Below are 57671 nucleotides of genomic sequence, written 5' to 3' on the forward strand. Positions count from 1 at the left end.
GGTATCCCGATGTAGATATATTCACCGTCCGCAAAATACTTTAAATCATCCATTGTATTAGTTGATCCGAATCCGTCATTACCATTTGATGTTGCTAATGTTGAATACTCAGGTTCATCAGATATACCATCAATAGTTATTTGAGCTAAAAGTAATTGTTGAAGAGAGAGACTTAAGAAGAGTAAAAAAAACAGGCTTGTAGCTTTTTTCATAAACCAAAAAGTTAATTTTTGAATAGTTAATACCCGCAGTGAAACCCCTTTTCTGTACCATAGGGACTCATGTAACCGCTTACAAAAGAAATGGAATTTCACCAAACCATACAAGCGTTAATTTTTCTTGGTTTCAATGAGTGAGCAATAAAAAAAGCCACTCGTTCAGGAGTGGCTTTTTAAGTGTATGAGTTTGATGGATAAGCGAACTTATCGCATATCTGGTGGTAATATCACCTTGTCAATTACATGTACAACCCCATTGGTAGCTTCAATATCAGCAGCTACTACTGTAGCCCCTTCTACTTTTGCTTTTCCATAGCTAAGGGTAATCTTTGCATATGCTCCGTTTACTGTTTTAGCTTTCATATTATTTTCAAGGTCAGTGCTCATTACTTTCCCTGCTACAACATGATAAGTAAGCACTGCAACCAGCTTATCTTTGTTTTCTGGTTTTAGTAACATTTCAACGGTTCCTTCAGGAAGGGCTGCAAATGCTTCATTAGTAGGAGCAAATACGGTAAAAGGGCCATCGCCTTGTAGCGTCTCAACCAGCTCGCCAGCTTTAACAGCAGCTACTAATGTTGATAATGTCTCTGTTCCAACGGCAAGCTCTACAATGTCTTTATCCTGTGCCTGAATCGATATTGAAAAACCTGCAACGATTAATAGTGCAAGTAATCCCTTTGTGATTTTTGATAACTTCATGATGAATAGTTTAGGTTAATGTTGAAGTTATCCTAATTACGAAGCTCGAGCTGTGTCCGGATTTCGGTGGAAGAAAAAAAGTTTAGATTTTTTTTCCGGACAGGTACGCATTCTCCACCGTAGCCTCTTCTGAACCACCTTCAACTTCGAGAGTTACATTCAAGGATTCGAAATCACCTTCGAACACACGGATATGTTGAATCTGATCATTATGATGAAATACCCCTATGTTATGCATATGTCCATCCCGGTCTGCCCAAAGCTGGTACTGATGCCCGTCCGGGGGTTGCGGAAGCTTTCCTACCTGTATGTAAACATCCCTGGTATTCTTATTTATATAAACATTGGCATAGGATTCGGGAGATACATCTAATCCGTTCAAAGGGATTTTGACATTTGCAGCACTATTAATAAAAGAAACCTGATTATTTAGTTCATTGAATCTATTCTCAGCATCAATAGCCTGACTTCGATAAGAGGTTATTTCCGAAAAGAAAAATCCATTTAAACCAACACTTACTAATAATAGAATGGTAGCGGCTATTTTAAATACATCCAGCTTACGAATTCTATTTTCTTGAGGATTTATATTTTCTTCGGGCTTTCGAAGCGCAGCTACTTTTTTATTGAGTATATCTTCCTGAGCTTTTTTAAGTATTTCTGAAGAAGGGGTTCTCCCTGTTGAACGAGAATAATTATTTATGGAAGCACGTAGGGCTATAATCTCCTGGTAAATCTCAGGGTATTTCTCGGCTATCCTGTCCACTTCTTTATTCTCATCGTCGCTTAGAAGTCCAGCAACATACTGTTCTAAAATTCCTGAATCTATGTACTCTCTAATATCCATCTGTACTTAGAAAATCTTCCTTAATGTCGACAACGCCGTTCGCATTCTTGTTTTAACCGTTCCCAAAGGGATATCCAATTCCTTTGAAATTTCCTTTTGTGTAAAACCTTTAAAATATGCCATATCAATCAAGCAACGTTGGTTTTCAGGGAGCTGGTCTACCGTTTCCCAAACATCGTTACTTTGTTCAATCTTCTTTTGTTCAGTTACTGAGCCACTATTAAATACGAAGTTCTCTATGCTGTTGGATTTTCCGTCCCGAATAAATTCTTTACTTCTTGTCTTATCGATAGCAGTATTCCTCGCAACTCGAATCATCCACGTATATAAACTTCCCTTTGAGGAATCGTAACTATCTCCCCTCTCCCAAACTTTTACCAGTACTTCCTGAAGTACATCCTCTGATAGCATCTTGTTTTTCAGGATTTGATTAATTGCATTGAACAGCGCCACTGAATAGTGCTCAAATATCAAAGCTACTGACTCATCATCTTTCTCTTTTAGTTTGCGAATAATCTGGTCTTCGATACTTATCGACAGAATAGGAACGGGGTCTTGCACACTTCCGAAATTGTTTGAATTTCTTTTAAAAGAATATCCAAGTGTAAATCATTCCCTCTCAATGAATTATTTTGATAGCTCTCTCACCATTAGGCTAACGTACTTCTTTCCTCCTTCTGAATAATGCTGATGAACTTCATCAAATCCCAACATCTGGTGGAATTGAATTGACTTTGGATTGGGTGGTTGGATGTTTACTTCGCAGGTTATTCTCTCTTCATCCGAGTGTTCAAATAGATATGCATAGAGTTTGGAACCCAGTCCCTTTCCCCGAAAACTATCTTTAACTACAATGCGATCCACATAATCAAAAGAAGAGTAGTGTTTAGTGAAATACTCATAGTTCTCACTATCATAACTAACTCCCGGCCCCAGAACAATTATAAATCCTGCTAATTCACTCTCTTCTTCTACAACCAGGAAAAAAGAAGATACTTCCAGAAATTCTTCAAAATCGAATATGGGGATATTGTTTACATGAGGTAAAACTGATTCATTCAAGAGTCTTACCTCTTCGAGATCGTTATGAAATGCAGTTCGAATAAACATTTTTTGTTGATAGTGTAATATTTCTGGGAATTGTGATACTTATCCTGGAAAACAGGTATTCATCATGATAGAAATTAGTGAACTCATATTTTGGATACTCATCTTCTACGTTATTTTTTCAGAAGACGAATCATCAAAACAATGTACGATTGCTAAAAAAGGCACATGGCGATTGAGGAACAATTTACGAGATTGATCCAGGAGAATGCGGGCATCATCCACAAAGTGATTTACTTATATGTGGATGATCAACAGGAACGCTCTGATCTTTTCCAGGAGGTAATGCTCCAATCGTGGAAATCGTTTAAGTCGTTTCGGGCAGATTCTAAATTCTCAACCTGGTTATATCGGGTAAGCCTTAATACTGTGCTCACCTACAACAGGAAAGCGTCACGCAAAGTAGATACATCTTCATTTGATGAGGTTGAGTATGCGGTGGGTGAAGATCATGAGGAGAAGAGAGATCAAAAATCGATGTTATTAATGCTCATTAAAAGGCTGGATGACATCGACCGAATGATCATCACTCTTCATCTGGATGGATACAGCAATAAAGAGATTGCTGAGATAACAGGCTTAACGCCAAACAATACAGGTGTAAAACTACACCGAATAAAAGAACGGCTTGTTGCCAAAATGAAAGGTGAAATGCAATGAGTAACGAATTACAACTTGCCTGGGACGAACTTCAAACCGAATTACAAACCGATACCATCATCAATAAGGAGGAGATCATGGCTGCCATTAAGAGCGAATCTAAAAATCCACTTCAGAAATTACGTTATGCTACTAAGATCCGATTGTACTGGACGATATTCTTCGCCGTATTTTGTTTCCTTGGAGCAGTGCTAAGCTTCAATTATCCAAGAGCAATATTCCTATGGGGTATTGGCTTCGCTTATTATTTTGGAGGAGTAATATTGGTACGTCATCATCTTAACAAGCTGGATGACAACTTTGACCACAATATTAAATCTCTCCTCGAAAACTATTACAATCGACTTACAAAAATGCTGTCGATTGAAGAACTAGTAGGAACATTCATCCTTCCAGTTTCAGTAGTACTCGGTTATTGCCTTTCCGGTGTATATGATGGAGAAACCTTTACTCAAATCTTCTCCGACGCCAAAGGGATTGCTTTATTAATGGGAGTAATGGTTGTATTTACCGCTATAGCACTTTGGGGCACCAAACGTCTTAATTATAAAGCCTATGGCAAATACCTTGAACAACTTAAAACTAATATTGATTTGTTGAACACGATTAATAAATAACCCCGTCTTTGCGAAGGAGTCGGCAGAGCACGACTGAAGCAATCTCAGGATCCCCAAGAAAAAAGTTCGAGATTGCTTCGTCGAAATAAATCGAATTTGAAACAGAGTTTTGATACTCCTCGCAATGACTTTTTATTGCATTATTCTTAGTTGAATATTCAAACTATATTCCAGCACTCACATTCATCGAAATACAAACCGTGTTCTAATGAAACACACGCTGGAATCATCGCTAATCTCTGTGAAAGAGATTGACAAAGCTGCAGCTACGCTTGCTGGAATAGCTACACCTACCCCTCTTTTAAAAAACGAACAACTATCAGAACGTTACGAAGCCAATATTTGGCTAAAGCGCGAAGATCTACAGGTTGTTCGTTCCTATAAAATCAGGGGAGCTTATAACAAGATTGATAGCCTTTCTTCTGAAGAATTAACAAACGGAGTGGTTTGCGCAAGCGCGGGAAATCATGCCCAGGGAGTAGCTCTTGCATGCTTTAAGAAGGAAATTCATGGCACGATTTTTATGCCGGTTACCACACCCGAACAAAAAGTAAACCAGGTGCAAATGTTTGGGAAAGAGTATGTAGAAGTGGTACTCCAAGGAGATACTTTCGACGATTCTTTTTCCAAGGCCAAAGCCTTTTGTGAAGAAAAGAAAGCGGCTTTCATCCCTCCTTTCGATGATCCAAAAATCATAGCCGGTCAGGGCACGGTTGGTAAAGAACTACTCGAAGATGCCGATTTTAGCATCGACTATCTTCTTCTTCCGGTCGGAGGTGGAGGATTATCTGCCGGAGTAGGCTCATACTTTCACTCACTTTCTCCTCAAACCAAACTTATTGGGATTGAACCTGAAGGAGCTCCGGCCATGCAGCAATCCATTGAACAGGATGAAATTATTACCCTAAAGGAAATTGATAAATTTGTGGATGGAGCTGCTGTCCAGCGTGTTGGTGATATCACTTTTGAAATCTGTAAAGAAGTATTAGATCGGGTTATCACGGTTCCTGAAGGAAAAATTTGTGGGACTATACTCCAGATGTATAATGAACAGGCTATCGTGGTTGAGCCAGCCGGAGCAATGTCAATTACCGCATTAGACTCGATCAAAGAAGAAATCAAAGGAAAGAACGTAGTTTGTGTAGTTAGCGGGAGTAATAATGACATTACACGAACCGCTGAAATCAAAGAGCGCCATCTCCAATATGAAGGGCTTATCCACTATTTCATCGTTGAATTTCCACAACGGTCGGGTGCTCTCCTTGAATTCCTGAAAGATGTCTTGGCTCCGGGTGATGACATCATATTCTTTGAGTATTACCGAAAAACAAACCGGGAATATGGCCCAGCTATGATTGGTCTGGAGATAAAGCACAAAGACGATTTAGAACCTTTACTGGAACGAATGAAGGCAAAAAATCTCACTTTTCGATATGTTAATGACCAACCAACGTTATATAGGTTTCTGACTTGATTAAAAAAGTCTCCCCTCCAAGGGGAGATAAATGATCAAAAAAGTTCTTTGATCATTTGGTGGGGTGTAACACCCACCGCCTTTTGAGCAAGCTCAAAATGACACCTCCCTGGAGGGAGGACTTTTTTCTCTCGACATATTATTTAACAATGGTCTGGGAGATTTTTTGGAGCCCGAAATTTATATTCTGAAATGAGCTTCAAAAAGATCAGCTTAGGTTTACTGTTGCTATACTTTGTAGGATTACATGCCATATTATTTCTCCTCTATTTTGAAAAAATCGAGTATAACAATGAGGGCTGGCCTCGTACATTGACAACTATTTGCGAAGATGGTTCAACTTCTTTTTCCGAAACAAAACAATCGTACATATATCAATACGAAGCGGATGGAACCTTTTCCATAGTAGGAAAAAAGGAACTGGCTATTTACGGCGACTCACTGGCTGTTTTAACTGAATATTTTAGCAACTATAAATCAATAATCTTTTTATCGGATGAAAAAGGTAGGTTTTGGGGACGCCTCAATAATAATCAGGTAGTTACTAACCTCTTTTTGAAAAGAGGAAACTGTATGATTACACCTGATGCAGTTGTAGGAGAATTTGTTGATAGACAGAAAGCAGAAGAATTGAGACAGAATTATCAACATCTTGAATGTGAGTTTAAACCAAATGACGCTCCCTATGAGGTTTATTTACTCACGAAGATTCACAACGGATTTAAACTGATCTATTTTTAATATGAACTCCCAAAAACACCTCTTCAACCTCGATCCCAACATTACTTATCTGAATTGCGCGTACATGTCTCCCATGATGAAAACTGTGGAGGAGGCGGGCCATAAAGGCTTACTAAGAAAGCGGCAACCCAATGAAATCGGCGCAGAAGATTTTTTCAATGAAGCAGAAGAGTTAAGACAAGCCTTTGCACAGTTCGTGAATGTTACTGAACCTAATCGAGTAGCAATTGTAGCCTCTGCATCTTATGGATTAGCAAATGTAGCCAACAACCTGAAATTGACATCTGGGGATGAGATTTTGTTGGTAGGAGAACAATTTCCCAGTAATGTCTATTCCTGGAGGAAAGTAGCTGCAGAATCAGGGGCTAACATTATCACGGTACCTGCTCCACCAAATTCCCTGGAAAGAGGAACCGAATGGAATACAAAAATTCTGAACGCCATCTCTCCGAAAACAAAACTGGTGGCTTGTGCTCATGCCCATTGGTCAGATGGCACCCTATTTGATCTAAAAGCCATTCGAAAACGAACAAATGAAGTGGGTGCATGGCTGGCTATTGATGGGACCCAAACTATTGGTGCCCTCCCCTTCGATATTGAAGAAATTCAGCCGGATGCTCTTATTGCTTCAGGATACAAATCGTTGATGGGGCCTTATGGAATTGGCATGGCCTACTATGGTCCCGCTTTAGATGGCGGTGTGCCTATTGAAGAAAACTGGATCAACCGCTATAAGAGTGAAGATTTCAGAAACCTGGTTAACTATAGCGATGATTATCAACCAGGGGCTTTACGATATGAGGTTGGAGGACACAGTAACTTCATTTTAGTCCCGATGCTTCTTGAGGCGATTCGTGTACTAAATTCGTGGGGTGTTGAAGAAGTACAGAATTATTGCAAGCAACTGGTTCATGAACCGGTTCGACAATTACGAGATGCAGGCTTCATTATCGAAAAAGAAGATCATCGAGCTTCTAATATATTTGGTATCCGGCTTGGGGAGCATCATGACATGGCCGATATCAAAAATAGATTACAAGAAGCAAATGTCTTTGTTTCTTATCGAGGAGATGCAGTAAGAATCTCTCCAAATGTATATAATGAAACAGCTGATATGGACTTACTGGTAAAAACTCTAACCCGTTAATTATGGCTTCAAGGAAGGATTTTTTGACTCAGGTAGCAGCTGGAGGAGCTGCCTCCCTACTTTCTACACTTACTCCTATAAAGGAACTTTTTACGGAGCAAATGGGGGCTTCTATTTTACCTGGTCAACTCCCAACCCGAAAGGATTATTCATTATCTGATTCCGTAACCTATTTGAATCATGGTTCAACAGGTACTATGCCAAAGATTGTGCAGGAGGCACGTCGTAGTTATTTGGCTTTATGTGAAAACAACCCTTGGTTTTATATGTGGAGCAGTGAATGGGAGGAGCCAATACATGAAGTGCGTGAAAAAGTAGCTCGCTACATCAATGCCAACCCCAATGAAATCACTTTTCCACATAATACTACCGAGATTTTCAACCTTCTTGCATTGGGTCTGCGTTTAGGAAGCGGAGATGAAGTGCTTTTTCCAAACTTGAATCATTCTGGTGCAAGCATCCCTTTTCACTTTCATGCATCTAAAAAAGGATATGATGTAAGAGTATTTGAGATGCCTGTTGAAAGAATTTCTGATATTAATGTAGATGATCTACTCGCTTTATATGATGAACACATTACTCCAAAAACCAGACTGGTTGTAATACCACATATCGATAATACTTTTGGGGTTCGACAACCGGCTAAAGAGATCACAAAATTAGCCCGCAGCAAAGGAGTTCCATTCGTTGCTCTTGATACTGCTCAAACTATGGGCATGATCCCCATTGATGTAAAAGACCTGGATGTTGATATAATTGGTACAAGTGCTCATAAATGGCTACAAGCCCCAAAAGGGATTAGTGTAGCCTATTTTAACCCGAGAATTTGGGAAGAAGTCTCTCCAATGTGGGTTACCTGGGGTCAGGAAAGATGGAAAGGTTCATCCAGGGTATTTGAGGATTATGGCACAAGAAATCGCCCGGAAATACTTAGCATAGGCCATGCTATTGATTTCCAAGCTAGTTTAGATGAAGAGGTGAAATCAGAAAAGCTTCAATCACTCTGGAATCTTGCAAAGGATCTTGCCGATGAGCATCCAAATACAACCTGGAGATCTCCAAGAACATGGGAGTTATCTGGCTCTCTGTTCGTTATTGAAGTGAATAGCATAAAGCCCTCCGAACTATCAAATGGGTTATTTTTAGATCATGGCATTGTATTCCGACCTTTCGATGGATACTCAACCATCCGGATTTCACCTAACCTTGCTAATACCGAGGAAGAGATTTCTAGACTGTTTGAATTGATCTAAGAAATCAGAATGTCATTGCGATCGCAGTGACACAATCTCACCGAGATTGCCATTCTTACTTCTACGATTACCCCTCTCTAATATTCGTAACTGGTATCCTTAACCTGGTGTTCTCCCATTCAACTAGAAGTTCGGCTTCTTCAAATCGAATGGTGAAGCTCTCTACAAAAGAATCGTTGGATTCGGGTTGTATATCAAAGCTACCAATTTCATTCTCACGTACACTTCGATTGATAACATTGCCCCAATGAAAAGTGGATGTTGAAATAAACACCTCCCAACTGTATTCACCTGGTATCGCATATACTGAATATCTTCCTTTTGGTACTACCACTTCCCCTATTACTAAATCGGTAGAGGTATATAATCGAGTAGGTTCATTGGCTCCGAATCTCCAGAGTCGGTCATAAGGAACAATACCTCCGAATACCTTTCTTTCCCTCGCCGAAGGACTTCCATAACAAACTAACACCCGATCTCCTTCAAGTTCGAAATCAAGGGTTTGTAACGGGCTTGGGCGCTTCATATACGTCGAAGGGCTTGTATAGTCTTTAATACATGAGCCAAGAGTCATATCAACCGGAACATGGTGATACCCTGTTGCTACAAAAAAAATAAGAATTGAAAAGGGGAGTAATCCGAAGAGGATAAACTTTAGCTTTCTAGAAAGATTAACTGCCATACTTATTCATTAATTCTAAACGGCATGCTTATGCGGTGAAAGGTAAAGTATGGTTGCAGAGCTTTTAAAAAAATTAATCAACAATTATCTGGTTCTTTGAATTTACATCATTTAAAATCAGTTGAATAGATTTATAGCTTGTAAAATTTTTAATTGAGACTAAACTATTGTAATAAATTGGTTAGTAATTAAATAGGGTATCATGAAAAAATTAATCGGGGTAGTATTTATAATTTTCATTTTTTTTGGTTCGACAAAAGGACAAGAATATGAGTGGGAGATAAGAACTTTAAATAAAGACACCGTTCTTACTGAATTATTTCTCCCGACTGTATCATCTTCCACATGTACTCATGAAATTCCATTTTTGGTAAAAAAGCTTAAGGGAGATGCCACTAAGTTTGAATCTCTGGGAAAAGACATTGGCAGAGGAACTGCAAAAATTGGGATTGATTTTATTCTAAGTGACACCTTAGAACTAATTCCAAATAGGCATGAGCTAAACAAGTTAGATACGGTCTACTATAAGATTGAGATTAAAAATGATGCTATAAATAATGAAGAAGAATATTTTACTCTTGAGATTCCTTATAACGAAAAAATACAGCCTTTTGATAATCATATTCTTATAAAAATATCAGATCAAACTCTTTCTTCTTGTTCCGATCAGATAGAAAATACGTCCCTAATTCTGACAACAAAAAATAAAAAAGATGTTAGTGTTGGCTTACTGAAGCTGAAAGAACAACCCATATATATCTACCGATATGAAAACTCATTGAAACCAAAACAAAGAGGAAAAAAAAGGTTTTACTCAAAAGGCTTAGTAAAAGTATTAATTCCTCCTATTGGGATTGCATCAATAATAGGCAATCGAAATTTTAGAGACCCTAGTAAGCCTGATAAAGGCCAGTTAATTAAAACAGACTCTCTTCTAAATATAATTGGAGCAAATATTGCAATTGAAGATGGTTTTATAAAATTCTTGGTACTAGAAACTTCAAATATGAATAGCGAAAAAGGTTCTTTAATATTTGAAAATAGTACTAACCCTATTTCATTAACCAGTTATTATTCAGAAAAGGCAAGGCAAAATCATCTTACTGTAAGAAATAACATTAAAAGAAATCAGCTCTTTATTAAACCATGGGATTTTCTTGAATATTATACTTTAGGTGACCAAATCCTTTATCCTTCTGATATAGAAATTACGCTTCCCGATTCGTCAGGTTCTAATCAGGTTTTTCTTTCGAGCTATGGAGACTTGAATAAAACTATTAATGCAGAGGTTTATTCGGATTTACTTGGCTTAAGTGATGAAGCTAATGGGATATTACAGACAGAAGTAAGCACAAAATTTATTCTAAATTCCGAAAGTAATAACAATTCATGGGTTATTCTTTCTAATTCAATGACTCCGTATGCAAAAATCTCAAAATTTGATTCAAGTACTGATAGTTTAAAAATCGCCTCTACTGACACAACAATTGATAGACTAAAACTATTAAGATTAAATGAAGCTAACTTTGGAGTAGGGTGGAATGTATTCCGAAGAAACAAAATCCATGATCTAAAACTAGATGTGGGGCTGGAGTGGGCGCGAACAAGCAATATAAAACTAGCTGACAATCAATCTACGGATGTAAATCAAACGATCTATTTTACTAAACTTAGTTTTGATACAAAAAAAGGGAAAAATTTTGGGATATCTTTGGCCTATAAACTTTCATTTCAGCAAATTTGGAAAAACGCGATGGTGAAAGAAAGGAAACATGTATTTATTCATAATTTTGAAAGTACATTGGATTATTATCCACTTGATGATTCATCTAGCAAAATTTTCTTTCGGTTTAAACCCTTCTTTTCAGGAAATAGCCTGGCTCAGAATAATTTTGTACAAGTTCAATTCGGAACTAAAATTGCTTTTTCAGGGCTTCTAGATAGAAAATAATAATAAATCACTCGTTTTGAATGGATTCGACCGGGTTTGAACGAGCAACTCTTAGTGTTTGAGTTGTTGTTGTTAATAATCCTAACCCAAGAATAATAAAAACCCCTATTCCAAAATCCCAAAAACCAATTTTTGCATGATAGGTTTCCTGGGGAAACAGAACGAATGTGAAAAACAAATAGGTTATCAGGACCGATAGACCAGATGCCCAGAAAAGCATCGTCAAGAAACTCTTAGATAATAAATACACCAGCCCTTTTTCATCCGCACCGAGAACTTTTCTAATGGCTACTTCTTTTCTTCTTGTTTGGCTTGTATAAACAACAATTCCCAATAGTCCAATTGATGCAATTAGAACCGTTAATAATGTAGCCAAGCCAATAATCCCAAAGGCTATTTTATAGAAACTATATGCTTCCTCAACTCTCTCGTCATAAAATTCAGAGTATAGATCAAAGTTCTTGTTTACCCGAATCCAGGATATTTGAACCTTTTCCATCAATGATGGGATATCGGTGGTTACCACTTTGAAGTTAGCGTACTGGAATATTTCAGGCTCGTAGATAAAGAAAAAACTCCCAATGGGATTCCTGAGTCGGTCATAGTGAAAATCACTGGTCACCCCAATTATTCGATATGCATAATTGGTCGGACTATATATTACCTTATCGATTGCATCTACAGGGTTTCCTAAGTTAAACTCTTCGATAAATCTCTGGTTAATGATGATTAATTCATCTTCACTCTCGTAGTCAAACTCGTTAAACCCCCTACCAGCCACCAATGGGATAGAATGATTTTCGATATAGTTTGGATCCACTGACATATAATTCACAATTACGGAGTCGCTCGAGAATTCGTTATTCATCCATGCTCTGCTTCTTGATCCAACCCCCAAATATCCTGACGACATAGAGATCGAACTTATTTCCGGGATTTTAGAAAACTCATCTTTAACTATTTGGCTGTCAGTACCTTGTAACCTGATATTCAAAATCTGATCTCTTTGAAATCCCATATCAAAGTTTACAGAGTAATTGAACTGCTTCATGATAAAGGAAGCGAAAATTATGCATATCAGAGAAAGTGTAAACTGAAGGATGATCAAGCTTTTCCTAACATTCAGGAACTTAAACAACTGGAATTGACCTACTCCTTTCAGGAGCTTAAGAACCTTTTGCTTAGACAGCATCAAGGCTGGCAAAATCCCTGCTATTATCCCAACCATCACAGCAAATAACAGAAAATAGACAACCACCATCGGGGTAATTTCAAATGGAAACAGGAACTGAACTTCGCTGCTTAAGGAATAGAAAAAAGGCTTTATTGAAAATGAAATTGTTACCGCAACAACCAGAGAAAGCAACGAAATGACTATGGCTTCAATGATAAACTGTAGGAATACCTGGAACCTGCTGCCACCTAAGGTCTTTCTTATTGCAACTTCTTTTGTTCTTCCTAATGCTCTGGCTACTGATAAATTAGTATAGTTGAAACATGTTGAGAGTATGATCACGCCTACAAGAGATGACAAAATGATAAGAAGTAGTATATCTAGCTCAGTACCAATATGATTAAGATGCGACTTACCCGGTGTTATTTTACTTAACGGCTGTAATGAATATTGATAACTTTTATTCGAAATCCGTTCAGAAATTTGTGTAGCTAAACTCGATAAACCAGATTCGACAACTTTATGATTCGATTTATCATTAAGCATCACATACACATATCCGGAATTTAGGTTCTCGTATGAGTTCAGATATGAATACCTGCTATCCTCACTAACCAGGTTATCAATGGTAGAATAAGACACCAGGGAATTAAACTGAATATGTGAGTTTTTAGGAGGATTCTGCACTATTCCGGTTACCTGAAACAATCCATGGCTTTCGAAATCGATTACCTTACCCATAGCAGATTCATCATCAAACAAACGCTTTGCCGTTTCCTCAGTTAGAATAATTGAATTTGGACTTTCCAGAGCTGTAATAGGGCTTCCTTCAAGTAGATCAAAAGAAAATATGCGAAAGAAAGATGCATCGGCGTATAACCCTGATACAGGTAGCGTTTTACTTTCGGTTTTTCCTACTCCACTGAAATCTGACCTGATTCTAACCAGTTCATCAATTGACTCATTGTTTTCAAAATAATCTTCTGCTAAAGCAACAGGAGCAGTTGCATATAATGAAGTTCCGAAATATGCATCTTGTACCTCAGTAGTAACTCTATAAATACGGTCTTTATTTACATGAAACTGATCAAAGGAAAACTGATAGTTAATGCCTGAAATCAGAATTAAACCAACAGCCATACTAACTGATAATCCGATTATATTTATACCAGAGAAAAGGGCACTCTTTTTAATATTTCGAGTTGCAGTTTTTATGTAGTTGCCAAACATATAACCAGTACTAAAACTAACTGACTCTAACTTGAAGGGTTTTAGCACAGAAGGGCGAAACATAAACATGACTTCTTTCCTGTAATTCCAGGCAGCATTTTTTCTTCCTTTGCTTTCAAGCCTGGTATTGTACTCTTCTTCTAAATCTCCCTGTAATTCTTCAAACAGTTCTGGCTTGCAGAACCACTCAAATAGAGCTTTAAAGTACTTTGGATATCGATTCCCCATATTAACCTCCTCAAATTCCTTTTAAAACAACCTGGGGTACTTTATTCCAGAGTCGCTCTCGAATTTCCCTGGCTTCGATCAGGGATGCTCTCCCGCTATTGCTAACCGAAAAGAATTTCTTCCTCCTCCCTCCTCTTTCCCTGGTAGCACCACCTATTTCGGAAGTAATGAAACCTTTTTGTTCAAGGCGTGTCAAAGCAGTGTGCAACGAGCCCCTGCTTATGGTTCTATCCAAATCTTCTTTTAATACTCTCTGGATTTCAGCTCCATATGTTCTGTTTTCCTGTGAAAGAATAACAAGAAGTATTACCTCCTGAAATTCACCTAGATTCGTTTCTTTCATATTATGTTTCTAAATGGAGATCAAATAAACAGAATAATCTTTTAACAATCAAACTCTATAAAAAAAGCCACCCCATTGTCAGGGTGGCTTTTAATTTTGATCAGTCAAATTCTAGGACTCTTCCTCTTCTTCTGAAGGAGACTCCTTTACATCACCATTTTTTGATGGAGCTTTGACTTCTTCGGAAATAACCTCCTCTGCTTTTACCTCAACCTCTTTTTCCTGAACTGGTTCAGGCTGACTAGATTTCGCTGTGCCATTTTCAAGAGTTTGGGTAAGCCCTTTAAGAGATCCAGGTTCAATTCCTACTTCATGAAGTATGTTATCTACAATAGGTGCAAGTCCCCTGTATTTCAGCAAACTGTTTACCAGGTCTTCGGCCATATTTCCGGAACCATGCCCATTTCCTGAGTAACCGTTACCAACTCCACCGCTACCCATTAATCCGTTGAGTCCGCCAACATTCACTACTTTCATATCACTGATAGCTTCAATAGGCTTCACACTTGCTTCGATTATAGAGGCAGCGTGTTTGATCTTTTCAATTTGAATACGCATCTGAATGATTTCATCCGAAAGCACATTCTCGGCTGAGTTTAACTTCTCATTACCTTCTGCTTCTACCTTATAACGTTCTTCATCTGCTGTTGCTTTGATCTTAATGGCCTCTGCTTCGGCATCTGCCGTAGTTTTAATTGCAGCAGCTTTATCAAGGGCGGCAGTTTTTTCAGCTGCAGCGGCAACTTTAACACTTACGGCCTTTTCTTCAGCTTCTTCAGTAGCTTTAATTACCGCAATTTGCTTATTCCTGTTTGCTACTTCTGTTTCTTTCGCAGTGATCACTTTCTCGGATGCAGCAACAGCTTCTGCTTCAGCTAATCTCGCTTCTTTTTCTGCTTTCGATCGTTCTTTTGATTTATCAGCAACAGCGATATCACGATCCTGATCAGTAATTTCTACTGTTTTCTCTCGCTCGATATCTCTTTCTTTGATGGCTTGTTCATTAAGAATCCGCTCCTCATCTATTTCCCGGTTAGCCTTGATTTTAGCTGTTTCTACTTCCTTCTGAGCAACAATTTCAGCTTCCTGCGATATCTTATCGTTTTCGGCTTTTTCCTTTGCAATAGAGGTTGCTTCAACCGCTGCCTGGTTAGCAATTGCACGTTGTTGAGCTGCTCGGGCAAATTCTTCTTCCCGTTCTAGTTCAAGGCGTTCTTTTTCTGCTTCCAGATCCTTTTTCTTTATAGCAACCGAGGTATTCTGCTCAATATCATTTCTCACCTTCTTCTTCTCTTCAATTGTTTCGGTGAGCTTAGTTAAACCCTGAGCATCAAACGCATTGTTCGCATTAAAGTATTGCTTGTCAGTCTGATCCAGGCCAGTCAGTGATACAGTTTCAAGTTCCAGACCATTCTTCTCCAGATCGGCCTTTACCGCATTTTGCACTTTTTGAACAAAATCAGTCCGCTTTTCATGCAGCTCTTCCATCCCCATTTCGGCAGCTACTGCACGTAAGGCATCTACGAATTTACCCTCCATCAACTCCTTTAACTGATCCGGAGAAATAGTTCTCTGACCAAGGGTTTGAGCTGCAAATGCAATAGCATCAACTTCCGGTTTTACCCTGAGATAGAATTCTGCAGTAGCATCTACTCTCATTCGATCCCTGGTAATCAAGGCCTGCTCGTTCTTTCTTGAAACAACCAAGCGAATCGTATTCATATTTACAGTTATTACTTCATGAAGAACCGGAAATACCAAGGCTCCTCCATTCATAATTACTTTTTGTCCGCCAAATCCCGTTCGGACAAATGAAAGTTCTTTAGAGGCTCTTTTGTATAATCGTGCAAATACAAGCCCGATAATTAATAGCGCGACAACTGCTATTCCTATAATTAAGAGAATATCATTAGAGGTTATGATTTCCATAATGGTCTATTGTTTTAGTTTTATTGCTTTGAATGAGTTGTTTTCTTTCCTGATCAATTGAACTTTTGTACCCTGTTCAAATTCTTCTCCATCTGTTTCTGGTTCAACTAAGAAATAGTGAAGCTGACCATATTGATCTTTTAACTTGGCTTCTGCTGGTAAACCTAACTTAGCTGTACCCATATTTATCTCTGCCGTTTGTCCAAGAAAAGTTTTTTCTGAAACAGCAGAAGTTTCTTCTTTAAAAAGTTTTTCGCCCAGAAATTTCGATACCCAATAATAACCTGGTACGGCTGCTAGCCCAAAGCCAAGGATAGATGCCCATGTTGGAAGTACAAAATCAAAAAATCGAACCAATGCGCTTTGCCCGACAAAGCCTGTAATTGAAAAAGAAGCCAAGAATACAATTACAAGAATCAGCATAGGAACATTCTTAACCTTGATCCATGCTATATATTTAGTGATGAAATTCCCTTCGATTTCTACATCTGCATCAATTTCGTTATCAAGACCAACATCAGTAGCATCAAATAGGTTATCGACAATTTCTGATAGGCCTAGACCTGCTATCAATGAAAGAATTTCAAGGCCAAGTATCCCCAACATAAAATAGAGAGCGTACAGGAATGGAGCGTTATAAGGTTCGAATAGATAGTCAATCATAGTCACAGGATTCTTACCCTGTAAATATCAAAATTCTATTTTAGTTACTAATATCTTTTCGTAAAAAAAGCCACCCTGATAACAGGATGGCTTTAAAAATTTGGATAAGGCTAAAATCAGCTAAATAATGCCTTCACATAGTCGCGGCGCATTTCAGCGATTGCAGAAATGGATATCCCTTGTGGGCAAACGGCTTCGCATTCTCCAAAATTGGAGCAATCGCCAAAACCTTCCTCCTTCATTTGATCTACCATTGCGACTACACGATTACTCCTTTCCACTTCACCCTGAGGCATTAAAGCGAGGTGAGCAATTTTAGCGCCGGTAAATAATGAAGCTGAAGCATTAGGACATGCAGCTACACAAGCACCGCATCCAATACAGGTCGCATAGTCGAAAGCGATATCAGACTTCTCCTTTTCAATAGGAGTTGAATTCGCTTCCTGGGCAGATCCTGTTTTTACAGATACATAGCCACCAGCTTCAATTATGCGGTCGAAACCAGATCGATCAACTACTAAATCTTTGATCACCGGGAACGCAGCTGCTCTTGGAGGCTCAATAGTGATTGAATCACCATCATTATACATCCTCATGTGTAATTGGCAGCAAGCTGTTTTGTCTTTAGGGCCATGAGCCTGTCCATTAATTACCAAATTACATGAACCGCAAATACCTTCACGACAATCGTAATCGAATTCAACAGGGTCTTTGCCTTCTAGCTGGAGCTCTTCGTTTAGTACATCAAGCATTTCCAGAAAAGACATGTGCTCGTTCACCGAGTTAAGTGTCTTTTCCTCAAAGTACCCTTTTGCGGTAGGCCCGTTTTGCCTCCAGTACTTAAGATGAATGGTCATTTCTTTACTCATAATTCAATTATTTGCCACAAAAACACGGAAACACAAAATTTATCTTTATTCGTGCTTTTGTGATTTAGTGGCTTTTATTTATAAGATCTTTGTTTCAATTCGACAAACTCGAACTCTAAATTTTCTTTATGTAAAGTTTCATCAAGTTTTCCATTTACTGCGTTGAACTCCCATGCTGACACATAAGAGAAGTCCTGATCATTTCTGACGGCCTCCCCTTCTTCAGTCTGGAATTCTTCCCGTAAATGGCATCCACAAGACTCTTCTCTGTCCAAAGCATCATGTGCCATCAGCTCAGCCAGCTCGAAGAAATCGGCTACCCTTCCGGCAAACTCCAAATACTTATTGTAGTTGTTTGCTTCTCCAGGCACATAAACATTGGTCCAGAATTCTTCCCGAAGTTCCTGGATTTCCTTAATGGCTGATTCCAGTCCTTCTTTGGTTCTTGAAATTCCAATTTTATCCCAAACAATTTTTCCAAGCGTTCTGTGGAAATCGATAATAGTTCGTTTCCCTTTAATGCTTAGAAGCTTGTCGATTCTTGCCTGTGCTTCATTGGCGATTTTTTCAAACTCCTCATGATCGGTACCATATCGAAGTCCAATTTTCTCGTCTGCTAAATAGTTTCCAATAGTAGCTGGAAGAACAAAATAGCCATCCGAAAGACCCTGCATCAACGCACTAGCTCCTAATCGGTTTGCACCGTGATCAGAGAAGTTTGCTTCGCCGGTAGCAAACAACCCAGGAACAGTGGTCATTAGGTTATAATCGACCCAAAGACCGCCCATCGTATAATGCACAGCAGGATAAATCTTCATTGGCTGTTTGTATGGATTCTCACCAGCGATATTGTGATACATATCAAAGAGGTTGCCATACTTAGCAGAAATAGTATCTAATCCATCTCGGTTGATGGCATCCCTGAAGTCGAGATATACTGCAAGCCCGGTTTCTCCAACTCCTAAACCGTCATCACATACTAGCTTTGCATTTCTTGAAGCCACATCACGAGGAACCAGGTTACCAAAACTTGGGTATCGTTCTTCCAAATAGTAATAGCGCTCTTCATCAGGAATATCGTTAGGATGTCGATCATCCCCTTTCTTTCTCGGAACCCAAACCCGACCATCGTTTCTCAAACTCTCACTCATTAAAGTAAGCTTAGATTGATAGTCACCCGAAACCGGGATACAAGTTGGGTGAACCTGCACGAAACATGGATTAGCAAATAATGCTCCTTTTCTATGGGCTCTCCATGCTGCTGTTACGTTCGAATTTTTTGCATTGGTTGAAAGATAGAACACGTTGCCATATCCGCCAGTTGCGAGTACAACCGCGTCTGCTTCCCATCGCTTGATTTCACCAGAAACCAAATCACGAGTGATTATTCCACGAGCTTTACCATCAATAATCACTACTTCAAGCATCTCATGCCGCGGATAATATTCCACACCACCTTCCTGCACTTGTCTCATCATAGCCTGGTAGGCTCCCAGCAATAATTGCTGGCCTGTTTGGCCTCGCGCATAAAATGTTCTGGATACCTGTGCTCCACCAAAAGAACGATTGGCTAGTAAACCAGAATACTCACGCGCAAAAGGAACACCCTGAGCTACTGCCTGGTCAATAATATTATTAGCTACTTCAGCTAAGCGGTAAACATTTGCTTCACGGGAGCGGTAGTCACCACCTTTGATGGTATCATAAAATAATCTCCAGACGCTATCCCCATCATTTGGATAGTTCTTAGCAGCATTAATTCCACCTTGTGCAGCAATGGAGTGCGCCCTCCGGGCTGAATCCTGGATACAAAAGCTCTTTACTTTATAGCCCATCTCTGCTAAACTAGCCGCTGCAGCTCCACCTGCTAATCCGGTCCCAACAATAATCACCTCATATTTCCGGCGGTTATTAGGAGCAACCAGCTTCATGTTCTTTTTATGAAGGCTCCATTTCTGTTCTAATGGTCCTTCAGGTATTTGTCCGTCTAATTTCATTTCCTAACTCCCTTAATAACTGATTAATGAACCTTCGCCGCCTGTGAAGTAGATATACAGCGGGATAAAAATAAATCCGAGCATCAAAATAATCCCAAAAGCATACGCAGCTAGCTGCATTTTTTTCGAAGTATCGCCATGCTTCATTCCAAGTGAAGTAAATGCACTCCAAAAACCATGAGATAAATGCAGAATAGTCAAAGCGAGAACGAACACATATCCAATAACTATCCAGGTTTTCTGAAATTCTTCAATAACAAGTTTTCTAAGATCACGAGCCTGCTCACCATCAATCATAGTGGAGTAATCAGCACCAAACTTGAAATGAATGATATGAAGGACTAGAAAAATGAAGATAACCGACCCGGAGATGATCATACTTCTTGAAGCAAGACTTTGATGACTGGCACCTCCCTTCGTCTTATAAGTGTCATATCCTTTTGGTCTGGCTTTTCTTCTTCCCAACCATATCGAAACTCCCAAAACCGTATGGTATAAAAAGAAGAAGGCTAGTCCGGCTTCTATCACATAAAGAAGCGGACCGAGATCCATCAGTGTTTTAGTGTAAATATTAAAAGCGTCGGCTGTACCGAAAATTGTAAGGTTACCGCCCAGGTGGCCTATCAAAAAGAGCATCAATCCAATCCCGGTTATTCCGGTCATGATTTTCCTGCCGACCTGTGAGCTTAGCGCTTGTTTAATCGAAGGCATTAATTTGGCTTGGTTAGTTTAGTTAGTTCTAAAAACACGAGTTTTAAACGTGAAGTTTCAATTTTTTTTGAAACTTTAGAATCATTAAATACGGCACTGAAAATCGGTTTTTCGGGTACTAATGGCAAGATAGAAAGACTCTAAATAATCGTTTTGAGACTTAGACTTCGAGAGGTATTTTCAAGCCTTCAAAAACATGCTCTTTTGAATACAATACTACACGAAATACAGTCCGATCTCAGAGAGCTAGGATCAAAGTTTTATGGTTTTTTATTTCCATGTGATTCGGAAAGTACCTTCCGTGAACAGCTGGAAATCCTGAAGAAAAAATATTCAGATGCTTCTCATCATTGCTACGCTTACCGGGTTGATCCAAATCACGTAAAAGAATTCTCAAGTGATGACGGAGAGCCATCTGGTACAGCGGGGCTTCCCATTTTGAACCAACTCAAGTCCAAAGAACTGGTTAATTGCGGAGCTGTAGTAGTTCGATATTTTGGAGGTACTAAACTGGGTAAGCCCGGACTCATCAAAGCCTATGGAGAAAGTGCACTATTATGTATTGAAAAAGCTGAACTCAAAGAAGTACTAGCTGTTAAACTGGTTCAGGTGAGCTACCCCTATTCCGAAGAAAATACCATAAACCCTCTCGTCCAGACTTTCCAGCTTATCAACAAAGCATCAGAATACACAGAGAACGTAACCATCCTTTTTGCCTGTAAAGTGGATTTAGTTGAGGGGTTCATAGCAGCACTTGAAAAGCTGGAGTACCGAGAAATTGCGTTTGAGGATTTAGGAGAGAGTTTTATTTGATAAGTAGTGGGGTGTTCTTCACCCCACACGATAAATCAAGAACACTTGATTTATCGGTCTCCCCTAGAGGGGAGATTTATTCTAGCCTTTATCTAGTCCCAGATTGTTTCGGGGAAAAGCTCAGGGTCGAAGATTTCCTGATTTAGGGTGTCCGGAAGTTGAATTTGAGTGTATTCTTCGAGCAAGCCCATAAAGCCATTGGCTTTAAAAATTACCTCTGGAGCAATCCAGCCACCCCCAAGTCGCTCATAGTTATTGAACTGTACTTCCTGGATGGTATTCTGCCTGCCGACCGTAAAATTCCGAACGAATACCAATCGCTCTTTATCTATCCAGAATTGGGGAATAGTAGTATCAGGTTGAGCAGTACCAATTACATACACTTCTCTACCCTGCCATTCACCTTCATACATCGCCTCCAGATTAAAACCACGATTAGCCAACTGGATAGCTGTTTCATCCGGTGATTGATGATACACATCAAACCCCAGCACCAGTAATTCATGAACCCGCTCTACTTCCTGGATTTTTTGACCATTAGCATAGCCATACTGCATGCCATTATTGAACAAGATTCCATTTACACTTTGTTTCTCATCAAATCGAATGGCCAGTTTTCCTGGAAGAGTGAGGGCTTCGTACCAATCTTGTGTTCGTTGAATGCTTCCATCCTGCCCATAGAATGAAGTCTTTTGGAGAAAAGTCAGGTGCTTATACCACTTGCCCTCGTATTTGGCATGCATGGCATTTAATACATCATAGCCAGTTTCGATATTAGTCTGAGAAAACGCAGCCGATGAGAAACCAAGAAGTAAGAAAAGAGCGGGGAGGATTTTTTTCATAAATAGTATTTGTCCACAAGTGAAGTTTCAGAATAATGTTAAGTTGAATTTGTACAAGAAGAAACCCACGGAACAAAGATTATGTTTAGCGAAAACTCTATTTTGAATTCATGAAGATATACACAAAAAAAGGTGATAAAGGGATGACTTCCCTTTTTGGCGGGCAAACTGTAGAAAAAAATTCTTACAGAATTTCAGCTTACGGTACCGTCGACGAATTAAACTCTGTAATCGGGATGGTATTATCCTTTCCGCATTCCTCAAAAACGAATGAGTTGCTTGGAGAAATTCAATATCAATTATTTGTATTGGGAGCAGACCTTGCCACTCCGGTTTCAAGGGAAGTTAGAATTGATCGTATATCTGATAAAGACATTGAATATCTGGAAAAGAGCATCGACTCTCTCGAAGAGGAGTTACCTGGGTTGAAATCCTTCATCCTCCCTGGTGGTACTCAGGCGGCATCTACCTTACATTTTGCCAGAACTGTTTGTCGAAGAGCTGAACGAATTACCGTTTCATGTGCTAATGATGAGTATGTTTATCCGGAAGCCATTAAGTATCTGAACCGACTTTCGGATTTCCTATTCGTTCTTGCCAGGTATGAAAATCATGCTTCAGGTACCGAAGAAACCCCATGGATTCCTAAGAAATAGGTATGGCAAAAAAGAATTCTAAGAAAACGAGCCAGCCGAAAGCCCCTCTTTCAGCAAAAAAAAAGGCCCTCTTTTACACTATTACATTTTCAATCCCGGTTTTATTCTTCCTGATCATAGAGATCGTTTTAAGAAGCATCAATTACCTGGGCGACACTGATCTGTTCTACGATCCTGGAGTGGGAAGTGAAGAATATCTGATGCCTAATCCCAACTTTGCAGCCCGGTATTTTTTCTATACCAAAACAATCCCCAATCCTTCTATCGATGCATTTCTAGAGGAAAAACCAGAAAATGGATTTCGAGTTTTTGCCATGGGCGGCTCAAGTGCAGCCGGATACCCATATGGATTTAATGGTACCTACTCCAGGGTAGTTCAGGATGTACTCACTGATGCGATGCCTGATAAACATGTAGAAGTTGTAAACGTGGGGATTTCCGCGATTAGCTCCTATACCTTATTCGATCAGGTTGATGAGATCATTGCTCAGCAACCCGATGCCATCATGATTTATGCTGGGCATAATGAGTTTTATGGAGCACTTGGTGTAGGTTCAAATGAAAACCTTGGTGCTTTTCCTGGATTCGTGCGGTTCTATTTAAAATTGCAGCGTTTCAAAACTTTTATGCTGCTTAGAACTGTTATTGTTGATTCAGGAATTTGGTTTTCCGAGAAGTTTTCGGGTGAAAAGATCGATCAATCAGCTACACTAATGGAACGTATTGTGGATTCCCGCTCCATAGAACTTGAAAGCCCTCAATATGAATTAGCAATGGGCCAGTTTGAAAGTAACCTTGATGCCATTATCTCACGGTTTCAACGAAAAGGAATTCCCGTTTTTCTTGGAAGCGTTGCGAGTAACCTTAAGGACCACTCTCCTTTCGTATCTGTGGAAGACGGGGAGCAATTACCGGCACAACAGGTGTTCAATGAAGCAGATTCAGCCTATGAGAATCGAGATTTTGAACAGGCTCTAGAAAAATTCACTCTTGCAAAAGATCTGGACGGATTAAAATTCCGGGCCCCCTCAAGGATAAATGAAATCATTGCAGAAAAGGCTGATGAAAGTGAATCCGTCATCTATGTACCTGCGCATGAAGAATTAGTAAGATATACTAGAGATGGTATTATCGGTTTTGATTTAATGCTCGAACACCTTCATCCGAATCAACAAGGCTATTTCATCATAGGACGTTCATTTTCTGAAACGATATTGGACTATTACGAGCTAGAACCGGCGCGCGGTCTTAATAGCTACAAAGATTTGATGTATTTGTCGGAATTTGATAATCGGGTAGCATGGCATCGAATTGAAACACTGAAACAGGGTTTTCCATTTGTACTGGAGGGGAATCAAGATCTCTACCAAAGAGATTATAAACCTCTAGGAGTTGCCGATAGTCTTGCTTTCTATACCGTACATGCTAATCTAAGATGGGATGAAGGGAAAGTGAAGTTGGCTGAGTTTTATACCAGTACTCGGCAAAACGATAAAGCACTCCGTGAATACTATGGGCTTATCCGAAATCAACCCTGGAATGAATCACCTTATATTTTTGCCGCACGTATCTTGTTGGATCAAAATAATTTTGGTGGAGCAGAGCCTTTACTAACTAAAGCTTATGAGATCAATCCGAATGATGCCTTTGTAACAAAAATGCTAGGGGCAATTGAAGTGCAAAAAGGAAATGCTTCTCAGGGGATTGCCTACCTTGAGGCATCTCGAAGACTGAATCCCAGAGATGTTCAGATGCTATATAATTTATCAGGAGCTTATTTTAATGATGGGCAACTTCAAAAAGCACTGGAAATTGCTGATAGAGCTTTGGAACTAAGTCCAAACTTTCCGGGATTAGGGAACTGGAGACAACAATTAATGGGAGTAATAATCCAACAAAGAGGAGAATAATATGGCGTTAATGGTATCTGTTTCGGGGATAAGGGGTATTTTTGGAACTGATCTGACCCCCGAAAACTTAGCCCGTTTTACCGCTGCTTACGGTACTTGGCTTAATGGAGGAAAAGTAGTGCTAGGGCGAGATTCTCGTGTTACTGGAGAACTCTGCGAGCAGATCGTTGCTTCCACACTTATGAGTGTGGGGTGTGATGTAATTAAAGTAGGTATTGTACCAACCCCAACCGTGGCCATGGGAGTACTAAAACATGAAGCAGCTGGCGGAATTATAATTTCTGCAAGTCATAATCCAGCACAATGGAATGCACTCAAATTACTCAACTCTACCAGTGAGTTCATGGATGCCGATCAGGGCATGGAGATGCTCGATATTTCTGAAAAAGGAGCATTCAATTATCAAACTTATGATAACATTGGCTCGGTTTCTACTGATGATGAGCTTCTAAATGATCATATTCGTGAAATCCTGGATCTCCCTTATATAGATGCTAATATAATCAATGAGGCAAAGCTTTCAGTAGCTGTTGATGCTGTGAATGGTGCAGGTTCCTTAGCTGTGCCCATGCTACTAGAAAAACTGGGAGTTACTAAGATCCATAAAATCCACTGTACTCCTAATGGTTTATTTCCGCACAACCCCGAGCCTCTTCCTGAACATCTTACCGAGATTTGTGAACTGGTAAAAGAAACTGGTGCCGACCTGGGAGTGGTAACCGATCCGGATGCTGATCGACTTGCACTGGTTGATGACAAGGGCGTTCTATTTGGAGAAGAATATACTCAAGCTTCTGTGTTCGACTTCATTCTGGATAAAAAACCCGGAGCTACAGCTACCAATCTCTCCTCCTCTCGTATTGCAGATGAAGTAAGCGCTAACTATGATCAAACCTGCTATCGATCAGCCGTTGGAGAAATTAATGTGGTGAAAAAGATGCAGGAAGTAGATGCAGTAGTAGGTGGTGAAGGAAGCGGAGGTATTATAGTCCCCGATCTGCATTACGGAAGAGATGCTTTAGTAGGCATTGCCTGTGTAGTACAACAACTTGCAAACCGGGCTATTGCTTCCTCAGAGTACCGGGCAGAATTCACCAATTACTACATGAGTAAGAGTAAAATTCAGCTTGATGATTTAGGCAAAGATGCGGATGAAGTACTGGCTATGGTCAAAGATCACTATGCTTCGCTCAATCCAAATACGATTGATGGGGTAAAAGTAGATTTTGAGGAAGGCTGGGTTCACCTTCGAAAATCAAATACGGAACCCATTGTGAGAATTTACTCTGAAGGAAAATCTCCGGAAGCAGCGGAAGGCTTCGCCAATAAAATCAGAGCTTTATTGAAATAATTTAATCGTCATTCTGATCCCGAAAACTTTCGGGACGAAGAATCTAATCGGGTGTCCGTTTAGATCCTTCGCTTTCGCTCAGGATGACTAATAGTATGATTATGCTTAACTGGAAAGACGTTCAATTATTTGCAAAAAATGGCAATCCTAAACCAGATAGAAGAGTTGAAAAATCACCTGAAGAATGGAAAGCCATACTAACTGATAACCAATACGCCATCACCAGACTTAAAGGAACCGAGCGGCCTTATTCTAGTGAGATGTGTAGCCGTTTCGAACCAGGTGAGTATGAATGCATCTGTTGCGGTACCCTCCTCTTTGATTCAAATACCAAGTTCGAAAGCTTTTCTGGGTGGCCTTCCTTTACCCAGCCGGTAAAAGAAAACGCTGTGGCTTATGAGGGAGACTTTACACATGGAATGGTCCGAATTGAGATCCTATGCAATACCTGTGACGCCCATTTAGGGCATGTATTCCCTGATGGCCCTGAGCCTAGTGGTTTGCGATATTGTGTAAACGCCGTTAGCTTGAAGAAAGTTGAAAGTGAACCACAATAACTTCTAACCGCCATCCTGAGCATACTTGCGAAGGATCTGATTGAGTATCCGATTAGATTCTTCGGCAGTAGCCTCAGAATGCCCCATAACAAGACCCATGCTATCACAGACCCTCTCCCAATTATTCGAACGCGATTTGCCCAAAGTAAAAGCAGAAATTGAAGCTTATTCCTCAGAAGAAGCTATCTGGCAAAAAGCGGATGGAATTAATAACAACGCCGGTAACCTGGCTCTTCACATAGCTGGAAACATTCAACATTTCTTTGGTGGAATACTCGGGGATACGGGTTATTCAAGAGACCGAGAATTTGAATTTAATGGTCGGGTGAGCACAGAAGAGTTATACACAAGAATTGATGACGCCATTGCCTCTGTTACAGGTACGCTAGAAGGAATGACTGACGAAGAAATCAAGAAAGACTACCCTATCGAACTTTTTGGTGGCGTAATAACCAATGAATGGTTTTTCCTGCATTTATACAGCCACATGCTCTATCATCTGGGGCAGATAAATTACCATAGAAGGTTATTAGACAAATAATATCTCCTCAAAAAAATCTCTGCGAATGTCTCCCCTTAGAGGGGAGACTTTTTTCGGGGATTTCATAATTAACTTGGCTAAAAACCCTGGAGGAACTTTTTACCGTAACTAGATTACCAGTTCAAAAAGTACTGGTATGAAAAAATTTCTTTATTGTGCGTCATTGATCTTGCTTATAGGTCTTTTAATTCCTCAAACGTTTGTAATGCCTGTCTATCAAGCTACAAAAAGTGACTATAACCAGGATTCCTTTTGGTACTATCCCTGGAGTGGTTCTGGTGCTCATAAAGGTGTTGACATCTTTACTAATAAAAAGGGTGTTGAAGTTGTATCAGCAACGCATGGTTTAGTAATTGGAAGAGGGCATCTTTCCAAGGGAGGAAATTTTGTTTTGATTTTGGGACCAAAATGGAGGATCCATTATTACGCTCATCTTCAATCTTCCTCCGTATCCTTTTTAGAATTTGTCTCTCCGAATAAAATTATCGGTATAGTTGGTAACTCAGGAAATGCAGCAGGTAAACAACCTCATATCCACTACTCAATAATGACACTAATACCTTACATATGGAGAATTGATAGTTCACCTCAAGGTTGGAAGAAGATGTTTTATTTAAATCCGATTACCTTCTTAAACGATCTATAATCAGAAATCTACCAGGGCTTCTCTAAATCTTCTTTAGTGTAGGTCTTTTCTCGTAGCTCATACATGCTGCCTTTATTGTCTTTGAGGCGCATTGGGTCGTTGCCAAATAAACGAAATAGAATGGCGATGGGAGAAATAAACAAAAAGTAGACCAGGCTGAGTATGAGCGGATTCATTACCCTACTCAGAACTTCCGCAAGCTTAAACCATCCCCACACTATCCAGTGTCCCGCCGGGGGAATAATCAGACTTATCAACCCAATTGCCAGTGAAGCAAACACTATCTTTTCATTCTGGAAAATGGCCGCTAATACCAATAGCCCGACTACAATTACCAGCTGGGTTTTAGCTGTTTCAGGGTCATTCTTGATGAAATTGATATCTCGCTTTGGGAGCATAATGGCTTCTTAGAACAAGGTATAAATGAATGGAGCGATAGATGATCCCCCTCCAATTACGATTAAAAATCCGAGTAATAATAAAATTACAATAACCGGAGCCAGCCAGAACTTCTTTCGTTCTTTCATGAACCCCCATAGATCTTTCAGTAAATCCATAATAGTATAAGTCATTCTGAGGCTACTGACGAAGAATCTAATCGGATACTCAATCAGATCCTTCGCAGGTATGCTCAGGATGACAATTAGTTAACAATCAATCTTTTTCAAATATCATTTTCTCAGTCCATTCGGGCTGGTCTGATTTCACAAAAACATACTCACCAATCACCAGATAATCCATCTCTGTATTCATAAAACATCGGTAAGCATCCTCCGGAGTACAGACAATGGGCTCACCCCTTACATTAAAGCTGGTATTAACCACCATTCCAAAACCACTCAGCTTTTTGAATTCGGAAATTAGCTTCCAGTATCTGGGATTAGTCTCTTTATGTACCGTCTGAATTCTAGCTGAAAAATCTATATGAGTAACAGCAGGAAAATCTGATCTCTTCACAGCAAGCTTTTCTCGAAGTGGTAATTCGTTGTAGTTGCCTGGTAACTCGGCTCTATATTTCTCCCTTACAGGTTGAACGAGTAGCATGTATGGAGAGTCAGAATCAAGCTCGAAGTACTCTGATGCATCTTCTGCTAACACAGAAGGAGCAAATGGCCGAAATGACTCCCGGTATTTAATCTTCAGATTCAGCTTCTTCTGCATATCCATTCTTCGTGGATCAGCAATAATACTCCTGCCGCCTAGTGCTCTTGGGCCAAATTCCATTGCCCCTTGAAACCATCCTATTACATTTCCTTCATCCAATAATTCCGCCACTTTAGGATAGAGATCTCCCTCATCATATTTCTTTGAAACAGGCTTAAACTTTTTGAGCGAGCGTTCAATATCAATGGAGTAAAATTCCGGGCCCAGTAAAGCACCCTGCATAGAATCAGGAGCTTCAGGGTTACGATCTTTTTCGAAATAAATGTGTTGCGCTGCTAACGCTGCACCTACAGCTCCTCCTGCATCCCCTGCTGCTGGTTGGATATATACTTCTTTGAAGATTCCCTCATTTTGAAGCTTACCATTAGCCACACAGTTAAGTGCTACTCCTCCTGCCATACAAATAGCATCGCATCCAGTAAGTTCTTTTGCGTGCGCAGCCATTTTAATAACTATTTCTTCGGTTACTTGTTGAATGGCCAGTGCCAGATCTGCTTCATGTTGCAGAAGTTCTGACTCCCCTTCCCTTTTTGGAAACCCAAATAACGTCTCCCATTTTTTATCATTCACCATTCTTAATCCGGTAGCATAGCTAAAGTAATCCTGGTTTAGCCAAATAGAACCATCATCCCTAATATCCACAAGCTCGCTCTTTATTTTGGTGATGTATTCTTCAATCAATGATGAATTGGGATTTCCATATGGAGCGAGCCCCATTAACTTATATTCACCGGAGTTCACCTTAAACCCTAGGAAGTAAGTAAACGCCGAATACAGCAATCCTAACGAGTGAGGAAACTGTAGCTCTTTTAAAATGGTGATCTCCTTTCCTTTTCCATGACTAATGGAAGCCGTTGCCCATTCTCCCACCCCATCAATAGTTAGAATAGCTGCTTCTTCAAACTTCGATGGATAAAACGCACTTGCTGCATGACTCAGGTGATGTTCGGGAAATAGAAGATTGACTTCCGATTTTTCATAGTCCCCTACTTTCTTCAACTCATCATAAATGAGCTTTTTTAGGAACATTTTCTCCTTCAACCATACAGGTATCGCAACAATAAATGATCTGATTCCTTTTGGAGCAAAGGAAAGATACGTCTCAAGTAAACGCTCAAACTTCAAGAACGGCTTATCATAAAAAACAATGGCATCCAGTTCATCAATGCTAAGTCCGGCTTCCTCTAAACAAAAAGTGACCGCATGAACAGGAAATTGCTCATCATGTTTTTTCCGTGTAAATCGTTCTTCCTGGGCGGCTGCAATAATTTTCCCATTCTGTACCAAACAGGCCGCTGAATCGTGATAAAAAGCTGAAATTCCAAGTATGTTCATAGAAGCGCAAAAGATACTAAAACCCTGCTTCATGCCAATCACTTTGTTTCATGACTCCCTTGGGTTTCTTACCTTCTTGCTCATTATCATCTCAGTTTGTTTCCATGATTACCTCAATGACAGGCTTCGGGCGAGGTGAGGCCGCTGACAACGGACTCAACGCCACAGTTGAAATTAAATCTCTCAATAGCCGCTATTTAGATATTTCTACAAGATTACCTCAACGACTCCAACATATGGAGCTGGAATTAAAAGAACTTATTCAGAAATCGGTAAATCGGGGAAAACTAAATGTGATTGTTAACCTTGCTACTCAGGAAACGCATGTTCCCTCCATCGAAGTAGATACGAAAAAAGCAAAGGCATACGCCGATTTACTAAACAAATTAAGAGAAGCTGCTGGTATCAGAGAACCTCTTGAACTGAAAAGCATAACTAGTTTTGGAGACGTATTTATAACTCAAGAAGAAGACGAATCTTCTCTAAAACATAAATGGGAACTTGTTAAACAGGCTACAAAGCTTGCTATCCAGAACCTCGAGGAAATGCGCTCACAGGAAGGTGCTCAACTTAAACAAGATTTGATGGAGCGAATCCAATCCATCGATGAAGCACTTAGTGAAATACAATCTATAACAGACGGACGTAGCCAGGAAGTTCGAAAAAAACTTCACGACCGAATTAAGCAATTGATTGATGACGACTCTATTGACGAAGAAAGACTAGAAATGGAAGTGGTTATCATGGCTGATAAAATGGATATCACAGAAGAAACTGTGCGACTTAAAGCGCATTTAAAATTCTTTATTGAAGCTATTGAACAACCGGAACCGGCTGGTCGAAGATTGAATTTTCTAACACAGGAAATCAACAGAGAACTCAATACCATTGGTTCAAAAGCTAATGATTCAGAAATTGCTCATCATGTAGTAAAAGCAAAAGAAATGCTTGAGCAAATTCGAGAACAGGTTCAAAACGTAGAATAATTAGTATTAAGAGTTGGGGTATGAGTTTTGATTAACGACTAAACTATTACTAAACTCACAAAACCCATATCTCATGGCAATAAAAAAGGGTAAGATCATTATTCTTGTATCTCCAAGTGGTGGTGGCAAATCAACCATTGCTAAACGCCTTTTTAATGATTTTGACCGTCTTAAGTTTTCAGTCTCTGCGACTACCCGTCCCCCTCGTGAGGGAGAAAAAGATGGGGTGCACTATCATTACCTTAGTCCGGAAAAATTCCAGGATCGTATCGAAGCAGGAGACTTTCTGGAATGGGAAGAATTTTATGGTGGGAAGAGGTATGGGACCTTACAATCAGAAGTTGATAAAAAGTTAGAATCAGGGTATTTTATTCTGCTTGATATCGAGGTAAAAGGAGCCCTAAATGTCAAAAAACTCTATGGCGATGAAGCATTGAGTTTGTTTATTGAACCTCCTTCTATTGAGATATTAAAGCAGCGCCTTAAAGCCCGGGGAACAGAGACTAAAGAAACCCTTAAACTCAGACTTGATCGCGCAAATAAAGAACTTACTTACGCACATCACTTTGATCGCGTAATCATTAATGACCATTTAGATACAGCTTATAACGAAGTAAAACAGGCTGTTTCTGAATTTATGAACAAGACATAAACATTATGCCCATTCGCACTCTAGATATTGAAGGCTTAAAAAATGTAACTGGTAACAAATATGAGTTACTCGTAATAATGGCGAAAAGAGCCCGCCAATTAGCCGCTCAGGAAAAACTTGAGTTAGATGAAAAACTCCAGTACTTCGAAGGATTTGAAGACGACGATGAGTTTTCTTTCAATGAAGAACAAGAGCAAATCTCAAAAGCATTTGAAAAGCTCCCTCATGCAGCTCAACGCGCTGTTACCGAAATGGAAGAAGATTCTATCTACTACCGTCGACCTGAAGCTGAATAATTTATGCTCTCCGGTAAACGCATTATCTTAGGTGTAACCGGAGGAATTGCAGCTTATAAAGCTGTTTTTTTACTACGTGAATTTCAAAAAGCGGGTGCTGAAGTTAGAGTTACAATGACTCCTTCTGCCATCCGCTTTGTTGGTTTAGAAACCTTTGCCTCTCTTTCTGGTCACGAAGTTGCTGTTGATATTTTTCCTGAAGACCAGGAGCAAGCTACCGAATGGACACGCCATATTAACTGGGGAGAATGGGCTGACTTATTTGTCATAGCTCCCTGCACTGGAAATACTCTGGCCAAGATAGCTAATGGGATTTCAGACAATATGCTCACAGCTACCGTTCTTGCTGCACGCTCCCCCATCCTTATATGCCCTACCATGGATGGTGAGATGTATGAATCTCCATCAGTAACAAAAAACCTCAAAAAAGTAGAGGGTTTCGGATATCATATTTTGGAGCCGGAATCTGGTTTTCTAGCAAGTGGACTGGAAGGGAAAGGGAGGCTACCAGAGATTGACACTATTCTTGAAAAAACAAGCGCGATTATTGGCTCAATAAAGGGAGCTTTAGAAGGGAAAAAAGTTATCGTTACTGCCGGGCCAACCAGGGAATTCATAGATCCTGTACGTTTTATCTCTAATCCTAGCTCAGGAAAAATGGGATTTGCTATGGCAAAAGCGGCTCAGCGATTAGGAGCAGAAGTAATTTTAATCCATGGCCCTGTTCATTTAGAAAATCCTGAAGGGGTCGTATTACGAAGCATTGTATCTGCTGATGACTTATTTAAGGCTATACAACATGAAGCAGATGCTGATGTGATAATAATGGCGGCAGCTGTTTCTGATTTTACTCCGGCTCAAACATTCGGACATAAGGTAAAAAAAGACGCTGCTGAGGATGCTATTGAGCTGGCAAAAACTACAGACATCTTAGCCTGGCTTGGAGACAGAAAACCTGCTCATCAGACCTTGATCGGTTTTGCTATGGAAACAGAAGATCTAATTGAAAATGCTACCTCCAAGCTAAGTAAGAAAAAAGCTGATTGGGTTATCGCAAATTCGCTGGCAAAAGAAGATTCCGGCTTTGAATCAGATACCAATCACATTCATGTTATCAGCAAGGATGATGTTTCCGAATTTAAAGGAAGTAAAGAAGAGGTAGCAGAACGAGCACTAAAACTTATTTTCGGTTAATCGTCCGGAGAACTCCCCCAAAACCAACTGAGAAATACCAAACTCCTCCATCGAGTGTTTCATATTGTTTCTCCCAGCCTAATTCTTTGTACCCAACTCTAAACCTTAGAATAGTACCCTCAAAAGTACCTTTTGCTAATGTATAATGATCAAAATTCACACCTACCCCGTAATTAAAGGTATGCCCCAAACCATATCTTACATCAGATCTGGTACCAATATCAGCCCGGTCTAAATCTCCGGTACTAGGAGTAATACCGGAAATACCACCACTTACGAAAGGAGTTATTAATACCCTCCTCATTGGCAAAAGTTGGTAGCCTAATAAGAGATCAGCAAAATATGAATCTGCCCGGTCTCCTTTTTCCCAATCGTATTCTCCCCTGATAAATCGATCATTCCTGATAGTCCCTAAGCCTAGGTCCATCGAAAAAGCCAACAGAATATTATCCCGGTAATATTCGAAAGTCATATTTATATCGAAATTAGGGGAATATTCCTTTCCCAACCCAGCGGTGTAATCGTTATACCCTAAGCCCAAGAAAAACCCCCATGCATGTCTCGAAAAAGTATACACTTCTCTGACATAGCTCCCTATATATTCTGAGTACTTACTCTCAGGATATTTCTCGAGGAAAAAATCGGCCTCTCTGTTTATTGCTTGTTGCTCTTCTTCGTAATTCTCTAAATCAATCAGCTCTTTATTAAGGGTTAGCCTTAGAACTTCTTTTTCCTCTTTGCTTAGATTTGAATTATTAACTCTATCAACTAATAGCTTTTTGTTCTCTAGGCTGAGTGAGAACAAATCGTCAAAAAAATAATCCACAAAGGTTAATGGGCTTCTCTGAGGATGATAAAAATAGAGTAAGGGAGAAAAGTAACCGTTGCTATCCAGTCGATTCAATACCAAACTGACTACGCTGTCATAATCCGAAACCCAAAAGCTCACTAAGAGCCTTTCATAAACTGAAAAGACTGTTACTGAATCCTGAAAAGTACGTTCAGCATACTCAACTATATCCCCTGCTTTTTGGAAGTCCCCGTTTTCGAGGTTATTGAGTAACAATTTTCTTGCTTTGAGAACTAATATTTCATTAGTATCCCCTACATTTTTAATTTCATCTTCGATGGTCTCCTGGGCAACTACATGGTACATACTGCCTTCAAAGACATTCAAAATCGATAAAAAAAGTATTATTGGAATAAGTTTTGACCGCAAGCTATTATCGGTTTACTTCGATTTTCAAAAGTTCGTGAAGATAGTTCATTATGGATCAGAATAGGAAAAAAGTATCTATCGTCTTATTGGCTTTTTGTTGTCTAATTGCTGCGGTTATTCTAGCCTATACCCCTACCTATGTTCCAGTATCTGTCAACACAGAAGCAGAATTGGATTCCTTAATTCAACTTTCATTCGAGGATGCTAATTTACTGCGTGGCCAAATACGAACTTATAACGTTGAAATTGACACTTCTTTCACCAGAAAAGTATACCGGGTAGAAGTTCCCCCGGAGTTCTCTAAAACGAGCTTCCACCTGGATCTTCATCATCGGGTATTTCCCTTTGGTTTAAACACCCCCACTACGGTAGTATTCCCTGAGGAAGACATGAATATTTATATTGAACATAAAGGCACTGTGTTTAGAACTATCAGACTGGTTACAGGAACTTCTTCATCAACTGGAAATGGGTAATGGCTGAAAACAAGGTATTACTAAAAAGGCTTGTTCTAGAAGAATTTCCTCAACCGGAAATCATACAAACTCAGTATCCTATTTTTCTTTGCCATGGTTTTGGAGCCATTGGTTCATTGGTAAAACCATCTCCCCTTCATGATCCTTGTATGTTGATGAGAGAACATGGCCTTGTTGCATTTGCTCCCAATGTTGTGCCTTATGCCCCAATCGAAACAAGAGCGAGGAACTGGGTTCGCTTGATAACGCAAATCTGCGAGACGTATAATTTTGAAAAAGTAAATGTTATCGCTCATAGCATGGGTGGATTAGATATGCGCCATGCACTCTGCCACCTTGATATTCATGAAAGAGTGGCTTCTTTAACTACTATTGCTACCCCCCATAGAGGTACTTATTTGGCAAACCTGGTTTTGAAAACCCCGGAAGTTATCACTGAAAAAATCGGAGATATTGTTGATTGGTTTGGAAACAACGTCTACCCTCTCGAAAAAAGTGAGGTACTAAACTCTGTAGAGCAATTGTGTTTGGATTATGTGCAAACCAGTTTCAACCCGGAAAACCCAAACCTGGAAAATTTCCCGTACTTCTCATACAGTGCCGCTGTAGGTAAGGGAACAAATTACTCTTTGAACCCAGTCTTCATTTTTCAGAATACTCAGATCTTTGGGCAGGAAAACATCAACGATTCTTTCGTTTCTGTTGAAAGTTCAAAATGGGGGACTCACCTCGGTACGGTGAATCTGTCTCACATGAATCAGATAAATGTTCAGGTAGTTGGAAAAGAAGCCAAATCCAGGTACTACGATCTTTGGATAGGTTCAGTGAAGAAGCTTGCTGAGATGGGTTTTTAGATTATTCGATGGTACAGCCGCCAGTAAATCCATCCGCTGAAAAAGTAGTTCTAAAACTTCCAAACCTGTTTTCATAAAGGGCTCGTAGTTCTAACGTGTGATCTCCGGAACGCTTAGGGCTGCAGTATTCCAAAACATAGAATGATTGAGATTCACTCTGTACCTTCTGAGCAACCTTTAGAAAGGTAGCATTCAAATCAAAAGAGTTTTCTGCCAATTCAAAACCATCTCTTCCTATAGTTTTAAGTACGCTTTCGTCAATCTCATCCCCAAGACCAATTGTAAATACTGCATTATCACTACCAGCTTCATTAACTGCGTCTTGAGCTTCCCGTGTTGTTACACGACTAGCCTGGTCTGTTCCATCTGTAAAAATCACAACTGAACCAGCGGTTGAAATATTTGGATTCAATCTGGTTTCGACGAGACGGGAATTCATAAGTGATAAACCTTGTACTACAGCACCATTTAAATTGGTAGAAACGTCATTACTTATATCTTCATCAATAGAACTAATTCCCTCATTTAGTTGAGCTATTTCAGTAGTAAAAGGAACTAATAGATGAATTTCTTCTTCCCCATCAAACCAGTAAATAGCCATTTCTTTTGACCCATAGGTTTCATCTGTGATCGCAGGCATTACTGAATTTATAAATGAGGTAGCAGCACTTTTTACGTTAGGTAATTCTGTATCTCTTAACACACTACCACTAAGGTCTAATAGTAAAATAGAAGAGAACATAAACTCCCCTTCTTCTCTTTGTATCTGGGCCTGAGATTCCAACCTTGAGATCAAAGAGCCGTTTTCATAAATCTCAAAATCTTGAGGCTCCAACGTAGTAAACAGATGATCTTCACCCAGATCAACTTTAAAAAAGAGCCTGATTTGTGAAGGTATTTCCGACTTAGCCTGAATCAATTCAACTTCGAAGCGACTATCCTCATCCTTTCCACACCCGGAAAAGGCAACCGCTATTGTTAATAGTGATATAGTGAGTAATTTTATTCTTTTCATATCAAATGGATTCTCTCAAAGGCACAAAATATTGAATCAACGTGATGATTGGTATTAGAATTAAGATTCATATGAATCAGCGCTAATTTAAATCATAAGATAAATTCTGAATGCGGGGTCTACATTAACTCTACATTCTTTGTTTTTAACTCGAATTACGTTCATTTTGTACTGGTAATTATATGAAAGAAAAACTGCAAGAATACGATCGGATAGCTGAAGCTTACAGAGACTCAAAGGGTCTCTCTTTTCGTACATATATCGAGGAATTCACCTTATTCCAACTCCTTGGTAATATAAAATCTTTGGATGTGCTGGATCTGGCCTGTGGTGAAGGGCATTATTCCAGAAAAATTAAACTTGCTGGAGCAAGATCTGTTCTTGGGGTAGATATTTCTTCGGAGATGATCGCACTTGCAAAAGATCAGGAATTACTGCACCCCATTGGCTGTGAATACCTTTGTGCTAACGCGGCTAAATTACATACTACATTTAAAGTGGACATAATTACTGGTATGTATCTTCTTAACTATGCAAAAAGTGCTCAGGAACTTTTCCAGTTCTGTAAATCGGCCTACAATGCATTAAAACCAGGAGGGATATTTGTTGGTTTTAACGACAACATAAATGAGAACCCAAATTCGGCTCCTTCCTTTTTGAAATACGGGTTTGAAAAAACAACCCCTTCTCTTCAAAAAGAAGGTGACGTTGTCAGATACACCATTACCAACGAAGATGGAACTACTTTTTCTATCGATAATTTCTTTCTAAGACCAGAGACCTATCAAAGGGCGTTTAAAAAAGCTGGCTTTATCGGATTCAGCTGGCACGGCCCGTATCTCGATCCAAAACAAAAAGAGAACTCCTTCTGGGATGATTTTATGGATTATAAACCTATTATTGGGTTTAGAGCAGTAAAACCTAATCGATGAATATTCCAGAATCCGTAAAAAAATCCTCGCTCTATAACGAAGATTTTGCCCCAGTCTCGAAGAATAACAGGAATTGGAATACCTGGAATTACGCTTCTATATGGATAGGTATGGCTGTTTGCGTACCTACTTATATGTTAGCAAGCAGTCTTATACAAGAGGGAATGACCTGGTGGCAAGCTACCTTTACTATATTTCTTGGTAATCTAATTGTTCTTGTCCCATTACTTCTCAATGGACACCCCGGAGCTAAGTACGGAATCCCATTTCCAGTTTTGATCCGTTCCAGCTTCGGACTTCACGGAGCCATTTTTGCTGGCTTGTTGAGAGGACTGGTTGGATGCGGCTGGTTTGGCATCCAAAGCTGGATTGGAGGAAACGCAATTTATCAGCTCTTACTTGTTTTGGCTCCTGATCTGGCAAACAGTCCTTACCTGGGAGATTTTATTGGGCTAAACATCGTCCAGCTAGTTTGCTTCTTCATTTTCTGGGGAATAAATATCTGGATCATCTATAGGGGCATAGACACCATAAGAGCCCTTGAGAGTTGGGCGGCACCAGTACTTCTCTTCTCTGGTATCGCATTGATGATTTGGGCCATCTCAACGGTGGGCTCTGTTTCGGATATTTTAGCTGCTACAAGTACTTTTCATCCAGCTCCCGGAACCACATTCTGGAGCATCTTCTGGCCTAGCTTAACTGCTATCGTGGGCTTTTGGGCTACTCTTTCTCTTAACATTCCGGATTTTACCCGGTACGCCGTTAATCAAAAGGCTCACTATAAGGGGCAGGCTTTAGGACTTCCCACTACCATGACCTTATTTTCCTTTATCGGCATTTTTGTGACCAGTGCGACAGTACTTCTTTATGGTGAAGCAATTTGGGATCCTATCATTCTGATGAGCAAATTCGATTCCCCTATTGTTATCATCCTTTCTATGGTGATGCTAAGCATAGCTACCCTTTCTACTAATATTGCAGCGAATGTAGTGGCTTCGGCCAACGATATTGCCAACATTTTTCCAAAGAAAATTAGCTTTAAAATGGGTGGCTATATAACCGGAATCATTGGGATAATGATCTTCCCATGGAAACTCTTAGCTGACCCGAGTGGATATATTTTCCTTTGGTTAATTGCTTATTCTGCACTGTTGGGTTCCATCACAGGGATTATGATTTGTGACTACTTTGTGGTTAGAAAAAGAACCTTAGATATATCCTCCCTCTTTAGTGAAATGGGTACTATTCCAAGATGGAACTGGAAAGCATGGACAGCTTTTTCCTTAGCTCTTCTTCCTGTTATCCCAGGCTTTTTCATACAGGTTGGTTTGATAAGTGGATCTTCGATATCGTCTATTTGGAATGACCTGTACTCATACGCATGGTTTATTACTTTTGGGATTTCTTTCCTAATCTACTTCTTATTGAGTAATAGAAAAGCCAGCTAAATTCCCCATATTGCCCGACGAATCATATTAGGCAATAGTGAAACACTTCAAAACCATATCGGAGTATTGCGAAGGCATTAGCATTCCTCAACCTAGGCATCCTCATTTTGATATCCGGAGTTTTGAGGAAAATATGCCAGTAGTTATTAGCGAAATGCCACCTTTCCGCCATGAATTCTATGCTATAGCTATAAAAGCCGATGGAGATGGGAAAGCCATAACCGGTCATCACACCGATTTCCCAAAAGGAACCACGATTTTTTTTAATTCCCCTTTTCAAATCATCTCTTGGGATATCGTACCCAATTGGAAAGGATATTACATCATGTTCTCCCAGGATTTTGTGGCACAATCCGGGTTATTCTCAAACCTTCTTCAGAATTTTCCTTTTCTAAAAATTGATAAAGCCATTCCCTTTGAAATTGATGAGTCCGATCTACCAGATATACTTGGGACCTATCAAAAAATATGGACAGAATATCATAGTGATTCCGATGATAAATTCGACCTGATTGAAGCCTACACCTTTCTTCTTCTCAATTATACCAAGCGGTATTTCTTGCAACAGGTTGATGAGGAACAGGCAGAGCAGGCTATCAGAACCTCGGACCTGAAGTTGTTGACACGGTATCAAACCATGATACAAACCAGCTTTTATGAGAATACAAAACTGGAAACCTTTGCCAACCTCCACTCACCGAGCTATTATGCTCAAAAGCTGAATGTTCATCCTAATCACTTAAATGCGGTTGTCAAAAGCATTACGGGGCTTACAGCACTGAACCATATTCATCGGCACCTTCTTCAACTTTCGAAATCTTATCTCGCCCAGACAGAACTAAGTGTAAAAGAAATTTCCTACGCCCTTTATTTTGAAAGTCCTAGCTCATTCAGCTCTTTTTTTAAGAAAAACACAGGTTCTACCCCTCTGAATTACCGCGAACAGGTAATTCTTTGAAATTCACACTCCCTCCTTTGATTTCATAAATCCATCCTGAGCTACCTTTTTATTGAACCAAAAAGGAGATCGAAATGAAATCATTCACGCTGGTAACAGCAATAACACTATTAGTAATTGGAACCCTAACCAACAGTATTACCACTATGGAAACGCAAAACGAAACTCAAAAAATTACACAAACCATAAACAAACTCTTTGTTTATACCGATGAGCAAGAATGGGAGAAGCTACAGCACCAGGTTTTTACCGAAGAAGTATGGTTAGATATGTCTTCGCTTGGCGGTCCCAAAGAAACAATGAAGGCTACAGACATCACAAGCATGTGGGCCGAAGCGTACACCAGTATTGATGCAGTAAATCATCTTGGCGGCAATTACATCATCGACATTGAAGATGACCACGCTAAAGTATTTGCCTACGCAACAGCTACTCAATACAAAGAAGCTGCCACTGAAGGAAAAACCAGAGAGTTTGTAGGCACTTATAACCTAGAATTGAGAAAAGAAAACGGACAATGGAAGCTCTATTCCTTCCAATACAACCTAAAGTATATGACCGGCAACATTGAATTTAAATAACTATGAAAACCTATTTAACACCCCTACTCATTTTTGCCCTGATCATGAGCTGTACAACCAAACCAAAAACTAGTAAAGAACCTAAAACCATGGAAAAAATAACATTCAATAGCGAAGGCGCTAACCTTGTAGGTGATATTTATTACCCGGAGAATTATGAAGAAGGAAAAGAATATCCAACGCTTGTAGTTTCCGGAAGCTGGACTACCGTTAAAGAGCAAATGGCTGGTTTATATGCAGAAGAGTTAGCGAAGCAAGGATTCATAACACTAGCTTTCGATTTTAGAAACTTCGGGGAAAGTGAAGGAGAACCAAGGTTCTACGAAAGCCCGTCTATGAAAAAGACAGACATCCAAAATGCAGTTACTTTTCTTGAAACGCTTCCAGGAGTTGATAGCGATAAAATTGGAGCCTTTGGAGTATGCGCCGGAGCTATGTACACTCTAATGGCTGCTTCTGAGGATAATCGGATTAAGTCTGTAGTAACTGTTGCTTCCTGGCTGCATGATGCAGATGCCGTCAAATTGTTCTATGGTGGAGAAGAAGGCGTATCTGCAAAAATTGAAGCTGCTCAGGCTGCGAAAAGAGAGTATGCTGACAACGGAGTAGTAGCTTATGTACCAACTATTTCTACGGAAGATGAATCAGCCGCCATGTTTGGTCCTTATGATTACTACCTGAATCCAGAGCGCGGAGCCATTTCAGAGTGGAGTAATGATAAGTTTGCGGTAATGTCGTGGGAAGACTGGTTAACTGCTGATCCTATGCCTTCTGCCTCTAACCTTACTGTGCCAACCCTGATGATTCACTCTGACGGTGCAGTACTACCCCAATACACCAAAAACTACTTTGAGCGAATTGCTTCGGAAGATAAAAGACTTCATTGGATGGAAACTGAACTGGACTCCCCTTTCCATCAATTCAGTTACTATGACCAGGAAAATGAAGTAAGTGAATCAGTTGCTGAATCAGCAAAATGGTTTACAGAAAAGATGTAGTCTTTTTCCAAAATCCCATTAAAGGAAGATCGGGCAACCGGTCTTCCTTTTTTGTTTGTAGATAGTTCTAAAAACAGTTTTCTTTTCGAACTAACCTTCCCTAATTAACTGGAAAAAATGATCAAAAAAATTAACTGGGCCAATGTCCCTGAAGACCAAGTAAACCCATCTATGAAACGGAAAATGATCTATGGAGATAAGATCATGATCGCTAAAATGGAGTTTAAAGATGGTTTTGTAGTACCCATGCATAGTCACGAAAATGAACAAATCACCCAGGTTACCAAAGGAACGATCCGTTTTTGGTTCGAAAGCGAAGATTCAGAACCAGTAGATTTGCATGCGGGAGACTCTGTCGTAATTCCTGGGAACCTTCCTCACAAAGCTCTTATGATCGGTGAAGTTGAAGAAACCGATACCTGGGCTCCACCACGAAGAGACTGGCTGGACGGAACCGATGACTATCTAAAGAAATAAGCATGGATTTAGGATTAGCCGGGAAAAAAGCCCTGGTAATGGCTTCCAGTAAAGGCCTTGGGAAAGCTGTTGCTTCAGAACTGGCAAAAGAAGACGTACAGGTTTTGATTTGTGGAAGGAATGAAGCTGACTTGATCAAAGCTCAGGAAGAAATACAAGCTCTCAGCAGCTCTAACGTTCATTATGCCGTTGGTAACGTCTCCACAAGTTCGGGAAGGGATAACATTTTATCGGCTGCTCAAGCTAATCTGGGTACTGTAGATATACTAGTTACCAACTCTGGTGGCCCCCCATTTGGAAGTTTTGAAAGTCATAACGAAGAAGCATGGGAGCAGGCATATCGATTATTGTTAGAAAGCACGGTGGGAATGATCTATGGAGTACTGCCCGGAATGAAAGAGCAGCAATGGGGAAGAATCATCTCGATTACTTCGCAGGCGGTCAAACAACCAGTTGAAGGATTGGTTCTGTCCAACTCCGTCCGAGCTTCGGTTGTTGGATTAATGAAAACCCTGGCCAACGAATTAGGACCGTTCAACATCACGGTAAATAATGTGATGCCCGGCTACACCCAAACCGAACGACTGGAAAGTTTAATGGAAAAGAATCCAGCCCTGCATGAAGTCACCGAAGAAGTCCCTTTAAGAAGAATTGGACAGCCTGAAGAATTCGCTGCTGCAGTGACTTTTCTGGCCAGCCAGAGAGCCAGTTATATCACTGGTGTTTCGTTGGCTATTGACGGAGGATGGGTTAGGGGGATTTGAAAAATGAATTTCTACCAGAAAGAAATACTCCGGATCAAATCGAAGATTTATTCAAATCAGAAACAGCTGGATACTGTAATTGAGCTTCGAAATTATATAGATCAGCACTACGATTCTGATTTGAATCTGGAATCATTATCAAGCGCTCGCTTTATTTCAAAATTTCACCTTTTACGAACCTTCAAAAGGTACTATGGACAAACCCCCAGTCAGTATTTGATTGATAAACGAATTGAAAGAGCAAAAGAGCTCCTTAAAAAAGGGACAAAGGTGACAGAAACCTGTTATGCAGTTGGCTTTGTAAGCCTCGGTTCATTTAGCTCCTAAATGAAGAAAAAGGTAGGACTTCCTCCTTCTGAATATCAAAAAGAGCAATTTTCAAGAAGCTTATACATATAAGGTTTTAGAAATTTAGTATTGAATTATATAGATGCTATTAAATCCTTACACATTGTTTACACTTTCTGTTCACTTAGGGTAACGTAGCGTTTTTGTTATTCGTTAATGGTTATTTGTAAATCACCATTAACGAATAACCATCAACCATTGTGTAATAACTTATTGCGCGTTATATAAAACCTAAACTAAACATCTATGAGAATTTTCGGATTAAGTATTCCGGTAATGGACCAGGAAAAAGCTTTCCAGTTTTACACCAATAAACTGGGTTTCATTAAAAAACTCGACATTCCACTAGACGGAGGTCACAGATGGCTAACCCTCGTTTCAAAAGAACAACAAGACGGACCAGAACTATTACTGGAACCTTCTCCCTTACATTTTGAACCTGCAAAAGTATTCCAGGAAGCCTTGTTTGATGCAGGCATTCCCTGGACACAATTCAGCGTAGATGATGTGCAGGCAGAATTTGACAGGCTCAAGGCATTAGATGTGGCATTTAGCGTTGAACCCACAGAAATGGGTACGGTTAAAATTGTGGTATTTGATGACACCTGTGGAAATCATATTCAGCTTGTAGAGGAGTTATAATAAAGCAAGCCAAAGAGCCGGCACTATGACCGGCTTTTCATTGGCTGTAGTTTAGGATTAGATAGCTCTTTCAAATCCAGAAATATTTGGAGCAAAAGTAGCATCCAGACCCATACCTAAAGCAGCTTGTTTTAATGGCTCAGGCACATCACCACAAAAAAGAAAGGGGCCTGGGTCTGCAACTTCTAGTAAAGATGGAAAGTGGCCTGCAGCAGTGGTACTTAAGTGGAACCCTAAAGCATCACCATCTTTAAATAAATCATAGACAAGAAGTGTTCTGGTATCTTCCTCGAAAAAGCATTGCACCTTAAGTGCACCTGGCTCAGTTTCTTCCATTTGGTTAGTTACTTCTTTATAGATGTTTTGCAGTTCATCTGATTTACCTGGTTTCGCAGTCCATTTGTAAACAACGGTGATTTCTTGAGTATTCATGATTGTATTTGTTTTGAATTATATAACGATTCGAAACCAATGTATGTCATTAATTAGTTCTATAAGGTTGTCTTTTACGACAACATAAAGGGTTGTTTACGACAATTCTTTACTTTACTTTTTGAGTGATTAATCCAGCTCAAATGAAACACATAAGCGTACTTGTCCCCACCGGAAGCAGTATTGTAGATACCATTATAGCTCCCTATAACTTACTTAGAATGGCTAATTCCTATTTCAGGAAACTCAAGCAACTCCCTGAAAATCGGTTTCAGATCGATCTTGTTGGCCTGTCTAAAGATCCAATTACCTATCAGGGCTTATTCAGTATCCATCCTACTATAACCATAGATGAAGTAGAAAAGACAGATTTGATCATTGTCTCCCCTATTAGCGGAGACCTGGAGAAAGAAGTTGAAAACAATCGCGAGTTCGTTGACTGGATAAAAACTCAAAGAATAGAAAACGATGCTGAGATCGCAAGTTTATGTAAGGGAGCTTTTCTTGTGGCTGAAACAGGTCTTTTAAATGGGAAAACATGTGCCACTCACTGGACTGCCCATAACCTGTTCCGGCAGAAGTACCCGGAAGTGGAGCTGATTCCTGAAAAAATTATCTGTGAAGACAACGGCATTTACTCAAGCGGAGGAGCTTATTCTATTCTAAACTTTACCCTTTATCTAATCGAACGATACTTCGGAAGAGAAACAGCAATATGGTGTTCCAAGATTTCTGAAATCGAATTCGATCGAATCAGTCAAAGTGAATTCATCATATTTAGTGGCCAAAAAGAACATTCTGACGAACACATAAAAAGGGCTCAATCCTATATTGAAAACAATTACGAAGAGAAACTGAATATCAATGATATCGCTGCGATGGTGAACTTAAATGTCCGCAGTTTCTTGAGACGCTTTAAAAAAGCCACTTCCAATACTCCGCTTGAATATATACAGCGCGTTAAAATTGAAGCCGCTAAAAAGAAACTTGAATCCACCACAGAGACTATTCTCGAGGTGATGTACGGAATAGGTTATAACGATGAAAAAGCTTTTCGAAAAACTTTTAGAAAATACTCTGGCCTAACGCCTAAGGAATATCGAAAGAAGTATAACCGGGAAATGGCTTTTTCTTAGCCGTTATCCTACCCAAACTGTCTTTGCATTTACAAATTCGCGGATTCCGTACAATCCCAGCTCTCTTCCATAACCAGATTGCTTGATCCCGCCAAAAGGTAAGCGGGGATCGGATTTCACAAAGCCATTCACAAAACAACATCCCGCTTCCAGGTACCTGGAGGCAATCTCCTCTCCTTTTTTTACATCATTGGTAAACACCGCGGCTCCTAAGCCAAAGTTGGTATCATTGGCAATCTGGATGGCTTCCTCTTCATCTCTCACTTTAATAATGGCTGCAACAGGACCAAATAACTCCTCTTCATAAGCCGGCATGCCTTTGGTAACATCAGTCAAGATGCTTACCGGATAAAAAGCTCCTTGAGATTCCGGTTTCTCACATCCTATAATAGGGGTAGCTCCAAGCTTTATACTCCCCTGAACCTGTTTATGTAGCTCATTTCGAAGATCAATTCGGGCCATAGGCCCAATATCCACTCCTTCATCAAAAGGATTTCCTATCGTTTTGGATGACATCAACTCAGTGAATTGCTCCAGAAACTCATCATATACCGATTCAACAACAATAAATCGTTTCGCGGCAATACAAGTCTGCCCCGAATTAAGCAGCCTCGAAGTCACGCATAATTCAGCCGCTTTCGAAATATCTGCATCAGAAAAGATTAAATAGGGATCACTGCCACCGAGCTCCAATACGGTTTTCTTGAGGGCCTCTCCAGCCTGACTTGCCACTATCTTCCCCGCCCTGGTACTCCCTGTAAGTGTTACCGCTGCAATTCCGGCATGTTGAATAACCGGCCTCATGTCTTCGTTCTCAAATAGAACAGTTCGAAAGAGATTCGATGGGATTCCAGCTTGATGTACTAACTCTTCGATTTTTAATGCACATCCTGTGGTTATTTCCGCGTGCTTTAAGATCACGCCATTTCCAGCCATTAGTGCCGGAGCACCAAACCTGAATAGCTGCCAGAATGGAAAATTCCATGGCATAATGGACAATACTACCCCCAATGGTTGGAAAGTGACATAACTTTTTGAAGCTTCGGTCGCTACCGTTTTATCCCTCAAAAATTCCTCTGCATGCTCGGCATAATATTCACACACCCAGGCACATTTTTCAACTTCTGAAATTCCCTGAGCCAGTGGCTTTCCCATTTCCAGTGCCATAAGCTGGGCAAGTTCTTCTTTCTGTTCCCTCAGCAAAGATGCAATTTTTAAAAGAAGGGGTTTACGATTTTCAAATGTTCGTTTAGCCCATTCTTTTTGAGCAGCATTTGCATCCGATACGATTTGCTCGAACTCGGTAAACGAAGTATTAGGGTATTCCCGGATTAGCTCACCGGAGGCTGGATTGATAGTCTTCATAACTGAAGATGAAATTAGACATTTCTGGATATACTACCAGCTATCAATTCCAATACTTCGTCAATCATTTCCTCTCCGAGAATAAGTGGTGGGGCGAAGCGAATTAGAGAGTCGGAATGAAGAGTCCATCCCAGAATTATTCCAAAACTCATGCACTCTTTAACAACAGCCTCGGTAAGCTCTTTACTCGCAAGTTGAATACCAAGCATCGCTCCTTTTCCGCGTACTTCTACAATTCCTTCGCCCTGTAATCTATTCTTTGCCTTCTCTTCAATAAGTTTGGCTGTCGCAAGATAATTTCCACTCAACAGTTCTTCCAAAGTAGCCAAAGCAGCGGCACAACTTACCGGGTGCCCGCCAAAGGTTGTTACATGATTTAAAGGCGGATCATACATAAATGCTTTGAAGATTTCTTCTGAAGAAACAAATGCCCCTATTGGCATCCCTCCACCCATAGCCTTGGCCATACATAAAATATCCGGTTGAACTTCAAAGTGCTGAAAGGCAAATAGCTTACCGGTACGTCCAAAACCGGATTGAATCTCATCGAAAATTAATAGCGCTCCTGCTTCCGTACATTTCTTTCTGATTTTCTTGAGCCAACCACTTTCCGCTGGAATAATCCCACCTTCTCCCTGAATAGGTTCCATTATAACTGCTGCAATGGAATCATCAATAGCTTCGATTCCTTTCAACGAATTGAAATCAAGAAAGTGAATATCCGGCAATAGAGGCAGGTAGGGATCACGGTATACATCCCGACCTGTAACACTAAGCGAACCATGTGTGTCTCCATGGTAGCTATTTCTAAATGCTATAAGCTTAGTTCTCTTAGTATGTTTTTTTGCAAGTTTAAGAGCCCCTTCATTTGCCTCCGTTCCACTATTTACAAAATATACCTGATCCAATCCTTCAGGTAACTTTTTGGTCAGAAGCTCAGCAAGTTCTAGTTGAGGTTTTTGGATGAATTCTCCATAAACCATTACATGCAGATGCTTCTCTAGCTGATCTTTTACAGCCTCAATAATAGCCGGGTGACGATGCCCCAGACTACTAACCGCAATTCCGGAAATTAAATCAGTAAATCGTTTTCCATTGGTGGTATAGATATAAGGACCTTGGGCATGGCTAATTTCCAAACCCAATGGTGAATCACTCGTTTGAGCAATACTCTTCTTAAATCTCTCTAAATATGTCATGCTATTCACTTTAAAAACCTAAATGGTGCAAAAGTAAGGCATAACCATACTAAAATAGAAAAATGTAGAACTTATGTAGACCCTATATTGATAATTGTGCAGCAAATTCTTGTTGAGAAGTTGATCCTTTATCCTTCGCATAGAAAGTATGAAGATTTTTGGAAGCTTCCTTCGGACCAACTGCGGGGTTCCTTTTTTCAGATAAATACTTTTTTTGTACTTCTATTGGCCTTGGCCCCCAGCTTCCAAGTACTTCCAGGGTCTCAGAATCTAGTATAACTACTTTAGGTATTGAGCGACTTTTCCCATCAGTTAAAAACTGGTCTATAATCTCTGGATGTTCGTCTCTTAATATCACTTTTAGGGCTATATTTGGATTTAGCTCTGCCATTTTATTTATGAATGGTAAAATCTGAGCTGAATCTCCGCACCATCCTTCAGTAATCACCAACCAGATTTGTGGACGCTCAATGGCCTCTACAATTGCTTTTACTTCTGGCAGAATCTGACCACGTTTGTCCCAACGATGAGTTCGCTGTAAATTCAACTTCGTGTAGTTAAGGTTGCTCTCACTGTTCTCATGATTCGTAACCTCGCCTTTTTCCAATAACTCTTCGGTTAATTTATTAAATCGGGTATAAGAATAGGCATTGTTAATAATATCATTGGTTATCGGGGAAGTAATAATAGCATTCATGACAAAAATTTTGATGTTTGAACATTGAAAATGTACGAGCTTCTACTTTTGATTGATAATTGACATTATCAATAGAGCTAATAGCATAATCAAAGCTTAAAGCCGTATCTTTCGTTCGTGCAATTGCAACAGGAAACATCAGCCTCTACTTATATTCATACCATTCTGCCTGAACAGGTTTGGAAGAACTTAAAACGCGTTCATGAAGATCGTGTGGATTTTCTTATAAAGGATTATTTAAAAGCTCGCTCTTCTGGAAAGAAACAGCCCGTAATGGATTTCCTGTTTGAATATTATGCTTTCCGGCCTTCTGCCCTTCGAAGATGGTCCCCTGGAATTGGAGTAGCTTTAGAAGTGAGCGATCCGGAACAACTCCCGGAACTTTCAGAACTACATATTGAAGATGGTATAGCCTACTTGAATCCAGAATTGTTTCCTGAAAAGCGGAGAAAGTCAGCAAAATGGATTGCCCAGCTATTAGAAAATACCCAGAACAAACGACCTTCTTTCGGTTGTTTTGGAATGCACGAATGGGCGATGGTATACCGAGCGGAAAGCCCAAGACACCAGCAGGTTCCACTTCGAATGAGCCCTGAACAGCTCACCGAATTTGTAGAATCTCGCCCGCTTGTCTGCACACATTTTGATGCCTACCGCTTCTTCACCCCCAAAGCTGTTCCAATGAATAAGTTCAAGCTTTCCAGGGAAGTATTTGCTGACATGGAACAACCAGGCTGTATCCATTCTAACATGGATTTATACAAATGGGCATTCAAACTATACCCATGGATGAGCAGTGACATTATCCTCGAAGCCTTTGAGCTAGCTTGTGAAGCGAGAGAGATTGATATGAAAGCCAGTCCTTATGATTTAAGAAAAGACGGACTGGAGCCCATCAAAATTGAGACCGAAGAAGGAAGACTGGAATACATTCAGGCTCAGGAAACTATTTTTGAGAGGGGAGAAAAGATCAGAGTTAAATTATTGCTTGGTCTACAAAATCTTTCTTTTGATTAAGCAAAGCTTAGTCATCTCTTTCTAAACTTGTGGGAAAAGTACTTGTTAGGTTAGAATCTATACAAAAAGAATCAAAGCTCACTGGAGGTATAATTACACTTGGTATGTCATGAGGTATTTTCTCGTTGAGTAGGGAGGAAATAAAACCATTAATTGTGCTACTTCCGCCTCCTAAAGTATTATAAACTCCAACTACTCTTGGAGTAAGAATAGTATCATCTTCATATAATTTAGCTTTAATAGCTCCTAATGATACAATTGCGTTTTGTATAGTTGTATCGTCAATCTTACCTGGAACTGGGATTAAACTTGAAACAGAGGGACCACTAATACCCAATGTTTGAACTACTAGGGTTCCTGACGCTTTTTTTGCTTCAGCAGCAGCTGCTACTGCAAAAAGATTACCTAAATCCACACTTCCTTCGAAAATACTCACAGTTGCTGTTAATCTAAGTCCTACTCCTATATATACTGGAACTACATTTATTTCTGTCTCGTTATCTAATTTTTCATTCCTACTAACAAGTTCATAACTACTGTCGCTATTTTTTTTTACGGTAAGTGAGTTGGTATTGAACTTTACATAGTCGAGAACAATAATATACTTCCCTCCTGAAACACCAAGTGTTGCGGGACCAAATGTAACTGACCCATTTCCTGTTATCTCTCCACTAGCAATTCGAATTGTCTCATCGGGCAGAGAATTTAACTTTAACTCGTTAGTAATTAAATCAAGAGAATAAAGCGTAGGTGAAAATCCTCCTAAAGAGTCTAGAGCATATAACTCAACTGGAAGCGGATCAATAGGTGTATATCCGTAAGAAGGAGCATTATTTGAATCAGAAATTGTATCTGGAATATTAATGGATCCGCCCTGTGAGCAACTTGCTAAAAGAAAAAGGAGAAGTGGAAATATTTTTTTCATAGTCCTTATCAATATATAATTATATCAACTTGTATATAGATAAATAAATAATATAAAGATATAAGTGTAATTCAGTAGATGTTAACTCTGAGTTTTCCAATTAGTTCTAATTCTATTTGGCTTTAAAAAATATTTATTAATCGACTTTTTCGAAAACTCGCCTGTTTTCACTTTTTCATCCTGAGCGTCCCTTTAGAAGGATCATCCCGGGCTTGACCCGGTATTTGAAAAGTTAGCTCCTTTTCTCCACCAAAGATCCCGGATCAAGTCCGGGATGACGTTATGATCATAAGCTCACTTTCCCCAAGCTCGTCTTTTCTCCATTCACCAAAAACTGTTCACCAGTAACCAACGCATTCGCTAAAAAAGCCATCAGTGCTGCCTCTTTAGCATCCGGATTCATTCCCAACACTTCAAAATTTCGGAGTTCAATGTTCAACTGCTCAGCGTTCCCTACTCCTTCCATAATCACCGAATTATGCACTCCACCTCCACTCACATATAACTCAAAGACCTTCTCTTCAGCAATAGCATCAAAAGCTCGAAGAATACTTTTTATGGTAAGCCCAGTTAGCGTAGCCACTAAATCTTCTGGGCTCAATTCAATGTCATAACTTTGCATAAGCTGCTCTACAATGTCCAGATTGAAATCTTCCTGCCCAGTAGTTTTGGGAAAAGCTTTTCGGAAATATGGTTCTAGCAAGAGATACTTCAAAAGCTCAGAGTGTACCTCTCCTGAAGCTGCAGTCTTTCCTCCTTTATCAAAAGGCTGGTTGAAATACTTTTTCATCACTTCATTGATGAGCGTATTTCCGGGACCAGTATCTGAGGTCAGCATCTCTTCTCCACTTTCTTTAGATGGAAGCCAGGTGAAGTTGGCGATCCCACCAATATTCAACAGCATTCTGTGTTTGGCCTGATGGCGAAACAACCGTTCATCCATTAAGGCGACAAGTGGCGCTCCTTGCCCACCTGCAGCTGTATGTTTTTGCCGGAAATCAGAAATAGTGATAATCCCAGTTTTGTGGGCAATGTGATCTCCATCCACAATTTGTAATGTACTGGTTTGATGCTCGGCAGGATGATGGTAAATCGTCTGGCCATGACTCCCAATCAGGTCAACCTCTTCCCGCTTCACTCCCCATTCATTTAACGCTTCCAACACCCATTCGGCATATAAATGAGCCAACTCGGTGTTAAGTGCGGTTACCTCCTGTAAATCTACCCGTGACTTTGATTGTATCGCTGCAATCCTGGATCTGAGCCTGGAATCATAGTCTACCGTCTTGAACTGCTTCACTTTCACCAACTCCGAATCACACTCACAAAGTGCAATATCTAATCCATCCAGAGAAGTACCGGACATCAATCCGATGATAGTTCGAGAAGATTTCTGAGCTACTTCTGAAAGTTTTGCCAATGGCTTGTTCATAGTTCAAACTCGGGCTATTTTAGCAACCAATCAATCCCATTCCTATGAGCACTCCAGAAGAAGTTGATTACCAATCCTACGAAGAAGACCTAGAACTTTTAATTAACACTCTGAAAGAGAGTTTTGAGTCAAGTGAAGCCGAATACCATGTGGATGAACACAATGATGCACTCTACATCAAACTGGAAGGCTTGGAGGATTATACTCAGGAGGAAATTGTGGAGATAGCCGGGCCTATTTTGGGAGAACTGGATATGGATTTCGAGGAGATAGTGTTCCTTCCATTTTAATTCTCTCATTACTTTCTTTCCTTTTTAGTCATCCTGAGCATACTTGCGAAGGATCTTATTGACTTATTATCCGGTTATATTCTTCGCTTTCAATCAGAATGACGAAATATCTAAAAAAGCGCTTTTTTATACCTCTGAGCTTCGTATTTTTGAGCAAAATAATTCAGATTTGTTAATGAAAAGCTCTAATTCGGGTTATACCCTTCACTGTATCACTTGCAATCATGTAAATGATGAACGAGAGACCAGCACCTACTGCACAAATTGTGGAAGCGTACTCACCGTTGATTACAACGAAATCCGAAAAGAAATTCAATACCCACTAGAAAACATTATACCCGATCCACTTAAAACGCATTACACAGCTCTTAGGTCATTGAACAGGCTATCTAAGAAATACGGAGCTGATCTACACGCAAAACTGGAGTTTGAAAACCCTACAGGTTGTTTCAAAGACAGGGGAAGTTATGTGGAGGTGCTGAAAGCTATTGAATTGGGAGCGGATGCCATTTGTCTTGCCTCAACTGGAAATATGGCTGCATCAGTAGCAGCGTATGCCTGCTATTTCAAAATCCCTTGTTTTGTATTTGTACCGGAACGAACTCCAGAAGTAAAACTGGCCCAGTCTACCATTTATGATGCAACTATCATTAAGATTAAAGGGGATTTTAAGCAGTGCGAGCTTCTTTGCCGGGAGTTTGCCAAATCAGGCAACTACTACTTAGCAGGTGATTATGTATTCCGGCAGGAAGGACAGAAATCTTTTTCTTATGAGCTTTTTGAACAAGGTCCTATCGACTATGATTATATCTTCGTACCAGTAGGCGCAGGGACAAATTTTGCTGCCATTTTTAAAGGCCTCAAAGAGTTAAAAGCAGCAGGAGAAATTGATCATATCCCTTCCTTCGTTGCAGTACAACCTGAACAAAGTTCTCCAGTGGTTGAAGGCATCTTCAAAAAAGAAAAGATTATACATGACCAGGTTAATACCATGGCCGATGCTGTGGCTGTAGCCGATCCCTTCGATTTTTATAAAGTGATGGAAGGTATTGATGAAACCAACGGACTTGCTTATACAGCTACTGAAAACGAGCTCCTGGACTCAATGAAAGAGATGACTATCGAGGAAGGCCTTTTCACTGAACCAGCCTGTGCCATTCCTTTAGCCTGCTTCAAGAATAACCTGGATCAGTTTAAAGGAAAAAAGTGCCTTTTTGTACTCACAGGAACTGGTCTTAAGAGTTCGCAAATTGTTTCCAAGTACTCCCTCTCCTCTCCAGTGCTTTCTCCAAAACTTGAGCGGGTTCAACAGTATATCGAATCTGGTTTCCCTGAACTGCAGCGTAATAGCTGGGGCCAATCTCGCGATATGATTATGGGGAATGTGAACATGAGTGAAGAGCACACCCGGTTGTATGATGAATATGTGAGTGGCATCAATAAAAAAGGAAAGACACTTAAAGAGGAAGAGATCAAAGCGCTTAAGTCATTAGTGTATCATGAAGATCCCAACCTGGAGTATCCTATCGAGGTACTTGATTACAAACTTACTATGAGGATGCAGGGTCTGGTTAGCGCTGCTGTAAAACTCAAACTCCCTAATGATGAAGAAATCATCTCTTTAGATCAGGGCGTAGGACCAATGGATGCGGTTCTTACTGCTATCAAAGCAGAAACCGATGCATTTATTCCCGTTGAGGTAAAAAACCACCAGGTAGAAATCCTAAGCCCGGATACTGATTCCCTGGTTATCGTTTCTCTTACCATGGAGAAAGACGATTTCACCTTCACTACTAAAGCTGCCTCACCCGATACCATCCAGGCTTTAATCCAGGCTTTTGTGAAAGGACTCGCTGTAGCGAATAAGGCGTTGGTGTCTTAAAAAATAAGTGATTTCACTCGCTTATTAATTCTTCTCATACTTTTGCGCTTTTCGTATTAATCAGTAGCAAAGTACTCACTACTTTTCGCGATAAAGCTACCTAAGTATAGGGTTCTTCACACCCAAAATTGGTATGTGTAAATCCATATTTATATGTATTTAAAAATAAAATCATAAAGTTTATAGTAGAGTTGCCATTAAACTTTAATCAACTCAAAAAACTATGAACGATGAACAAAAACTTCCCCACAAAGCCGTTGGGCAAAGCCTGGAAAGCAAGTCCTCAGAAGATACTCTCGCATACTGGACAGAAGAAAGAATCAAAAATGCGATACCTTTAAAACCTCCTAAGCAAACTATACCAAAAGATTTCAAGCTGGAAGAGTTAACAGGAGATAATCAGCCTCTTGGCGAACCAAAAGTTGTACATCCCGGGATACCCCAAAATTTAGACCAGACCGGAACTGTAGTACCAAATCCTGGAAGCTGGCCATATGCCTGCATAGGAAAGCTACTTTTCACTCAAAACGGTACCGACTATGTAGGAACTGCATTCTCCGTTTCCGGTAGCAAAAGTGTTTTTATGACTGCCGGACATTGCGTTTATGATCAGGCTTCTGGTAAATGGTCTGAAAATACCGTGTTATCTCTAGGATGGTCTAGCTCTTCTCAAGGTCAGAAATTCACTGCGGTTAACCTTGTTACATGCTATGGATGGATTAGAAATGAAGGCTACCAATATGATATCGGTGCTGGTATAGTAAGTGGCGATATGTTTACTAACAGAGGAAACCTCGGAATACTTTTTAATCAACAAGCTAATACCGGCCCCTGGACAGCTGTAGGATATCCCGCAGATCCAAACCCACCTTATGGCGGAAATACTATGTATCAATCCGTTGGCTCATACATTTCTCCAATCGATCCCGGAACTATAGGAATGAATAACAATGATATGGGTGGTGGATCAAGCGGAGGCCCATGGATAGTAAATTCAGATTGGGGATATGTAAATGGTCTACAATCTTACGATTATGATAATCCGGATACAGATGAATACTCACCATATTTTGGTGAAGCTGCTTATAACATTTGGTATTGTGCTGTTACAGGAGGGACTTGCTAAATAAAATAGATGCTGACAAATGAGTTTCTACGCTGTACTTATTTGTCAGTTCTACATTTTGATTTAACACAACAAGGGTATTCTTAGGGAATAAAGAGTTACTTCGTTAGCTTCCTACCGACTTTTGAATCCTTTTTCATATCCTATGAAAACCATACAGGTTAGCAAGGGCGAAGTACTTCAAACTTTGGGAGTGCTGAACTCAAAAATTTACCACGTTCACGAAGGGTTACTCCGAAGTTATTCCATTGATGAGAAAGGGAAAGAGCATATTTTCATGTTTGCCCCTGAAGGATGGACAATTGCCGATACCAATGGGCCTGAAGTTCCTACTGTGCTATATATCGACTGCCTGGAGGATTCGATTGTAAGTATTTATGAAAAAGTCTTACAAAGAGAAGAGAAAAATGTAGGGCCTCTTGTTAAACGTCTTTCTGTGCTACAAGAAAGAGTGATTATGTTGATGTCTTCTTCGGCGATAGAGCGCTATGAGCATTTTGTGAAAACCTACCCTGAAATAGTTCAGCGTGTACCCCAACGAATGATTGCTTCCTATCTTGGCATTACCCCTGAAGCACTTAGTAAAGTGAAAAATAAGCGATCAAAGAAATCCAGTTAGTCAGGACTTTCTTAATCTAGGTTAATGCGATCTCCAGACTGTTTGATGATATTATCAAACGATAAAATTACAAAACTGCTACAGATCAATTTAAACCTACCATCATGCTAAAAGCATCTTCTGTTCTATGGATTATCTGGGGACTTGTACACATGTTCGCCGGAATAATGACTATGTACTTTATTATAACCGGAGATATAGGCGGAGCTGTAGCTGGAATAGCTGATGCTGTCGACCCCTCTACTTTAGAAATGGCTTACCCGGAAGCTGCAGGAGCAGTTATTGGTCAACATGGCTTTAATTTACTATGGATCGGGTTAGTAACCTTCATTTGTGCTTTTTTCATCTGGAAAGGAAATAAGCCTGCAATCTTTTTGGCTGCAATAACAGGAGGTCTTGCCGATCTCGGCTATTTTATATTTATGGACTTAGGTGGTTTTGTTCATTTCATACCAGGTACACTTATGACTCTTGTCTCTTCATCAGCAATTATCCTTAGTTTCTACACTTATTTTAAGGGTAAAAAAGAAGCGGCTTACAGCGATTAGTCTTTTTAGTTAATGGTTATTGGAAAAAGAATTAACCAATAACCATTAACCAAATCCCTCTTGATTCTCTTGTGGTATATCTTGTTATTCTTGTATTAGCAATAAAGCTTCATGCAAATCGAATGGATTCAGAGAAAAGGGCATAGAGGTAGAGGATAAATCATTTTGGATCTCGTAGTACTTGATCCGGAAATAGAGATTGATACCAGAACCTTAACAGCATTTGCTCGACTTCTTTTGCAACTTCACTCAATTATACATCAAGAATAAATCGAAGAATTAAGAACTCAGGTATGATGAATCACTTCATTAGAAGTTTGACCGGGCAAAAAAGCATTCGCTATCTCCTACTATTTTGCCTTCTTGCAGTACTCCAAAGTGTACAAGCACAAACCAAGCAAAGTTATAACATCGGGTTTATTTTTGATACGCTTCCCGAGAACGCAGAAATCCTGCTCGTTCAAATGCAAAACGAGATCCGATCGGTGGTTGGTCAGGATGCAACCATAAATTTTCCTGAATCCGGAATATATATCAATAATTTAAGCTTAGAAGGAGCTCGTGATAACTTCAAAGCTATCAATGAGAACCCTGAGGTGGATATCATCCTGGCTTTTGGAGTACTCAATAACGTGGTTATACTAGAAAATGAAGTTCACAATAAACCTACCATCTTGTTTGGGACAATTACGAGAGAGTTTAAATCTGAATCCCTATCAGAGGAAACAAGTGGTATCGATAACTTATCGCTTATTCTTACTTCTCAATCGATTACGCAAGATCTTTCCATCTTTAGTGAGCTTGT

At 39.9% G+C, this 57671-nt stretch carries 60 protein-coding genes and 1 pseudogene (2 of these 61 only partly in view); 37 read left to right on the forward strand and 24 right to left on the reverse strand.

What is annotated here, in order from left to right; all coding sequences use genetic code 11:
* The 5 genes from ED557_03310 to ED557_03330 all read right to left on the reverse strand — a co-directional run.
* Window positions 1–212: the 5' portion of a T9SS C-terminal target domain-containing protein gene (locus tag ED557_03310; GenBank protein RNC85816.1), read on the reverse strand. Its footprint begins 1987 nt before the window's first position; only the first 212 of its 2199 coding nucleotides appear in the window; it begins with the start codon at window positions 210–212; its stop codon lies beyond the left edge, outside the window.
* Between the two features lie 210 nt (window positions 213–422).
* Complete coding sequence (locus tag ED557_03315) at window positions 423–920, reverse strand: fasciclin domain-containing protein (GenBank protein RNC85817.1); 498 nt, start codon at window positions 918–920, stop codon at window positions 423–425.
* A gap of 82 nt (window positions 921–1002) precedes the next feature.
* Window positions 1003–1767, reverse strand: coding sequence for an anti-sigma factor (locus ED557_03320; GenBank protein ID RNC85818.1), 765 nt, complete (start codon window positions 1765–1767; stop codon window positions 1003–1005).
* A gap of 6 nt (window positions 1768–1773) precedes the next feature.
* Window positions 1774–2328, reverse strand: coding sequence for a sigma-70 family RNA polymerase sigma factor (locus ED557_03325; protein ID RNC85819.1), 555 nt, complete (start codon window positions 2326–2328; stop codon window positions 1774–1776).
* A 66-nt stretch (window positions 2329–2394) separates the two neighbouring features.
* Window positions 2395–2877 carry a GNAT family N-acetyltransferase gene (locus ED557_03330; protein RNC85820.1) on the reverse strand — a complete coding sequence of 161 codons (483 nt, stop codon included), beginning with the start codon at window positions 2875–2877 and terminating at the stop codon, window positions 2395–2397.
* Between the two features lie 165 nt (window positions 2878–3042).
* On the opposite strand from ED557_03330, the gene ED557_03335 reads away from it, so the two are divergent.
* The 6 genes from ED557_03335 (at window position 3043) to ED557_03360 (ending at window position 8766) form a co-directional block, all read left to right on the forward strand.
* Window positions 3043–3534: a sigma-70 family RNA polymerase sigma factor gene (locus ED557_03335; protein ID RNC85821.1), complete on the forward strand. Its 492-nt coding sequence runs from the start codon at window positions 3043–3045 to the stop codon at window positions 3532–3534.
* Window positions 3531–4151, forward strand: coding sequence for a hypothetical protein (locus ED557_03340; GenBank protein ID RNC85822.1), 621 nt, complete (start codon window positions 3531–3533; stop codon window positions 4149–4151). Before ED557_03335 ends, ED557_03340 begins: the two co-directional genes overlap by 4 nt.
* A gap of 208 nt (window positions 4152–4359) precedes the next feature.
* The gene (gene ilvA, locus ED557_03345; GenBank protein ID RNC85823.1) at window positions 4360–5625 is read left to right on the forward strand and encodes a threonine ammonia-lyase; all 1266 of its coding nucleotides are present in this window, start codon (window positions 4360–4362) and stop codon (window positions 5623–5625) included.
* A gap of 192 nt (window positions 5626–5817) precedes the next feature.
* Window positions 5818–6366, forward strand: a complete 549-nt coding sequence (locus tag ED557_03350) for a hypothetical protein (protein ID RNC85824.1) — start codon at window positions 5818–5820, stop codon at window positions 6364–6366.
* Window position 6367: 1 nt separating this feature from the next.
* Window positions 6368–7513, forward strand: a complete 1146-nt coding sequence (locus tag ED557_03355) for an aminotransferase class V-fold PLP-dependent enzyme (GenBank protein RNC85825.1) — start codon at window positions 6368–6370, stop codon at window positions 7511–7513.
* Between the two features lie 2 nt (window positions 7514–7515).
* Complete coding sequence (locus ED557_03360) at window positions 7516–8766, forward strand: aminotransferase class V-fold PLP-dependent enzyme (protein ID RNC85826.1); 1251 nt, start codon at window positions 7516–7518, stop codon at window positions 8764–8766.
* A gap of 67 nt (window positions 8767–8833) precedes the next feature.
* Here the strand turns inward: ED557_03360 and ED557_03365 are convergent, their stop codons facing one another.
* Window positions 8834–9448, reverse strand: a complete 615-nt coding sequence (locus ED557_03365; protein RNC85827.1) for a DUF2911 domain-containing protein — start codon at window positions 9446–9448, stop codon at window positions 8834–8836.
* Window positions 9449–9650: 202 nt separating this feature from the next.
* Between ED557_03365 and ED557_03370 the strand changes: the two genes are divergently transcribed.
* The gene (locus ED557_03370; protein ID RNC85828.1) at window positions 9651–11399 is read left to right on the forward strand and encodes a hypothetical protein; all 1749 of its coding nucleotides are present in this window, start codon (window positions 9651–9653) and stop codon (window positions 11397–11399) included.
* Between the two features lie 7 nt (window positions 11400–11406).
* Here the strand turns inward: ED557_03370 and ED557_03375 are convergent, their stop codons facing one another.
* The 7 genes from ED557_03375 to ED557_03405 form a co-directional block, all read right to left on the reverse strand.
* On the reverse strand, window positions 11407–14031 hold the full coding sequence (locus ED557_03375; protein ID RNC85829.1) for an ABC transporter permease: 2625 nt from the start codon (window positions 14029–14031) through the stop codon (window positions 11407–11409).
* A 10-nt stretch (window positions 14032–14041) separates the two neighbouring features.
* Window positions 14042–14374, reverse strand: coding sequence for a PadR family transcriptional regulator (locus tag ED557_03380; protein ID RNC85830.1), 333 nt, complete (start codon window positions 14372–14374; stop codon window positions 14042–14044).
* A gap of 111 nt (window positions 14375–14485) precedes the next feature.
* Window positions 14486–16303: a flotillin family protein gene (locus ED557_03385; protein ID RNC85831.1), complete on the reverse strand. Its 1818-nt coding sequence runs from the start codon at window positions 16301–16303 to the stop codon at window positions 14486–14488.
* Window positions 16304–16309: 6 nt separating this feature from the next.
* Window positions 16310–16972, reverse strand: coding sequence for a DUF1449 family protein (locus tag ED557_03390; protein RNC85832.1), 663 nt, complete (start codon window positions 16970–16972; stop codon window positions 16310–16312).
* A 110-nt stretch (window positions 16973–17082) separates the two neighbouring features.
* Complete coding sequence (locus tag ED557_03395; GenBank protein RNC85833.1) at window positions 17083–17835, reverse strand: succinate dehydrogenase/fumarate reductase iron-sulfur subunit; 753 nt, start codon at window positions 17833–17835, stop codon at window positions 17083–17085.
* 74 nt (window positions 17836–17909) lie between these two features.
* Window positions 17910–19832 (reverse strand): fumarate reductase/succinate dehydrogenase flavoprotein subunit, encoded by a 1923-nt coding sequence (locus ED557_03400; protein RNC85834.1) that lies wholly within the window; start codon window positions 19830–19832, stop codon window positions 17910–17912.
* Window positions 19833–19844: 12 nt separating this feature from the next.
* Complete coding sequence (locus ED557_03405) at window positions 19845–20543, reverse strand: hypothetical protein (protein ID RNC85835.1); 699 nt, start codon at window positions 20541–20543, stop codon at window positions 19845–19847.
* 153 nt (window positions 20544–20696) lie between these two features.
* Between ED557_03405 and ED557_03410 the strand changes: the two genes are divergently transcribed.
* Complete coding sequence (locus tag ED557_03410; protein ID RNC85836.1) at window positions 20697–21356, forward strand: DUF1949 domain-containing protein; 660 nt, start codon at window positions 20697–20699, stop codon at window positions 21354–21356.
* A 92-nt stretch (window positions 21357–21448) separates the two neighbouring features.
* Here the strand turns inward: ED557_03410 and ED557_03415 are convergent, their stop codons facing one another.
* Window positions 21449–22198: a hypothetical protein gene (locus tag ED557_03415; GenBank protein ID RNC85837.1), complete on the reverse strand. Its 750-nt coding sequence runs from the start codon at window positions 22196–22198 to the stop codon at window positions 21449–21451.
* A gap of 110 nt (window positions 22199–22308) precedes the next feature.
* Between ED557_03415 and ED557_03420 the strand changes: the two genes are divergently transcribed.
* The 6 genes from ED557_03420 to ED557_03445 all read left to right on the forward strand — a co-directional run bounded on the left by ED557_03420 (window position 22309) and on the right by ED557_03445 (window position 27859).
* Window positions 22309–22854 carry a cob(I)yrinic acid a,c-diamide adenosyltransferase gene (locus ED557_03420; protein ID RNC85838.1) on the forward strand — a complete coding sequence of 182 codons (546 nt, stop codon included), beginning with the start codon at window positions 22309–22311 and terminating at the stop codon, window positions 22852–22854.
* A gap of 2 nt (window positions 22855–22856) precedes the next feature.
* Entirely contained in the window at window positions 22857–24764 is a 1908-nt protein-coding gene (locus tag ED557_03425; protein RNC85839.1) for a hypothetical protein, read from the forward strand.
* A gap of 1 nt (window position 24765) precedes the next feature.
* Window positions 24766–26115, forward strand: coding sequence for a phosphoglucosamine mutase (gene glmM / locus ED557_03430; protein RNC85840.1), 1350 nt, complete (start codon window positions 24766–24768; stop codon window positions 26113–26115).
* Window positions 26116–26216: 101 nt separating this feature from the next.
* Entirely contained in the window at window positions 26217–26672 is a 456-nt protein-coding gene (gene msrB / locus ED557_03435) for a peptide-methionine (R)-S-oxide reductase (protein RNC86156.1), read from the forward strand.
* Between the two features lie 97 nt (window positions 26673–26769).
* Window positions 26770–27213 (forward strand): DinB family protein, encoded by a 444-nt coding sequence (locus ED557_03440; protein ID RNC85841.1) that lies wholly within the window; start codon window positions 26770–26772, stop codon window positions 27211–27213.
* Window positions 27214–27349: 136 nt separating this feature from the next.
* Window positions 27350–27859: a M23 family metallopeptidase gene (locus tag ED557_03445; GenBank protein ID RNC85842.1), complete on the forward strand. Its 510-nt coding sequence runs from the start codon at window positions 27350–27352 to the stop codon at window positions 27857–27859.
* A gap of 8 nt (window positions 27860–27867) precedes the next feature.
* Here the strand turns inward: ED557_03445 and ED557_03450 are convergent, their stop codons facing one another.
* Together ED557_03450 and ED557_03455 are read right to left on the reverse strand one after the other, a co-directional pair.
* Window positions 27868–28260: a hypothetical protein gene (locus ED557_03450; protein RNC85843.1), complete on the reverse strand. Its 393-nt coding sequence runs from the start codon at window positions 28258–28260 to the stop codon at window positions 27868–27870.
* Window positions 28261–28513: 253 nt separating this feature from the next.
* Window positions 28514–30358, reverse strand: a complete 1845-nt coding sequence (locus ED557_03455) for a hypothetical protein (protein RNC86157.1) — start codon at window positions 30356–30358, stop codon at window positions 28514–28516.
* A 104-nt stretch (window positions 30359–30462) separates the two neighbouring features.
* Here ED557_03455 and ED557_03460 point away from each other — a divergent pair, with 104 nt between their 5' ends.
* The 4 genes from ED557_03460 to coaBC all read left to right on the forward strand — a co-directional run bounded on the left by ED557_03460 (window position 30463) and on the right by coaBC (window position 33486).
* Complete coding sequence (locus ED557_03460; protein RNC86158.1) at window positions 30463–31344, forward strand: YicC family protein; 882 nt, start codon at window positions 30463–30465, stop codon at window positions 31342–31344.
* 73 nt (window positions 31345–31417) lie between these two features.
* Window positions 31418–31996 carry a guanylate kinase gene (locus ED557_03465; protein RNC85844.1) on the forward strand — a complete coding sequence of 193 codons (579 nt, stop codon included), beginning with the start codon at window positions 31418–31420 and terminating at the stop codon, window positions 31994–31996.
* A 5-nt stretch (window positions 31997–32001) separates the two neighbouring features.
* On the forward strand, window positions 32002–32292 hold the full coding sequence (locus tag ED557_03470; protein ID RNC85845.1) for a DNA-directed RNA polymerase subunit omega: 291 nt from the start codon (window positions 32002–32004) through the stop codon (window positions 32290–32292).
* Window positions 32293–32295: 3 nt separating this feature from the next.
* Window positions 32296–33486 (forward strand): bifunctional phosphopantothenoylcysteine decarboxylase/phosphopantothenate--cysteine ligase CoaBC, encoded by a 1191-nt coding sequence (coaBC, locus tag ED557_03475; GenBank protein ID RNC85846.1) that lies wholly within the window; start codon window positions 32296–32298, stop codon window positions 33484–33486.
* Here coaBC and ED557_03480 read toward each other — a convergent pair.
* The gene (locus ED557_03480) at window positions 33473–34663 is read right to left on the reverse strand and encodes a hypothetical protein (protein ID RNC85847.1); all 1191 of its coding nucleotides are present in this window, start codon (window positions 34661–34663) and stop codon (window positions 33473–33475) included. The genes coaBC and ED557_03480 overlap by 14 nt on opposite strands.
* A gap of 92 nt (window positions 34664–34755) precedes the next feature.
* Between ED557_03480 and ED557_03485 the strand changes: the two genes are divergently transcribed.
* Both ED557_03485 and ED557_03490 read left to right on the forward strand, forming a co-directional pair.
* Window positions 34756–35181, forward strand: a complete 426-nt coding sequence (locus ED557_03485; GenBank protein RNC85848.1) for a hypothetical protein — start codon at window positions 34756–34758, stop codon at window positions 35179–35181.
* Window positions 35181–36035, forward strand: coding sequence for an alpha/beta fold hydrolase (locus tag ED557_03490; protein ID RNC85849.1), 855 nt, complete (start codon window positions 35181–35183; stop codon window positions 36033–36035). Before ED557_03485 ends, ED557_03490 begins: the two co-directional genes overlap by 1 nt.
* 1 nt (window position 36036) lies before the next feature.
* On the opposite strand, the gene ED557_03495 is transcribed toward ED557_03490, so the two are convergent.
* Window positions 36037–37050: a VWA domain-containing protein gene (locus ED557_03495; GenBank protein RNC85850.1), complete on the reverse strand. Its 1014-nt coding sequence runs from the start codon at window positions 37048–37050 to the stop codon at window positions 36037–36039.
* A gap of 182 nt (window positions 37051–37232) precedes the next feature.
* Here ED557_03495 and ED557_03500 point away from each other — a divergent pair, with 182 nt between their 5' ends.
* The 9 genes from ED557_03500 to ED557_03540 all read left to right on the forward strand — a co-directional run bounded on the left by ED557_03500 (window position 37233) and on the right by ED557_03540 (window position 44198).
* Window positions 37233–37982, forward strand: a complete 750-nt coding sequence (locus ED557_03500; GenBank protein ID RNC85851.1) for a class I SAM-dependent methyltransferase — start codon at window positions 37233–37235, stop codon at window positions 37980–37982.
* Window positions 37979–39430, forward strand: a complete 1452-nt coding sequence (locus ED557_03505; protein ID RNC85852.1) for a nitrate reductase — start codon at window positions 37979–37981, stop codon at window positions 39428–39430. The genes ED557_03500 and ED557_03505 overlap by 4 nt, the downstream gene beginning before the upstream one ends.
* Before the next feature lie 37 nt (window positions 39431–39467).
* Complete coding sequence (locus ED557_03510; GenBank protein RNC85853.1) at window positions 39468–40388, forward strand: AraC family transcriptional regulator; 921 nt, start codon at window positions 39468–39470, stop codon at window positions 40386–40388.
* A 74-nt stretch (window positions 40389–40462) separates the two neighbouring features.
* A complete protein-coding gene (locus ED557_03515; protein ID RNC85854.1) occupies window positions 40463–40969 on the forward strand; it encodes a nuclear transport factor 2 family protein in 507 nt (168 codons plus the stop codon).
* A 2-nt stretch (window positions 40970–40971) separates the two neighbouring features.
* Window positions 40972–41967, forward strand: a complete 996-nt coding sequence (locus ED557_03520; GenBank protein RNC85855.1) for an alpha/beta fold hydrolase — start codon at window positions 40972–40974, stop codon at window positions 41965–41967.
* 117 nt (window positions 41968–42084) lie between these two features.
* Window positions 42085–42444, forward strand: coding sequence for a cupin domain-containing protein (locus ED557_03525; GenBank protein ID RNC85856.1), 360 nt, complete (start codon window positions 42085–42087; stop codon window positions 42442–42444).
* Window positions 42445–42446: 2 nt separating this feature from the next.
* Entirely contained in the window at window positions 42447–43208 is a 762-nt protein-coding gene (locus ED557_03530) for an SDR family oxidoreductase (GenBank protein ID RNC85857.1), read from the forward strand.
* 3 nt (window positions 43209–43211) lie between these two features.
* A complete protein-coding gene (locus tag ED557_03535; GenBank protein RNC85858.1) occupies window positions 43212–43535 on the forward strand; it encodes an AraC family transcriptional regulator in 324 nt (107 codons plus the stop codon).
* A gap of 267 nt (window positions 43536–43802) precedes the next feature.
* On the forward strand, window positions 43803–44198 hold the full coding sequence (locus ED557_03540; GenBank protein RNC85859.1) for a VOC family protein: 396 nt from the start codon (window positions 43803–43805) through the stop codon (window positions 44196–44198).
* Between the two features lie 57 nt (window positions 44199–44255).
* Here the strand turns inward: ED557_03540 and ED557_03545 are convergent, their stop codons facing one another.
* Window positions 44256–44630, reverse strand: coding sequence for a hypothetical protein (locus tag ED557_03545; GenBank protein RNC85860.1), 375 nt, complete (start codon window positions 44628–44630; stop codon window positions 44256–44258).
* Between the two features lie 143 nt (window positions 44631–44773).
* On the opposite strand from ED557_03545, the gene ED557_03550 reads away from it, so the two are divergent.
* A complete protein-coding gene (locus ED557_03550; GenBank protein ID RNC85861.1) occupies window positions 44774–45766 on the forward strand; it encodes a helix-turn-helix domain-containing protein in 993 nt (330 codons plus the stop codon).
* 3 nt (window positions 45767–45769) lie between these two features.
* Here the strand turns inward: ED557_03550 and ED557_03555 are convergent, their stop codons facing one another.
* From ED557_03555 to ED557_03565, 3 genes are all read right to left on the reverse strand, one after another.
* Window positions 45770–47131, reverse strand: a complete 1362-nt coding sequence (locus ED557_03555) for an NAD-dependent succinate-semialdehyde dehydrogenase (protein ID RNC85862.1) — start codon at window positions 47129–47131, stop codon at window positions 45770–45772.
* Between the two features lie 14 nt (window positions 47132–47145).
* On the reverse strand, window positions 47146–48330 hold the full coding sequence (locus ED557_03560; GenBank protein ID RNC85863.1) for an aspartate aminotransferase family protein: 1185 nt from the start codon (window positions 48328–48330) through the stop codon (window positions 47146–47148).
* A gap of 82 nt (window positions 48331–48412) precedes the next feature.
* Window positions 48413–49027 (reverse strand): thioredoxin family protein, encoded by a 615-nt coding sequence (locus tag ED557_03565; protein ID RNC85864.1) that lies wholly within the window; start codon window positions 49025–49027, stop codon window positions 48413–48415.
* A gap of 153 nt (window positions 49028–49180) precedes the next feature.
* Here ED557_03565 and ED557_03570 point away from each other — a divergent pair, with 153 nt between their 5' ends.
* The gene (locus ED557_03570) at window positions 49181–50044 is read left to right on the forward strand and encodes a 3-methyladenine DNA glycosylase (protein ID RNC86159.1); all 864 of its coding nucleotides are present in this window, start codon (window positions 49181–49183) and stop codon (window positions 50042–50044) included.
* Between the two features lie 115 nt (window positions 50045–50159).
* Here ED557_03570 and ED557_03575 read toward each other — a convergent pair.
* A pseudogene (locus tag ED557_03575) lies at window positions 50160–50969 on the reverse strand (hypothetical protein).
* Window positions 50970–51255: 286 nt separating this feature from the next.
* Complete coding sequence (locus ED557_03580; protein RNC85865.1) at window positions 51256–52401, reverse strand: anhydro-N-acetylmuramic acid kinase; 1146 nt, start codon at window positions 52399–52401, stop codon at window positions 51256–51258.
* Window positions 52402–52445: 44 nt separating this feature from the next.
* Here ED557_03580 and ED557_03585 point away from each other — a divergent pair, with 44 nt between their 5' ends.
* The 6 genes from ED557_03585 to ED557_03610 all read left to right on the forward strand — a co-directional run.
* On the forward strand, window positions 52446–52691 hold the full coding sequence (locus ED557_03585) for a hypothetical protein (protein ID RNC85866.1): 246 nt from the start codon (window positions 52446–52448) through the stop codon (window positions 52689–52691).
* 175 nt (window positions 52692–52866) lie between these two features.
* On the forward strand, window positions 52867–54573 hold the full coding sequence (locus ED557_03590) for a pyridoxal-phosphate dependent enzyme (protein ID RNC86160.1): 1707 nt from the start codon (window positions 52867–52869) through the stop codon (window positions 54571–54573).
* A 223-nt stretch (window positions 54574–54796) separates the two neighbouring features.
* Window positions 54797–55699: a hypothetical protein gene (locus ED557_03595; GenBank protein ID RNC85867.1), complete on the forward strand. Its 903-nt coding sequence runs from the start codon at window positions 54797–54799 to the stop codon at window positions 55697–55699.
* Between the two features lie 145 nt (window positions 55700–55844).
* Complete coding sequence (locus ED557_03600; GenBank protein ID RNC86161.1) at window positions 55845–56318, forward strand: Crp/Fnr family transcriptional regulator; 474 nt, start codon at window positions 55845–55847, stop codon at window positions 56316–56318.
* Between the two features lie 104 nt (window positions 56319–56422).
* Window positions 56423–56866, forward strand: a complete 444-nt coding sequence (locus tag ED557_03605; protein ID RNC85868.1) for a hypothetical protein — start codon at window positions 56423–56425, stop codon at window positions 56864–56866.
* Window positions 56867–57159: 293 nt separating this feature from the next.
* Window positions 57160–57671, forward strand: the 5' end (the start) of a protein-coding gene (locus ED557_03610) for a TolC family protein (protein RNC85869.1). The gene runs 1879 nt beyond the window's last position; the window shows 512 of its 2391 coding nt (coding positions 1–512); it begins with the start codon at window positions 57160–57162; its stop codon lies beyond the right edge, outside the window.

Origin of the sequence: Balneola sp., from assembly GCA_003712055.1 — a bacterium.
Lineage (GTDB): Bacteria > Bacteroidota > Rhodothermia > Balneolales > Balneolaceae > RHLJ01.

Excerpts from the sequence above, each read along its gene's own strand:
- ED557_03395 (RNC85833.1), bottom strand. The coding sequence starts at position 17,835 with ATGAGTAAAGAAATGACCATTCATCTTAAGTACTGGAGGCAAAACGGG.
- ED557_03515 (RNC85854.1), top strand. The coding sequence starts at position 40,463 with ATGAAATCATTCACGCTGGTAACAGCAATAACACTATTAGTAATTGGA.
- ED557_03380 (RNC85830.1), bottom strand. The coding sequence starts at position 14,374 with ATGAAAGAAACGAATCTAGGTGAATTTCAGGAGGTAATACTTCTTGTT.
- ED557_03405 (RNC85835.1), bottom strand. The coding sequence starts at position 20,543 with ATGCCTTCGATTAAACAAGCGCTAAGCTCACAGGTCGGCAGGAAAATC.
- ED557_03505 (RNC85852.1), top strand. The coding sequence starts at position 37,979 with ATGAATATTCCAGAATCCGTAAAAAAATCCTCGCTCTATAACGAAGAT.
- ED557_03530 (RNC85857.1), top strand. The coding sequence starts at position 42,447 with ATGGATTTAGGATTAGCCGGGAAAAAAGCCCTGGTAATGGCTTCCAGT.
- ED557_03550 (RNC85861.1), top strand. The coding sequence starts at position 44,774 with ATGAAACACATAAGCGTACTTGTCCCCACCGGAAGCAGTATTGTAGAT.
- ED557_03455 (RNC86157.1), bottom strand. The coding sequence starts at position 30,358 with ATGAACATACTTGGAATTTCAGCTTTTTATCACGATTCAGCGGCCTGT.
- msrB (RNC86156.1), top strand. The coding sequence starts at position 26,217 with ATGCTTAACTGGAAAGACGTTCAATTATTTGCAAAAAATGGCAATCCT.
- ED557_03565 (RNC85864.1), bottom strand. The coding sequence starts at position 49,027 with ATGAATGCTATTATTACTTCCCCGATAACCAATGATATTATTAACAAT.
- ED557_03500 (RNC85851.1), top strand. The coding sequence starts at position 37,233 with ATGAAAGAAAAACTGCAAGAATACGATCGGATAGCTGAAGCTTACAGA.
- ED557_03600 (RNC86161.1), top strand. The coding sequence starts at position 55,845 with ATGAAAACCATACAGGTTAGCAAGGGCGAAGTACTTCAAACTTTGGGA.
- ED557_03465 (RNC85844.1), top strand. The coding sequence starts at position 31,418 with ATGGCAATAAAAAAGGGTAAGATCATTATTCTTGTATCTCCAAGTGGT.
- ED557_03400 (RNC85834.1), bottom strand. The coding sequence starts at position 19,832 with ATGAAATTAGACGGACAAATACCTGAAGGACCATTAGAACAGAAATGG.
- ED557_03580 (RNC85865.1), bottom strand. The coding sequence starts at position 52,401 with ATGAACAAGCCATTGGCAAAACTTTCAGAAGTAGCTCAGAAATCTTCT.
- ED557_03470 (RNC85845.1), top strand. The coding sequence starts at position 32,002 with ATGCCCATTCGCACTCTAGATATTGAAGGCTTAAAAAATGTAACTGGT.
- ED557_03445 (RNC85842.1), top strand. The coding sequence starts at position 27,350 with ATGAAAAAATTTCTTTATTGTGCGTCATTGATCTTGCTTATAGGTCTT.
- ED557_03555 (RNC85862.1), bottom strand. The coding sequence starts at position 47,131 with ATGAAGACTATCAATCCAGCCTCCGGTGAGCTAATCCGGGAATACCCT.
- ED557_03605 (RNC85868.1), top strand. The coding sequence starts at position 56,423 with ATGCTAAAAGCATCTTCTGTTCTATGGATTATCTGGGGACTTGTACAC.
- ED557_03315 (RNC85817.1), bottom strand. The coding sequence starts at position 920 with ATGAAGTTATCAAAAATCACAAAGGGATTACTTGCACTATTAATCGTT.
- ED557_03485 (RNC85848.1), top strand. The coding sequence starts at position 34,756 with ATGGATCAGAATAGGAAAAAAGTATCTATCGTCTTATTGGCTTTTTGT.
- ED557_03320 (RNC85818.1), bottom strand. The coding sequence starts at position 1,767 with ATGGATATTAGAGAGTACATAGATTCAGGAATTTTAGAACAGTATGTT.
- ED557_03585 (RNC85866.1), top strand. The coding sequence starts at position 52,446 with ATGAGCACTCCAGAAGAAGTTGATTACCAATCCTACGAAGAAGACCTA.
- ED557_03365 (RNC85827.1), bottom strand. The coding sequence starts at position 9,448 with ATGGCAGTTAATCTTTCTAGAAAGCTAAAGTTTATCCTCTTCGGATTA.
- ED557_03560 (RNC85863.1), bottom strand. The coding sequence starts at position 48,330 with ATGACATATTTAGAGAGATTTAAGAAGAGTATTGCTCAAACGAGTGAT.
- ED557_03590 (RNC86160.1), top strand. The coding sequence starts at position 52,867 with ATGAAAAGCTCTAATTCGGGTTATACCCTTCACTGTATCACTTGCAAT.
- ED557_03370 (RNC85828.1), top strand. The coding sequence starts at position 9,651 with ATGAAAAAATTAATCGGGGTAGTATTTATAATTTTCATTTTTTTTGGT.
- ED557_03420 (RNC85838.1), top strand. The coding sequence starts at position 22,309 with ATGAAGATATACACAAAAAAAGGTGATAAAGGGATGACTTCCCTTTTT.
- ED557_03495 (RNC85850.1), bottom strand. The coding sequence starts at position 37,050 with ATGAAAAGAATAAAATTACTCACTATATCACTATTAACAATAGCGGTT.
- ED557_03335 (RNC85821.1), top strand. The coding sequence starts at position 3,043 with ATGGCGATTGAGGAACAATTTACGAGATTGATCCAGGAGAATGCGGGC.
- ED557_03355 (RNC85825.1), top strand. The coding sequence starts at position 6,368 with ATGAACTCCCAAAAACACCTCTTCAACCTCGATCCCAACATTACTTAT.
- ED557_03425 (RNC85839.1), top strand. The coding sequence starts at position 22,857 with ATGGCAAAAAAGAATTCTAAGAAAACGAGCCAGCCGAAAGCCCCTCTT.
- ED557_03520 (RNC85855.1), top strand. The coding sequence starts at position 40,972 with ATGAAAACCTATTTAACACCCCTACTCATTTTTGCCCTGATCATGAGC.
- ED557_03440 (RNC85841.1), top strand. The coding sequence starts at position 26,770 with ATGCTATCACAGACCCTCTCCCAATTATTCGAACGCGATTTGCCCAAA.
- ilvA (RNC85823.1), top strand. The coding sequence starts at position 4,360 with ATGAAACACACGCTGGAATCATCGCTAATCTCTGTGAAAGAGATTGAC.
- ED557_03340 (RNC85822.1), top strand. The coding sequence starts at position 3,531 with ATGAGTAACGAATTACAACTTGCCTGGGACGAACTTCAAACCGAATTA.
- ED557_03595 (RNC85867.1), top strand. The coding sequence starts at position 54,797 with ATGAACGATGAACAAAAACTTCCCCACAAAGCCGTTGGGCAAAGCCTG.
- ED557_03385 (RNC85831.1), bottom strand. The coding sequence starts at position 16,303 with ATGGAAATCATAACCTCTAATGATATTCTCTTAATTATAGGAATAGCA.
- glmM (RNC85840.1), top strand. The coding sequence starts at position 24,766 with ATGGCGTTAATGGTATCTGTTTCGGGGATAAGGGGTATTTTTGGAACT.
- ED557_03545 (RNC85860.1), bottom strand. The coding sequence starts at position 44,630 with ATGAATACTCAAGAAATCACCGTTGTTTACAAATGGACTGCGAAACCA.
- ED557_03460 (RNC86158.1), top strand. The coding sequence starts at position 30,463 with ATGATTACCTCAATGACAGGCTTCGGGCGAGGTGAGGCCGCTGACAAC.
- ED557_03415 (RNC85837.1), bottom strand. The coding sequence starts at position 22,198 with ATGAAAAAAATCCTCCCCGCTCTTTTCTTACTTCTTGGTTTCTCATCG.
- ED557_03360 (RNC85826.1), top strand. The coding sequence starts at position 7,516 with ATGGCTTCAAGGAAGGATTTTTTGACTCAGGTAGCAGCTGGAGGAGCT.
- ED557_03330 (RNC85820.1), bottom strand. The coding sequence starts at position 2,877 with ATGTTTATTCGAACTGCATTTCATAACGATCTCGAAGAGGTAAGACTC.
- ED557_03540 (RNC85859.1), top strand. The coding sequence starts at position 43,803 with ATGAGAATTTTCGGATTAAGTATTCCGGTAATGGACCAGGAAAAAGCT.
- ED557_03350 (RNC85824.1), top strand. The coding sequence starts at position 5,818 with ATGAGCTTCAAAAAGATCAGCTTAGGTTTACTGTTGCTATACTTTGTA.
- coaBC (RNC85846.1), top strand. The coding sequence starts at position 32,296 with ATGCTCTCCGGTAAACGCATTATCTTAGGTGTAACCGGAGGAATTGCA.
- ED557_03375 (RNC85829.1), bottom strand. The coding sequence starts at position 14,031 with ATGGGGAATCGATATCCAAAGTACTTTAAAGCTCTATTTGAGTGGTTC.
- ED557_03535 (RNC85858.1), top strand. The coding sequence starts at position 43,212 with ATGAATTTCTACCAGAAAGAAATACTCCGGATCAAATCGAAGATTTAT.
- ED557_03525 (RNC85856.1), top strand. The coding sequence starts at position 42,085 with ATGATCAAAAAAATTAACTGGGCCAATGTCCCTGAAGACCAAGTAAAC.
- ED557_03490 (RNC85849.1), top strand. The coding sequence starts at position 35,181 with ATGGCTGAAAACAAGGTATTACTAAAAAGGCTTGTTCTAGAAGAATTT.